Origin of the sequence: Enterovibrio calviensis DSM 14347, assembly GCF_000621165.1 — a bacterium.
Lineage (GTDB): Bacteria > Pseudomonadota > Gammaproteobacteria > Enterobacterales > Vibrionaceae > Enterovibrio > Enterovibrio calviensis.
On sequence record NZ_JHZA01000019.1, the window covers coordinates 1 to 57,671 of the forward strand.

The 57,671-nt window shown below is 46.7% G+C and carries 48 protein-coding genes (1 of these 48 running past the window's edge); 17 read left to right on the forward strand and 31 right to left on the reverse strand.

Features of this window, described 5'->3' with window-relative positions; translation table 11 throughout:
• From Q365_RS27455 to Q365_RS0115170, 4 genes are all read left to right on the forward strand, one after another.
• On the forward strand, positions 1-172 hold a 172-nt coding region (locus Q365_RS27455), incomplete at its 5' end, for an ASCH domain-containing protein (protein ID WP_407637593.1).
• Positions 173-377: 205 nt separating this feature from the next.
• On the forward strand, positions 378-683 hold the full coding sequence (locus Q365_RS0115160; RefSeq protein WP_028024143.1) for an NIPSNAP family protein: 306 nt from the start codon (positions 378-380) through the stop codon (positions 681-683).
• 145 nt (positions 684-828) lie between these two features.
• Positions 829-1,362: a GNAT family N-acetyltransferase gene (locus Q365_RS0115165; RefSeq protein WP_028024144.1), complete on the forward strand. Its 534-nt coding sequence runs from the start codon at positions 829-831 to the stop codon at positions 1,360-1,362.
• A 194-nt stretch (positions 1,363-1,556) separates the two neighbouring features.
• Positions 1,557-2,168 carry a hypothetical protein gene (locus tag Q365_RS0115170; protein ID WP_245621563.1) on the forward strand — a complete coding sequence of 204 codons (612 nt, stop codon included), beginning with the start codon at positions 1,557-1,559 and terminating at the stop codon, positions 2,166-2,168.
• Between the two features lie 123 nt (positions 2,169-2,291).
• Here the strand turns inward: Q365_RS0115170 and Q365_RS0115175 are convergent, their stop codons facing one another.
• Positions 2,292-3,182: a DMT family transporter gene (locus Q365_RS0115175; protein ID WP_155859018.1), complete on the reverse strand. Its 891-nt coding sequence runs from the start codon at positions 3,180-3,182 to the stop codon at positions 2,292-2,294.
• Between the two features lie 102 nt (positions 3,183-3,284).
• On the opposite strand from Q365_RS0115175, the gene Q365_RS0115180 reads away from it, so the two are divergent.
• From Q365_RS0115180 to Q365_RS0115190, 3 genes are all read left to right on the forward strand, one after another.
• A complete protein-coding gene (locus tag Q365_RS0115180; RefSeq protein WP_028024147.1) occupies positions 3,285-3,869 on the forward strand; it encodes a TetR/AcrR family transcriptional regulator in 585 nt (194 codons plus the stop codon).
• A 529-nt stretch (positions 3,870-4,398) separates the two neighbouring features.
• Positions 4,399-4,689, forward strand: coding sequence for a hypothetical protein (locus Q365_RS0115185; protein WP_028024148.1), 291 nt, complete (start codon positions 4,399-4,401; stop codon positions 4,687-4,689).
• 184 nt (positions 4,690-4,873) lie between these two features.
• Positions 4,874-5,239, forward strand: a complete 366-nt coding sequence (locus Q365_RS0115190) for a hypothetical protein (protein WP_028024149.1) — start codon at positions 4,874-4,876, stop codon at positions 5,237-5,239.
• 227 nt (positions 5,240-5,466) lie between these two features.
• Here the strand turns inward: Q365_RS0115190 and Q365_RS0115195 are convergent, their stop codons facing one another.
• From Q365_RS0115195 to Q365_RS0115205, 3 genes are all read right to left on the reverse strand, one after another.
• Positions 5,467-5,943 carry a Dps family protein gene (locus tag Q365_RS0115195; RefSeq protein ID WP_028024150.1) on the reverse strand — a complete coding sequence of 159 codons (477 nt, stop codon included), beginning with the start codon at positions 5,941-5,943 and terminating at the stop codon, positions 5,467-5,469.
• Positions 5,944-6,073: 130 nt separating this feature from the next.
• Positions 6,074-6,814: a glycerophosphoryl diester phosphodiesterase gene (locus tag Q365_RS0115200; RefSeq protein ID WP_028024151.1), complete on the reverse strand. Its 741-nt coding sequence runs from the start codon at positions 6,812-6,814 to the stop codon at positions 6,074-6,076.
• 171 nt (positions 6,815-6,985) lie between these two features.
• Positions 6,986-16,171 carry a retention module-containing protein gene (locus tag Q365_RS0115205; RefSeq protein ID WP_028024152.1) on the reverse strand — a complete coding sequence of 3,062 codons (9,186 nt, stop codon included), beginning with the start codon at positions 16,169-16,171 and terminating at the stop codon, positions 6,986-6,988.
• Between the two features lie 400 nt (positions 16,172-16,571).
• On the opposite strand from Q365_RS0115205, the gene Q365_RS0115210 reads away from it, so the two are divergent.
• The gene (locus tag Q365_RS0115210; protein WP_028024153.1) at positions 16,572-17,741 is read left to right on the forward strand and encodes a Card1-like endonuclease domain-containing protein; all 1,170 of its coding nucleotides are present in this window, start codon (positions 16,572-16,574) and stop codon (positions 17,739-17,741) included.
• A 75-nt stretch (positions 17,742-17,816) separates the two neighbouring features.
• Here Q365_RS0115210 and udp read toward each other — a convergent pair whose 3' ends face one another.
• The 7 genes from udp to Q365_RS0115245 all read right to left on the reverse strand — a co-directional run bounded on the left by udp (position 17,817) and on the right by Q365_RS0115245 (position 27,089).
• A complete protein-coding gene (udp, locus tag Q365_RS0115215; RefSeq protein WP_028024154.1) occupies positions 17,817-18,584 on the reverse strand; it encodes a uridine phosphorylase in 768 nt (255 codons plus the stop codon).
• Between the two features lie 233 nt (positions 18,585-18,817).
• Positions 18,818-21,223, reverse strand: a complete 2,406-nt coding sequence (locus Q365_RS0115220; RefSeq protein WP_035025142.1) for a zinc/cadmium/mercury/lead-transporting ATPase — start codon at positions 21,221-21,223, stop codon at positions 18,818-18,820.
• A gap of 100 nt (positions 21,224-21,323) precedes the next feature.
• The gene (locus tag Q365_RS0115225) at positions 21,324-21,797 is read right to left on the reverse strand and encodes a response regulator (RefSeq protein ID WP_028024156.1); all 474 of its coding nucleotides are present in this window, start codon (positions 21,795-21,797) and stop codon (positions 21,324-21,326) included.
• Positions 21,798-21,865: 68 nt separating this feature from the next.
• The gene (locus Q365_RS0115230; protein ID WP_028024157.1) at positions 21,866-23,281 is read right to left on the reverse strand and encodes an SLC13 family permease; all 1,416 of its coding nucleotides are present in this window, start codon (positions 23,279-23,281) and stop codon (positions 21,866-21,868) included.
• Positions 23,282-23,406: 125 nt separating this feature from the next.
• Entirely contained in the window at positions 23,407-24,879 is a 1,473-nt protein-coding gene (locus tag Q365_RS0115235) for an MATE family efflux transporter (protein ID WP_028024158.1), read from the reverse strand.
• A gap of 224 nt (positions 24,880-25,103) precedes the next feature.
• Positions 25,104-25,523: a CBS domain-containing protein gene (locus Q365_RS0115240; RefSeq protein ID WP_028024159.1), complete on the reverse strand. Its 420-nt coding sequence runs from the start codon at positions 25,521-25,523 to the stop codon at positions 25,104-25,106.
• A 249-nt stretch (positions 25,524-25,772) separates the two neighbouring features.
• The gene (locus Q365_RS0115245; RefSeq protein ID WP_028024160.1) at positions 25,773-27,089 is read right to left on the reverse strand and encodes a DUF945 family protein; all 1,317 of its coding nucleotides are present in this window, start codon (positions 27,087-27,089) and stop codon (positions 25,773-25,775) included.
• Between the two features lie 172 nt (positions 27,090-27,261).
• On the opposite strand from Q365_RS0115245, the gene Q365_RS0115250 reads away from it, so the two are divergent.
• The 3 genes from Q365_RS0115250 (at position 27,262) to Q365_RS0115260 (ending at position 30,483) form a co-directional block, all read left to right on the forward strand.
• Positions 27,262-29,217 (forward strand): ATP-binding protein, encoded by a 1,956-nt coding sequence (locus Q365_RS0115250; RefSeq protein ID WP_028024161.1) that lies wholly within the window; start codon positions 27,262-27,264, stop codon positions 29,215-29,217.
• Positions 29,214-29,714 carry a response regulator gene (locus Q365_RS0115255; protein WP_028024162.1) on the forward strand — a complete coding sequence of 167 codons (501 nt, stop codon included), beginning with the start codon at positions 29,214-29,216 and terminating at the stop codon, positions 29,712-29,714. Before Q365_RS0115250 ends, Q365_RS0115255 begins: the two co-directional genes overlap by 4 nt.
• A gap of 211 nt (positions 29,715-29,925) precedes the next feature.
• Positions 29,926-30,483 carry a porin family protein gene (locus tag Q365_RS0115260; protein ID WP_028024163.1) on the forward strand — a complete coding sequence of 186 codons (558 nt, stop codon included), beginning with the start codon at positions 29,926-29,928 and terminating at the stop codon, positions 30,481-30,483.
• Positions 30,484-30,515: 32 nt separating this feature from the next.
• Here the strand turns inward: Q365_RS0115260 and Q365_RS0115265 are convergent, their stop codons facing one another.
• The 4 genes from Q365_RS0115265 to Q365_RS0115280 all read right to left on the reverse strand — a co-directional run bounded on the left by Q365_RS0115265 (position 30,516) and on the right by Q365_RS0115280 (position 33,311).
• Positions 30,516-30,884 (reverse strand): hypothetical protein, encoded by a 369-nt coding sequence (locus Q365_RS0115265; protein WP_028024164.1) that lies wholly within the window; start codon positions 30,882-30,884, stop codon positions 30,516-30,518.
• Positions 30,885-30,934: 50 nt separating this feature from the next.
• Positions 30,935-31,405, reverse strand: coding sequence for a TetR/AcrR family transcriptional regulator (locus tag Q365_RS0115270; RefSeq protein WP_028024165.1), 471 nt, complete (start codon positions 31,403-31,405; stop codon positions 30,935-30,937).
• A gap of 93 nt (positions 31,406-31,498) precedes the next feature.
• The gene (dsdC, locus tag Q365_RS0115275; RefSeq protein ID WP_028024166.1) at positions 31,499-32,413 is read right to left on the reverse strand and encodes a DNA-binding transcriptional regulator DsdC; all 915 of its coding nucleotides are present in this window, start codon (positions 32,411-32,413) and stop codon (positions 31,499-31,501) included.
• Between the two features lie 313 nt (positions 32,414-32,726).
• Entirely contained in the window at positions 32,727-33,311 is a 585-nt protein-coding gene (locus Q365_RS0115280) for a TfoX/Sxy family DNA transformation protein (RefSeq protein ID WP_028024167.1), read from the reverse strand.
• A 446-nt stretch (positions 33,312-33,757) separates the two neighbouring features.
• Between Q365_RS0115280 and Q365_RS0115285 the strand changes: the two genes are divergently transcribed.
• Together Q365_RS0115285 and Q365_RS0115290 are read left to right on the forward strand one after the other, a co-directional pair.
• Complete coding sequence (locus tag Q365_RS0115285; RefSeq protein WP_028024168.1) at positions 33,758-34,678, forward strand: HDOD domain-containing protein; 921 nt, start codon at positions 33,758-33,760, stop codon at positions 34,676-34,678.
• 89 nt (positions 34,679-34,767) lie between these two features.
• Positions 34,768-35,667 carry a lysine exporter LysO family protein gene (locus Q365_RS0115290; protein WP_028024169.1) on the forward strand — a complete coding sequence of 300 codons (900 nt, stop codon included), beginning with the start codon at positions 34,768-34,770 and terminating at the stop codon, positions 35,665-35,667.
• Between the two features lie 120 nt (positions 35,668-35,787).
• Here Q365_RS0115290 and ptsG read toward each other — a convergent pair whose 3' ends face one another.
• A complete protein-coding gene (gene ptsG / locus Q365_RS0115295) occupies positions 35,788-37,221 on the reverse strand; it encodes a PTS glucose transporter subunit IIBC (RefSeq protein ID WP_028024170.1) in 1,434 nt (477 codons plus the stop codon).
• A gap of 472 nt (positions 37,222-37,693) precedes the next feature.
• Between ptsG and Q365_RS0115300 the strand changes: the two genes are divergently transcribed.
• A complete protein-coding gene (locus Q365_RS0115300; protein ID WP_245621564.1) occupies positions 37,694-40,456 on the forward strand; it encodes a M16 family metallopeptidase in 2,763 nt (920 codons plus the stop codon).
• A gap of 69 nt (positions 40,457-40,525) precedes the next feature.
• On the opposite strand, the gene Q365_RS0115305 is transcribed toward Q365_RS0115300, so the two are convergent.
• From Q365_RS0115305 to yceD, 13 genes are all read right to left on the reverse strand, one after another.
• Complete coding sequence (locus tag Q365_RS0115305; protein ID WP_028024172.1) at positions 40,526-41,302, reverse strand: TatD family hydrolase; 777 nt, start codon at positions 41,300-41,302, stop codon at positions 40,526-40,528.
• Between the two features lie 62 nt (positions 41,303-41,364).
• Positions 41,365-42,330 (reverse strand): DNA polymerase III subunit delta', encoded by a 966-nt coding sequence (gene holB, locus Q365_RS0115310; RefSeq protein ID WP_028024173.1) that lies wholly within the window; start codon positions 42,328-42,330, stop codon positions 41,365-41,367.
• Complete coding sequence (gene tmk / locus Q365_RS0115315) at positions 42,320-42,955, reverse strand: dTMP kinase (protein ID WP_028024174.1); 636 nt, start codon at positions 42,953-42,955, stop codon at positions 42,320-42,322. The genes holB and tmk overlap by 11 nt, the downstream gene beginning before the upstream one ends.
• Positions 42,952-43,965, reverse strand: a complete 1,014-nt coding sequence (gene mltG, locus Q365_RS0115320; protein WP_028024175.1) for an endolytic transglycosylase MltG — start codon at positions 43,963-43,965, stop codon at positions 42,952-42,954. The genes tmk and mltG overlap by 4 nt, the downstream gene beginning before the upstream one ends.
• Positions 43,962-44,771 (reverse strand): aminodeoxychorismate lyase, encoded by an 810-nt coding sequence (pabC, locus tag Q365_RS0115325; protein WP_028024176.1) that lies wholly within the window; start codon positions 44,769-44,771, stop codon positions 43,962-43,964. The genes mltG and pabC overlap by 4 nt, the downstream gene beginning before the upstream one ends.
• 73 nt (positions 44,772-44,844) lie before the next feature.
• On the reverse strand, positions 44,845-46,083 hold the full coding sequence (gene fabF / locus Q365_RS0115330) for a beta-ketoacyl-ACP synthase II (protein ID WP_028024177.1): 1,239 nt from the start codon (positions 46,081-46,083) through the stop codon (positions 44,845-44,847).
• A gap of 98 nt (positions 46,084-46,181) precedes the next feature.
• Positions 46,182-46,418, reverse strand: a complete 237-nt coding sequence (gene acpP, locus Q365_RS0115335; protein WP_007467184.1) for an acyl carrier protein — start codon at positions 46,416-46,418, stop codon at positions 46,182-46,184.
• 157 nt (positions 46,419-46,575) lie between these two features.
• On the reverse strand, positions 46,576-47,310 hold the full coding sequence (gene fabG, locus Q365_RS0115340) for a 3-oxoacyl-ACP reductase FabG (RefSeq protein WP_028024178.1): 735 nt from the start codon (positions 47,308-47,310) through the stop codon (positions 46,576-46,578).
• Between the two features lie 61 nt (positions 47,311-47,371).
• Positions 47,372-48,295, reverse strand: a complete 924-nt coding sequence (gene fabD / locus Q365_RS0115345) for an ACP S-malonyltransferase (protein ID WP_028024179.1) — start codon at positions 48,293-48,295, stop codon at positions 47,372-47,374.
• 14 nt (positions 48,296-48,309) lie between these two features.
• Positions 48,310-49,275: a beta-ketoacyl-ACP synthase III gene (locus Q365_RS0115350; RefSeq protein WP_028024180.1), complete on the reverse strand. Its 966-nt coding sequence runs from the start codon at positions 49,273-49,275 to the stop codon at positions 48,310-48,312.
• A 5-nt stretch (positions 49,276-49,280) separates the two neighbouring features.
• Complete coding sequence (plsX, locus tag Q365_RS0115355) at positions 49,281-50,306, reverse strand: phosphate acyltransferase PlsX (protein WP_028024181.1); 1,026 nt, start codon at positions 50,304-50,306, stop codon at positions 49,281-49,283.
• Positions 50,307-50,315: 9 nt separating this feature from the next.
• A complete protein-coding gene (rpmF, locus tag Q365_RS0115360) occupies positions 50,316-50,486 on the reverse strand; it encodes a 50S ribosomal protein L32 (RefSeq protein ID WP_016961383.1) in 171 nt (56 codons plus the stop codon).
• Between the two features lie 5 nt (positions 50,487-50,491).
• Positions 50,492-51,022, reverse strand: a complete 531-nt coding sequence (gene yceD / locus Q365_RS0115365) for a 23S rRNA accumulation protein YceD (RefSeq protein WP_028024182.1) — start codon at positions 51,020-51,022, stop codon at positions 50,492-50,494.
• A gap of 235 nt (positions 51,023-51,257) precedes the next feature.
• Between yceD and Q365_RS0115370 the strand changes: the two genes are divergently transcribed.
• Complete coding sequence (locus Q365_RS0115370) at positions 51,258-51,842, forward strand: Maf family protein (RefSeq protein ID WP_028024183.1); 585 nt, start codon at positions 51,258-51,260, stop codon at positions 51,840-51,842.
• A 75-nt stretch (positions 51,843-51,917) separates the two neighbouring features.
• On the opposite strand, the gene Q365_RS0115375 is transcribed toward Q365_RS0115370, so the two are convergent.
• Both Q365_RS0115375 and rluC read right to left on the reverse strand, forming a co-directional pair.
• Positions 51,918-52,559: an HAD-IA family hydrolase gene (locus Q365_RS0115375; protein WP_028024184.1), complete on the reverse strand. Its 642-nt coding sequence runs from the start codon at positions 52,557-52,559 to the stop codon at positions 51,918-51,920.
• Positions 52,549-53,505, reverse strand: a complete 957-nt coding sequence (rluC, locus tag Q365_RS0115380; protein WP_028024185.1) for a 23S rRNA pseudouridine(955/2504/2580) synthase RluC — start codon at positions 53,503-53,505, stop codon at positions 52,549-52,551. Before rluC ends, Q365_RS0115375 begins: the two co-directional genes overlap by 11 nt.
• 519 nt (positions 53,506-54,024) lie before the next feature.
• On the opposite strand from rluC, the gene rne reads away from it, so the two are divergent.
• Both rne and Q365_RS0115390 read left to right on the forward strand, forming a co-directional pair.
• Positions 54,025-57,144, forward strand: coding sequence for a ribonuclease E (gene rne, locus Q365_RS0115385; protein WP_028024186.1), 3,120 nt, complete (start codon positions 54,025-54,027; stop codon positions 57,142-57,144).
• 444 nt (positions 57,145-57,588) lie between these two features.
• Positions 57,589-57,671 carry the beginning of a SulP family inorganic anion transporter gene (locus tag Q365_RS0115390; protein WP_028024187.1) on the forward strand. Its footprint extends 1,474 nt past the window's final position, so only the first 83 of its 1,557 coding nucleotides appear in the window; the start codon lies at positions 57,589-57,591; the stop codon falls past the right edge of the window.

The following is a 57,671-nucleotide window of genomic DNA, read 5'->3' on the forward strand; positions in this document are numbered from 1 at the left end:
CCCAGAAGTTCCTGAGTACATTGCTATTGCAGAGGGTGAAGGTGATTTGAGCCTTGAGTGCTGGAAAACAGTACATGCTAAATTCTATGAGCCTCATTTGTCTTCATGGAATCTCTTAAACATTAATGATTCCCATGTGATTACTGAGTTTTTTGAGCTTGTGTGGGAGTAGGTTTAGCGCATTACGATTATATAATCGGTCTGAGTATGCGTAAGTACGCTTAACAAGGCGCTAAAGACGGACTAACAAACGCTTGGCATTTTTGGTTCGGTTTAGTGTGGTGTTTAAGGTGGTCAATTGAGTTTGGTGGAAGGTTTGTTAGCCGCTTAGCTTGACGTTAAACGCTAATAGGAAAACGATGAAAGGAGTTCAATAAATGGTTACTTGTTATCTCAGATACATCATTGATCCATCGAAGGTTAATGAATTTGAAGAATACGCTAAAATGTGGTTCCCACTCGTTGAGAAATTTGGCGGGCAGCATCATGGCTACTTCTTACCTTCTGAAGGTGCTAATAATGTAGCTTTAGCTTTGTTTTCGTTTCCAAATCTCGCGGCTTACGAGTCATATCGCACTGATTCATTTAAAGACAAAGAGTGTATTGCTGCTTTTCAATTTGCTGAAGATACGAATTGCATCATTAGTTACGAACGTAGCTTTTTCAGACCCGTGCTCGACTAACCAAGCGCATAACAAGCTAATCAACTTGGACGTTTACTCGTGGAGCATTTTTTCAAAGAAACGCTGTGATTTAGGCGTTTCATTAAGTTTGGGTTAGTAAACGCCCGTTATTAGAACGTTAGTTGTCATTGGAGTTTACCAATATATGCAATATAGAGTTGCCAAAATTAATGACTTAGAAAGTTTAGCTAAGTTACACGCTGAAAGTTGGCGTGAGTCATATCGAGGGATCTTTCCTGATGATTTCCTTGATAATGATGTTTGGGAAGAACGTAAAAACTCTTGGGCTAAGCGTCTAGCATCTCCCAAAAGTAATCAATACGTTTTGCTTGCCATCGAGAACAATGAAGTGTGCGGTTTTATTTGTGCTTTTGGCAATGAAAGTTCTAAATGGGGAACATTTATTGATAACCTTCATGTGGCAAAGTCAACTAAAGGCAAAGGCGTTGGTAAACAATTATTGCACTTAACAGCAAAGTGGGCAGATGAAGCATTCGAACATAAAGGTGTTTATCTTGAGGTTTTAGAAGATAACTCGGCTGCGCGTGGCTTCTATCATCGTTTAGGTGCCAAACACCAAGAAACAAATTTATGGCAACCACCAGGCGGCAATGAAACGGTAAATGATCTGCTTTATGTATGGGAAAGTAACCTTCCATTATTGCGCATAAACAACTAACACATATGAGCCCTTCTCCGGTCAAGAGGCAATAGCTGTCTTTATGACTGCGAGAGCAGTCACGGACAAATAGGGACCGGCACTTCAAGAAAACTATAGACTTATCATTGCGCACCACTGAAAGTTCCAAGACCTATATGCATGGGCGGGATATTTTCTAATTTAGTCAGTTATTTAGCGCGGAAAACCGATTTGTGAAGAAAGACCTTTCCACGGTTATCAACCACGCGAAAAGAGAAGTGTTGCAAATCCACATGAGGGGGATCCATGTCATTCGTTATGTGCTTAGGAGGTATATGGTGAAATTCACAGAGAAAGAATTGGATGCGGTATTGAGTAATGCCCTAGCAACTAATACTGATTTTCTGAGATGGTTTCTTGATCAGACAAAATTTAAAAGTGATTACTACAAGTACTTTTGGTCTCGTTCAGATCATCCTTGGGGAACAATCAATTTCGAGAGATTCGATGCTCAAACTTCTCGAGTGGTGTTTGAAAAGCGCCAATCTGAAACCGATATTTTGGTTGTGCTTGAAGATCAACGTGGTGACAAGGTAGCGCTTCACATAGAAAATAAACTATCAGATGGACATTTCACTGAATACCAAGCGGAAATGTACCCGCAAAGGGCTAAGCAGTGGATGAACAAAGATAAGTTTAAAAATTATACGGAGTTCCAAACCATATTGGTCGCGCCCTTGCTCTTTTATAAGCGCAATATCGACAAGGCTAGGTTGTTCGATTGTTATATAAGTCATGAAAATATTGGTAAACATCTTACCGAGTTTACTGCAAGATGCACATAACAAATATGAATAAGAGCCAGTAATAGAGACAGGCACTTTAAGAGAACCATAAACTTATCAGTTTCATGCGTTAGTGCCTTCGAACCCAAAGCTGTAGAACGTAAATGTGTCTGTCATCTCTAATCACTGGTCATTCTTCATGGTGAAGAATGTGTAAACGAATATGGTTATTAGTATTATTGAACCACCCACAATACTCGCTACAGCGGGTACCTCAGCGAAAAATAGAAAACCCCAAACAGGTGCTAGTACTGTTTCCAACATCAATGTCATCGATACCTCAGCAGCCGTGATGTAACGAGTCGCAACCATCGACATTACTCTTCCTAGTGGCGCTGTAAATAAACCCATTGCAGCCATAATTAACCAAGTGTTGACGCTATAATGGCTAGGCTCTGCGAAAAATAACATCACGCTAGCGAGTAACAAACCACCCAATGCAACACTCGCCAATCGACTCACATCAGGATATTTACGGAGCAAGGTGAACATTAAGGACAAACAGATTACCGAAAACACAGCCAAAGCATCACCAAGCCAGTTGCCCGAATGAACAGAGCCAGACACAACAATACCAATACCGATCATGACAGTAATAATCGCGATAATTGTCGTGCGACTAGTTTTCTCACGCAACAATAACCAGCTAAAGATCGCAGATACAGCTGGAGCTGCACTGAGAATTACAAAGGTATTAGCAATCGATGTATTTTTAATACTAAAGACTAAACCCGTGGCACTGCCCACCATTAATATTCCAGCGAAGAGTAGCGGCCAACCGCTCTGGACTATAACCCTTCTAAAACCGCGCTTATCGTTAACTTTGAGAAAAACCGACATGGATATCGCGCTAAATAAGCCGAAGAGAAATGCCGTATCAAAGCCACTCACACCAGCATAGCGGATAAAAATCGGATCGATACTCATCAGTAATGCGCCAAGAAGCGCTACGACAAAACCTGTTGTACGGCTGTTTTTCGCAACCAAAAGAGGACGTAAAAATGCAGTCATCATTAACCTCGAACTAAAATCATACTCGAAAGTATGATTTTATAGTGTTATTGTGTCAAGAAAAATCATACCTGCAAGTATGATGTTTATTTCCAGAGGATAGTGATGAGCAAAATTGAGGAAAATAGAGAAAAGAAGAAACAAGCTATCTTAGCGGCAGCAAAGTCAGCATTTTTATCTGAGGGATATGCTTCTACCAGTATGGATGCTATCGCTGCGCAAGCGAAACTGACAAAGCAAACGTTATATCGCTACTTCCCTTCCAAGATTGAGCTTTTCCAAGCTATTTTGCAGCAGATCGGTGACAGTTTTACCGACCGATATTCAGAGCACCTCGCAATAGAAAGCACTCGAGATGCACTAATTGCATTTGCAACTGAGTTTATGCGGTTTCATTTGTCGCAAGAACATATTGCGACGCTGCGCCTATTGATTACGGAAGCGAGTCAAGAGCCTGAAATTCTAAAGATCTTTATGAGTATTGGTCCTGACGACACCAATAGTTCTTTGAAAGTGTTCTTTTCTGAGCGGTTTAATTTACAGCAACCAAATACCAAAATTGAACTCTGGCTAGGTATGCTGCTTGCATCTCGTTCTGGAGCACTATTGGGGATCCCCGTCCTGACTGACCAACAGATTGAGCAACATGCCATTGAGGCAACCGATTTGCTGCTTCTTGGTATCCAATAGCGCGTATGTAACTCGCTCAATATAACGGATGTATCGCCAATTTAGTTAAACGGCTTTCCCATACATAAGTTAATTCAGGAAGTGCTAATTCAGTAAGGTCACTGACACGTATTTGTCAAAAGCGCTTTAAGGCGTTCAGTTCGCACAGCAGACACACTCAGGCCGCCACATCGGGCGGCCTTCTCTTAAAGAGCAGTAGCCGCTTGTGCCTGTTTAAATACTTCGCGAGCGGTGGACACAACATGCTCGTGATTTTTGGCGTTAATACCGAAAATGAGTTAACGCTCAGACGATCCCCCTCAGATCACTGTTTTTACTTTGGTTTGCTCATGGTTATCGCAGCAATACCCCACTCAGTCGCATCCCTGTAAACATGATACGACCTGACTAAAAATCAATGATATACAACAGATCACGATGAACAGGCTGTCGAGTTCAGTTTGTTCTGTTCGAACATGATTTCCGCGTTTAATGCCGACATTTTGTCACTTAATACTCGGTTATGTTTTTGGTGATTTAGGAGAATAAAATGGATTTTGGCGTCACAGTTCTGGCCTTAGTAGGTGCAGCAGCATTCTATTACTTTGTTTTGTACTCTAAGCCGCAAGATGATGATTGGAGGAAACTTCCAACGCTTTTAGAGTACTTGGACAAGCATCCAGAGTGTAAAACAGAAGATCCTGAAAATGCCAAATGCTTCAGTTGCAGCTCTGAAAAGGTCATCTTTCAGCCACTAACGACACATGAAGATCCTCGCTACAAGCATATTTGCCTTTCTTGCAAAAAGACGCTTTTTAAAAGCAAGTCGATAATGTCCTAGATTTCATTGATTAAGTTTAAATCCAATGAAAATCAATGCTATAAATAATTCAATCAGCTGCGTTATCGAGATATTTACTCGCGGCTTTTTTAGAGTTAGTGATTGGCTACTTCAATGAGTTGGTGGCGGAAAATACCCATAGTGTTAACGTCAAATTTATCTCTGTATGTTAGGGAATGAATTAATGAGAACTCTCATAGCTATTTGCTTCTTAATTAGCTTCCATTCGATTGCTGATTCATCAGTAAAAATATTCAAGAATAAATTCTCAAAGACCTGTAAACCTGTCGAACATGAGCTTTGGAAGACTCGATTTAAGTCGGATGAGATCTGCCAATACTCTAAATCACCCTGCATTCCTCGTGCTGAACAGCGGTCATTGGTTGTATGTGATTCTCCTAAAGTAACCTTATGCTACGAAGACAGAAAATGGCTTGTTGCTGCCGATTTTGTGGAACTTCCATTATCAGTTAAGCCAATAGGAAATGTTGTTGGATTTAAAAGGAAAAACGGAACAGAAGAGCGACAGTTTTGTATCGCCCACAAATGAATACAACTCAGTTATCAAACATAGCGCTGTCAATTGAGGAGGGTGAATTTGAAAGGGAACTGTTTATGCGGTGAGGTCGGGTTTGGCGATCAGTGAGTAATCGTGACTCGAACAACGCTTGAAACACTCAGGCCGCCATATCAGGCGGCCTTCTGGTTTAATCTTCTTCATAAACCTTACGATTAAAGCTTCTGCGTTAAGAGCGGGTTTATCGTTAACCGACTGGCTCAACCGTTCTCACGCATTGCGCGGAGCATCCAAGCGGTTTTTTCGTGGTCTCGCATGCGGTCTGAAACCAGTGATGCGGAAGATTCATCGTCGGCTGCTTGTGCCAATTTCAGCACCTCGCGTGCGGTGCGAACAACTTGTTCGTGGTTTTTGGTAAGAATGTCCACCATATCATCCGCTGATGGAACACCTTCCACTTCTTCAATGGCGCTCAGTGCTGAAAACGCTTTGTAAGTGCCTGGTGCAGCCACGCCCAGCGTACGGATTCGCTCGGCGATTTCATCCACGGCCAGTGCTAGCGCATTGTAGTGTTCTTCAAACATCACGTGGAGTTCACGGAATTGTTTACCGGTAACATTCCAATGAAAGTTATGCGTTTGGAGGTACAAGGTGTATGAATCGGCTAATAGGCGTTTTAGACCTTCAGCAATTACCACTCTGTCGTGCTCTTGAATACCAATATTAATCGTTGTCATCACCTTTCCCCATTTTGTTTTGGCTATTGCCTTTAGGTTTATGGGACGAGTTTATGACAGGAATCTTGATAGGTATAATCGTTGATAGGCATAGATTCAATTAGCTGTACCTATCAAGATGGAGAGAGGTTTATCCGTTGCGGTAACGAGATGGGAAGGTATGGCCGACATCGGTGAACACGCCATCCACTCCCCAATTAAACAGTTGGTTCGCACGCCCTAACTGGTTAACGGTATAAACATTGACTGTGAAGCCCTGACCTTTCATTTCAATGACTTTTTCTTTGGTCAGCCCTTCGTCTTCAACATGAATCGTATCGGCTTGGCAGGCTTGCATGATAGACAGCCAATCGTCTTCCAGTGCTTCTTTGCTAAACAAACACGCTACGGCTATATCTGGGCACCGGCGTTTGAACTCCGCCAATGCGAGCGGGTTAAAACTGGACACAAGCAGATCGCGGTCTTTGTGCAGCCTTGTTAGCCCTTCGACCACGCCGTCTAGTAAGCGCTCTGTGTGCGCCCACCCTGCCGTGCACGATTTAATCTCAACATTGACGTTGAGCTTGTGCACATTCACTAAGTCGATGAATTGATCGAATGTCGGGATTGGCTCGCCAATGTAGTCGTCACTGAACCAACTCCCTGCATCAATATCCGCGAGGTCATCAACCGTCAGGTCGTAAAGGCTGCCCGGTCTGTCGGTGCAACGGTCTAGTGAATCATCATGAGAAATCACGACGGTGCCGTCGGCTAAAACATCCACATCGCACTCTATCCAGTTGAGGCCGTGCTTTGGTGTTAGCGCAAAGGCGGAAAGGGTATTTTCAGGCGCAAGTGAGGACATTCCTCGATGGGCAAAGAGTGTTTTCATGGCTCAACTTTTTTCTAAGACTACTTCAAGATACTGTTGAAACTAACTATACGCAAAATCACGAGAGATGCTTGTTTCAACAGGAATAAAATCGGGTTATACCACACAATAAAAAAGCACTGCATGACGCAGTGCTTTTTCTAGAATGACGACCTAGTTTTTACGCGCTGTCTAATCGAGTTTTAGCGCTTGTTGTTGGATAAGTTGATTCAAAATATCGGTGCCTGTGGCACTCATATCAAGACCTAGGTCCGTTAAGACATCATTGTTAAAGGCAATGTCTTGTACTTCCATGCCACCTGCAGTTTGAGAAACATGGAGCGTTAACCCATCACTGGTCACTTCAGGGCGAATGTAATCCAATAATTCGCCGACGGTAGATGTACTGCCAACTGCGTCAGGCAGAATGGCTGAGATATCTAACTTATCACCCGTGACAGTGTCACCCACTTCAAAGTCCGTAATGGTGTCAGTGGCAACTTCACCCGCTTCAACATCTGAGGCTGACCAAGCATAAATGTCATTGCCAGCGCCTCCAGTCAGCGTGTCATCGCCAGCGCCACCCACTAAGATGTCATCACCTAACCCACCGGTTAGCGTGTCGTCGCCGTCGCCCGCATAAATGCGTTCTCCGTCATCATCAGCGGTCAACACATCCGCGTCTTCGGTACCGAATTGCGTGTTATTGGGATCAAACACCACTAACTGGCCTGTCATCAGCATTGATTCAAGGATCTCGTCTTGCGTTAAGCCCGTTGCATCTGTGCCTAGTAGTTCATTGAGCGTATTACCTTCGATGAGTATGCTTTGGAGTGGCTCGCTATTTTCATCAAAAATCTGTATTTGCGTGTCGCTGCCAACGGTTTGGATATCCAATCGATTCGCCAAATCTGTGAATGTAAATAGCCCATTTGCGATGAAGGCTTCCGAGATATCGATAACGTCGACACCCGCTTCGAAGTCCTTGATCACGTCACTAGCAAGGTTACCTGGAGTGCCAAAGTCACCCGACTTCCAAGCAAAGGTGTCTGCTTGATTATCGCCGGTCCCATTGATATCTCCACCCCAAAGTTGGTCGTCTCCTGCGCCGCCTGTCAGTATGTCTGCGCCTAGCCCACCAGCAAGAATGTCTTCTCCTGCGCCGCCGTGAACTTGAGTGGATTGACTGCCATCAATAACGAGATCGTCGTTGGTGTTATCAGCGTCGTTAAGCACTGGCGTTGTCGCCGTATCTACGACATTCACGTTAATGGCCAGAGACACTTCTTTTGGATCGCCATCTCCGACATCTGACAGGGCTGTCACCGTCACGTCACCTGCTGGCTGCGCCGTAAAGCGAAGATTAAGGTCAGCAAGGTTGAGTGACGCTAATTCGGTTTGGCTGAGCGTCCAATTGCCATTGCCATCGTTAGTGCCGACAGCGTTACCCATACTATCAACCAATTCATCTGCAGTGCCTAACCCACTAAAGGTCAAGGTGAACTCGTTTTCGATGGGGTCAACCAAGGTGGCCATCAAGCCGAGCATAGGCACAAGCACACCGGTAGATGCACGAATAGATGCGAGCTGCGACGCGTAGGAAAGCTCAGGGAGATCGGATTTAGGCGCAACGACGATGGTGACGATATCGCGATCAAACTTCTGACCGCCTGACCCGAAGTTCCCGCGGTCGCGTGAGGTCATTGTTAGCGAATCTTCACCTGAAGCATTTTCGCTATACTGATAATTCACACCACCAGCCAATAAGGTATTGATGGCATCAATATCGCCTTCGAGCGTCAAGACGTTCGAGCCATCACCTGACACAGTGATGCCCGTGCTATCACCTACCAGATCTAACGTGTTTCCATCGCCTACCTTCAATTCAACGTAGACAATGCTCGCACCTTCTCTAGCATCGACATCTTCAACTTGAAGGTCGGTGATAGTCAGTACGGTGTCTTCTTCTGCGTCGTAACTGTCTGCGAGCACATTGACAGGGTTATCGTTAACCGCTGAAACACTCACGGTGATTTGCCTATTCACGATGTCGACAGACACGTCGCCGTTGTCCACGGTTTGAATCGCCAAATCCAACACAAAGGTGCCGTTAGCATCTTGTGGCGGCGTGAACGTCAGATCATCTAAGCGCGAGCTGTCGACTTCGACAACAACATCGCCGCCATCTGACGTTTCGGGCGTCACAGTTCCAGTCGCGCCATCGGGCAATACAATTTTGCCGCCATCTGGCACACCTGAAATCGTGATCAGGAGTATTTCAGGGTCGTTTTCCGTGACGTTGACGCCTGCTGGTTGTCCGCCATCACTGATGCTATCGCGGTCGTCTTTCGCCTTAATTTCCATTTCAAGGTGGATGTCATTGTCTTCGACACCGCTTGCTGTCGCTTTCACACTCGCATTAGCGCCATCCGCAATCGGATCCACGGTAAGCGACACGGCTTGAGAGAAGCCCGTTGGCGTATCCAAGCTATCTTCTTGTGTGAACACGGTCACCGTAAATTCAACCGTACCGCTGAAGTCAGCCGCCGGTTCAACTTTGATTTGGGATAACGACGTATTATCGGTGATCGCACTGGCAGGAATGATCCACTGACCTCCCGACGCATTCACCGCTGGTGATGACAAGGTAAAGCCCAGTGGGACATTTTCAACAATGATGGATGCGAGCGACTCAGACCCATCGATATCGTTAAAGCTGAAGCCAAGGTCAGCCAATGAAATGCCCTGCGTCGGATCTTCATCCGCCGTAATGGCAACGACATCGTTTTCGTCTAAGTCATTGCCGTTTTGAGTAAACGTCACTTCATCGTTAACGGCTGTTACATTAACGGTCAGGTTCGTATCAACCGTGCGGCTGTCTGTGCCCGTTGAGGCCGTATCCGTTATTGTGACGGTTGCAGAGATCTCCACCTCCCCACTGAAATCTGGAGCAGGTTTGAACTTGATGTTATCAATCTGACTGGCATCTACCACGAGCGTGGTGGATTCTGAACCATCAGGTAAAATGAAGACACCCATTCCGGCTGGAACGGTCAGCGTGGCACCACCAATCGTTTCTTCGCCATTGGTTTGGTCTTTGTCCGCAAACGTTGCCGTCAATTCAAGAATCGCGATGCCATCTTCTAGCGCGATATCATCGACAACGTCTTCCGTTTCACCCGTTTCAAGCGGCTGCTGGTCCTCATTGAGCCCCTGCGTTTCTTTCGCGGTTAACTGGAATGAGAAAGCTGTCGAATTATCGCTGGGTTGAGCTTCCCCATCTGGTGGTGGCAAGTCCACCAAAGGAGTGACATTAAGTTGAACCGTAGCAACAGACGTTTCCGTGTCGCCCGTTCGTGTATCAACACTCACAAACGTCACAGGGATAGATAGCTCACCCGCGAAATCATCCGGTGGGGTGATTGACAGTCCACTGAGATCCAAGCCGTTAGGATAAGGATTGCTCCCATCTTGCCTACCCGGCACCTCGAACACATAGCTGCGGTTATCAACATGTATTCGAGCGCCACTCACAACGGTTAATGGCGGGAGATCTGCTGGGTTAATCACGACGGTGATGACATCAAATGCCACGTCACCGGAGGAATCACTCGGATAAGTGACGGCATCGCCCAACGCGTCAAGAGAGATAGCGTTGTCTTCTTTTCCTTCAATCACCACTTCTGTTGTTGGCACAACGACTTGCTGTGCTTCATGCGTTATGGTGTTGTTGTTGACATAGTTGAGCGTAATTTCTTCACTCGAAACAGGGGCTAGCAGGCTGGTATCGTTCTCGCCTGCATCACCCGCATCAACCGCCATCGCACTGATCGTAAAGGTTGTCTGACCTGAGCTGTTGGGTGGCGCGATGATACTAAAATCATTGGGGTCGTTAATAATCCAACCGCCTTTGCCATCCGTCACGGCATTATCGACATAAAAGCCGGCGGCTAAGTCCGTGATGACAATGCGAATAATGCTTTCTTCACTGGAGTCATCAGGGTGAACAAAAATAACGCCTTCATCTAAATCAATACGCCCATCGTTATCCGTCGTAATTTCAGATACCGATGCACCATCTTGAACAAGCTGAACTCGCCCATCTACCGTTTCGACGCTCGCGGCAATATCAACCTCGATCGTACCTGTGATCTCTTTCTCTGTGCTTGTTTGCCCTTCCAGATCATCCTGTCTGACGGTAACGGTGGCTTCCAGTGTTAAATCCAGATCGCTGTGAGGTCCACGTTTCATTTGGAATAGGTAACCTTGCGCTATCTGCTCTTCAGTTATCGTGACTTTATCGCCATCCAACGTCAGAGGAATCACGTCCTGTCCTCTCACCAACTGAACACTGTCTGTATCTGAGAACCCTGAAATGGTCACGCCGACGGCTTTCTCAATCACATCATCAGCGTCATCACCCGCACCTGGCGACAACGATAGATCAGGCTTCCAGTCAATGGTGACCCATTGGTCTTCTCTGCCAAAAGAGGTTGATGTGTCGTAGTCAGTGGCATCAATAACAGGAGGGCCAACGACCACTTCAATCACGGTCTCAATGGCTTTCTCGTCACCGTCATTTTCTGTCGCGACCAACTTGGCATTAATACGCACATCTTCTGTAGAGTTAGGTGGTAGCTTGATGAAAACATTCGACGCATCAAAGGTAGGAAGATCGACTGAATACGTTGGAATAGACATCCCTGCGCTGTCCGTTCCCCAACCCGCAAAGGCGAGTTCGACATCAGTCAGGCTGCCATCCGCATTTTTGACAACGAATGCCACCCCATCAGGAATATTGGAAACCACCAAGGTCATGGTTTCGGACGTATCGGTTGGCGACAACGCTTTTTCACCTGAAGCAACGGTAAAATCAATCGCGACGAGACCGTCTCCATCAATACCGTCTTCAGGCACAGTAGTCGTAACGACGCCCGTATCCGCATCATATTGCCACTGCCCTGGATCTGTGCCTTCGTTTTCTACGTCAAAGACGGGCGTATCTGCCACACCTGAAATATTCACGCTGAACGATTGAGCAGGCAAAATACGCTCATTATCTGGTGAGTTTGCCGCGGAATCCACCACAATCCCCTCAACCTGCAACGTGAAGTTTTCGTTGCTGTGAACGGGGGGGACCAACTCTAGTTTGTCTAAATCATCAATCGCTACACGATCAGTTTCGGTGACGGGCGTGATCATTCCGCCATCGTTTAGCTGCAATGTCGCTCCAGCAGGAAGGTCAAAAATACGCACATAGAAGACTTCAGAACCGTCAGTATCGTTGCCGAGTGAGGTGATCGAAATGGCATTTTCAAGAGAAATTGCATTGCCTTCGGCAATGTCTGGGTCAGCATTCCCTGCGTCTTCATTGCCCACGACGGTGCGAACCACAACCCTTGCCTCATCGGCGACAGGTTCTACACGTAAAATGATGGACGACGTTGTCTCCGCTGCTTTTTCTGAGTCTAGGTCAACGGGCTCAGACTCCGTTGAAATCGCTTTGATGCCTAAGGTGATATCACCGCTGAATCCTTCGTCCGGAATGAATCGTACTTTGTCGAGTCGTGATGGGTCTTCTAACACCCACACACCATCAACCAACGCTACCCCGCCGCCTCTCAGCGTTCCCATGTCTGGGGTCAAGGTGAATTCTAACTTCAAGGTTTCTGACCCATCGGTATCTTGAAGATCAGCCGAAAGCAGATCCCCCAGCGTGAAGTTCAGCGGGTCTGCAACGTTGATGGCATACGGGTCAAAGTCTTCTTTCATTTCAAACACGCCATCAGCCGCTTCGCCAATCAAGGTGATGGTTGGTGTGTCGGCTACCCCTGTCACGGTGATTTCAATCGGGGATGACGTCATGATGGGGTCATGACCTGTGACTTCCAGTTCGGCATCAAACTGAATCAGATCGGTATCGTCATAGGAGGAATAATCTGGATCGGGGATAAAGGTCACGCCTGACAAATCAAATATAATTGGCGCTGTTGTGCCTGATGCTTGGAACATGCTGCCTAGGAAAACGATATTGCCATCGCCATCGGGCAAAATCTCGGTGCCGTTGAAATAGAATTTCCCGCCAATGTCACCGGAAGGATCGCGAGTCATTAACGTCACTTCACCATCCAGCACCAAGTTGCCGCCGTCTTCATACGCTTCACCGACGTCGTTATCACCAATATTGATTTGAACATTAATGGCAATACCGTCTGTGGCATCGATACCTGCATTCTCGGCATCCGTATCGAGCTGTCCCTGATCTTCTTTGCCTTCGATAACGCCGCTTTTTGCTGGCGCAATCGTAATGGTTGGCGTCTGGTCGTTAAGCGTCAGGGAAATTTCACCTTCTGCTTTGTCACCATCATTGTCAGTGACTTCATATTGAATGGCTTGGTTGAGCACCGCTGATGGGTTATCAAGGTTTGCTGCAAAGGTGAAGCTAATTTCGCCGACAGGCTCATTGCGCGGGTCAATGCGCATTGTGCCGATTTCACCATTAGGAGAAACCTCCGAATACAAGGTGATCGTCGAAGGCCTTGTGGTGGAAACATCCACCCACTCTACGCCGTTGTGAATACGTGTGATGTGGGCTCCATCCGCACCTTGAAGGCTTTCATTGTCCGTAGGATGGGCAGGGTCGGTAATTTCAAAAACATCAACGGCGACTGTGGTGTCACCTGTCGATGAATCATCCACCTCTATGGCAATGGTTCCTTGCGTGCTTGGCACGTCATCCTGAACAACGATAGAGATTTGCGATCGATTGGATTCATCGCCATCAGCATCAACAAAGTAGGCGTTCAAGCGAAACGTCAGTTCATTTTGTCCATCACCAGTATCATGATCTAGGGCAGACAGCAGTTCAAAAGTAAAGGCTCCACTCTCATTTAATACCACATGAAACACGTCTCGGTTGTCACCCGAACCGTCGTCCGCAACACCGTAGTAGTTTTTCGGGTACCCTGACGGGTCAGGACGCAGCTCCAAAAAGATAGGGAACCCACTCGCGAGAACCGGTTGGCCGTTGGGGTAAACCACATAGTCACTTTCAAAAAAGTAACCGCTGATGCTATCACCCTGTGTTCTCTCTTCTTCCAGTGTGTTCGGATTACCGCTATCGTTTAGGGTATCTATGTTCAACGTGCCGCTAGACTTAGACCCTTCACTAATGCCTGTACCGTCATCAATGCTGCTTTCTTCTACATAGATGGGATCAATCGGGTCCAGCGAGAAGGTGACTGAGCTATCATCAACCACAGAAAAATTCACGATAAGTGGTGCTTCAACATTGGCATCGTTAGGGTCTACCAATTTGTCACCATCAGTATCTTCGAGTTGAATCGGCAACTTGATATTGATTTTATCACCGTCAGCACTGACGTAGTTTTCGTCAATCTGATCGCTCGAATTATTGGGGTGCTCTAACGCTTGGAATTGCGTAAATGAAGCATCGATGTCCACCCCTAAGCCATCTGCGGCTTGTGAAGTGGTTAACACAATCTCCAGTGCGGGATCGCCATCTATGGTCGCCAAAATGGTCACAACGGTGTTGCCGGAACCATCTGTACTGTTTGTGAAGGTCACCTCATCAATGAATCGGTCAGAATTATTCGATAGCAGTTTCAGTTCGCTGATCAACGTATCGTGATTGTTTCCATCATCAATCGACACTGTGCTCGGTATTAAACGATCCGATTTAGCACCAACATTGATAGTACCTGTTTGGGTGTTTTCAGGAGCGGATGCATCATAGACAGACTGTGTATCACTTTCTCGCAGCTCAATCACATCGACGGGTGCACCAAGGGCATCTAAACGCTCACCACCCAAGGCTGGCGTGCCATCAAGAACATTAAAGGTGACTGACGAGATGTTACTGGTATCACCATCCGCATCCGTTGCGGTGTAAGGAAGCGTAAAACTAGATTTGTCATCGTCACTGTCGCCATCGCTGGCTTGGTGCTGGTCGATAGGTTGGTACTGAGTAATGACGAATTTAGGATCGTCGGACGCATCTGATGGTGAGAAGGTTATTTCTAGAACTTTCTCAGGCACACCGTTGTTATCGGTGTACAGAGTGATCACACCTTCTACGGACGTATCAACGGTGGTTGGCATGCCGTGGCTAGTAATGCCTGCGAATACGCTTTCAGCCGCCATGACGTCGAAAGCGATACTGCCAATTTCATCACTGCCTAAGTCTATACCGTCTGATGTTGAGCCGGTCGCAGTCTCATTGGGATCAGTTTGAGGCTCTACAAGGTCAAGGGTGCCCTCTTTCAACGCGGTAACCTGACCATCGTTGCTGACCAAGGTGACGACAGCAGGACTCTGCATGAGATCGCCACCCGTGTCTGCGACTTGTAGTGGCATATTGATGGTGATGCGATCACCGTCAACAGTGACATAACTGCCCGTACTGTCTAAATGATCCAGTGGGCCGGATTGTGTCAGCGTCGCCGTGACAGACAATCCATTTCCATCTTGCGTCGCGGTGATCGTCAAGATTACGACAACCTCACCATCAACCGAACCCACGAGCGTAAATGTGCCTACACCATTGCTATCTACGCTGGTTTGACGGGTAAATGAAACCGCTTCACCGTTGGATGTAAGATTCGCCAGCTCTGCTTCAAACGCCGCTAAATCACTGGGGGCAATTTGCAGCGAACCCGGTAATAGGCGTTCACTGCCGCCTGCGATAGCGAACGATTCCGTTTGGGGCGTACCATAGGTGTTCGGGTCCAAATCACCTTCGGTGACTTCAAGAGAAAGACGCTGTCCACCAATCGCATCGACATCCACGGGAGGAATAATCAACGGAGGAACACCAGCGCCATCGGCAGCGCTTTGATCGTCGTCTCCGCCAAGAAAATTAACCTCATCATTTTCGCTCGACGATGGACCAGAGGTATCAAACCCAGCTTCGGTGAGCGACGAGGTGTATAGATAGTCTACAACGACAAAACCCGCATTTGATGAGCTTAAGCCCTCACCCGCTGCTGGTTCTTCAAAAAGATCGGTGGGATCCACGCCATCCAAAATCAGTTGTTGTAACTGAGCGATATCGAGATTCAGATTACTATCAAGGGTCAACGCATCAGGATTAAAGCGCACACCAATTGGCGTAGTGGCGAGTTGGGTACCATCTTCAGAAAGCGGGATCAAACAAGAGGCACAGCGGCTATCTACATAATATTTTTGGCCATTGATGCTGGCCACCACGCTACTGTTTTCGTTGGTCAGTAGGACTTGATTAGGCGCAATGAGCATGCCGGGCTGCGCGGGAATAATCCCCGAGGCGTTAGAAACCAAGAACGCTTGCCCTTTTACGCTGTCAATATTTAGCGCTGTGTCAAACTCATGACCAATCATACTTTCTTCCCCAACTTATATATCACTTTTTACTTGCGAATCCGTGTGCTTAGAACCTACATACATAGTGTAACCAGCAGTTATATCCAAGTCTTACCCCTCACATGGCTAGTTTCACTGCGTACTCAACATTGAGACAAATTGATACAGGTTCACTCATGGTTTGACGCTTGTCGCTCCGTTTATGACACGGTCAACACTTATAAGATTAGGAAAATCAGCGCTACTCGTATCAAAATTTATGCAGCAATGGCTTTTCGCGAATAGATTCCACATCGTGCATATGGATTAAAATGACTAAGTACTTGAATAATCCATACCTAGCCCTGATATTAACCACAAGAATAAATAAAGATGGGTGAGCAGGTAGTCTGTTCGTAAACACCTACACGGAGTAAATATGGCTATTCATGTTGGTATTATTGACCAAGACCCAGTCCGGTTGGTTACGGCTTTGCTGCATCAAGAATTCAAAGCGGAAAAAGTGATATTCATTGGTGTGGAATGTCAGCTTCCGCAGTTTGAGCAGCTAAGTAAGGTATTGAACCCGAAAGGAATTGTTACGGAATTCTTCCAGATCCCGTCAGACATCAATATTCCTTTGATCAAAAGCAAAATTGTCGAACTCGCCGAGCGCTTGAAGGAAGAAGGCGCTGAGGTGTGTTTTAACGCGAGCTGTGGTTTACGTCACCGCCTCTTGACCGCCTACGAAATTTTCCGCACCTATCACTGGCCCATTTATGTTATCGAACCTTTCAGTGATGAGTTGTGTTGGCTATACCCTTACGGCCTTGAGCAGCAGCAGGTGGAAGACCACATCAACATCAGTGACTACCTGACCATTTTTGGTGCGCGTTGTGAGCTACAAGACGAAGACATTCGCAGTGTTCTCGATACCTCAATCAAAACCTTGGGTCACAAGTGGGCAAGCAACGCTTATGAACTTGGCCCGGGCCTCGCGACCTTGAACTATTTAGCGACGACCTGTCGTAAAGAACAGAAGCTGGATGTTGAGCTCAGTGAAAAGCAGCAAGGCTATCGTGAACTCAACATGCTGATCGAAGATTTAGCTGACGCTGGACTATCGAGCTACGACAAAGGAATACTCACGTTTGCAAACGAAGCCGCACGTCGTTTTGCGAATGGAGAATGGTTAGAGTGGTATGTGCACCATATTGTCGAAGAGATTAAGCACGATCTCCTTACCATCCAAGACTTATCACTAGGTGTGCAGGTTTACCGAAAAATCGGTGAACGAGAAGTACGCAACGAATTGGACGTCGCCACCGTAGTTAACAATAAGCTCCACATTATTGAGTGTAAAACTAAGGGCATGTCGAGCGACGGCGATGACACGCTTTATAAGCTTGAATCCATTCGTGACTTGCTGGGCGGATTACAGGCACGTGCAATGCTAGTCAGCTTCCGTCCATTGAGACATCACGATATCACGCGTGCTACTGACCTAGGACTGGCGCTTATTGGCCCTGATCAACTTGGCGACCTCAAGAAACATCTCCATGAGTGGTTTTTAGCCGCTGGCGGTACTGAAAAAGCGTCCTTTTCCTAGTCAGATAAACTAACGGAAATTAAAAAGCCGACGTTGTAGAACGTCGGCTTTTTTGTTTCTTATCGCTTTTTCGGCTTATGCCGTCAACATATTACGCGCTGACTCAACAACCACTCTAATGGAACGCGCTTCTGTTTCAGCCATCGTCGCTTGATCAGGGATCTCTTTTTGGGTGCGATTGATAATCACCCCCGCCACGCAGCCGGCTTTCAATCCAGAACTTGCACACATGGTCAACAAGGTGGCTGATTCCATCTCGAAGTTCAGCACGCCCATGTCTTGCCATTCTTTCATTGAGCCTTGGAAACGCTTAACGACTCGCCCACTAAACGTGTCGTAACGTTCTTGACCTGGGTAGAAGGTATCGCTCGACGCCGTAACGCCGGTATGAACAGCCGCGCCAGATGCATCTGCGGCCGACTTCATGGCTGTCGCTACATCAAAATCAGCGACGGCTGGAAATTCTAGTGGCGCAAAATGGGTACTTGCACCATCAAGGCGCACAGAGCCCGTCGTCACAATCATATCGCCCACGTTAATGTGTGGCTGAATAGCACCCGTTGTCCCTACACGAAGGAATGTACGAACGCCAAGCTGCGCGAGTTCTTCAACGGCAATAGAGGTCGACGGACCACCAATACCTGTCGAACAAACCACCACTGACTGACCTTCCAGTTTTGCCAAGAAAAGTGTGTATTCACGGTGACTTGCCAAAAACTTCGGTGAATCCATGATGGCGGCAATTTTTTCAACACGCGCAGGATCGCCTGGGATAATGGCTAGGGTTGCGCCTTCAAGATCAGAGGCATTGACGCCCAAATGGAATACGGTTTGATCAGTCATGGTGTTCTCCTCACTGTATCGCGTCCCTCAGCGTTATATCATTCGAAAAGTACTGAGTACGATGACCACGAATTATAGGGTGGTGATGAATTTAGCCATCACCATACCGTTTGAGACAAAAATTAAAGTGACACAGTTCAACTTTGAATCAATTTCATTTCATTGCATTTCAAAATTGAGTGACAAGGATCACTTTATGAAAACATCAACAAACACCCTACTTCAATACTTCTCTATTTCGATGTCTTTGGCCCGTAGCGTAGTAGACGCAAAGCGTTGACGGTGACGATGGCTGTTGCACCACTGTCAGCAAGCACTGCTACCCAAAGTCCCGTAAAACCAAGCACAGTGGTAACCAAAAAGATCGCTTTCAAACCAATCGCTAGGGCAACATTTTGTCGGACATTCGCCATCGTTGCCCGAGCCAGTGTAATCACTTCAGGGATAGTTTCTATACGATTATGGCTTAATGCAATATCAGCGGTCTCAAGGGCGACATCGGTTCCACTCCCCATTGCAATGCCTATCGTCGCGGCTTTCATGGCAGGCGCATCGTTAATGCCATCGCCTACCATGGCAACACGAGACCTTGCTGCTAGCGCATTGATTGCGTCAACTTTCCCTTCCGGCATCAAGCCCGCTTGGAATTCCATGTTAAGGGCATTCGCTAGCCCAGCGGCAGCGTTAGGGTTGTCTCCCGTCAACATCAACGACTGGATACCGACGTTATTCAAGCGATCTATGGTCATTGCCGCGGTTTCACGAAGTTCGTCACGCCAAGCAATCACACCTATCGCTTCACTATCAACAAACACAACAGCCACGGTTTTCCCACTTTCCGCTAATTGTTGCGCTGACGCCGCATGGTTAGCATGAATATATTGATCTCCTTTGAGCTTATCCAAGGCAACGACCGTAATCTGTGCACCGTGGACGACTCCGGACACCCCTCGTCCCGACTGCGTATGAACGTTTTGAGCGCTTGGAATCGCCACGTCAAGACGCTGAGCCTCTTCAACCAAAGACTTAGCAAGCGGGTGATGCGAACCCACTTCGATTGCTGCTGCTTGAGCAAGCATTTGATGCGTTTCTCCCTGCCAGCAGAGAACATCGGTTACAACAGGCTTACCTTGTGTCAGTGTGCCAGTTTTATCAAACGCTACCCACTCCACTCGGCTAAGTGCTTCGAGTGCTGCTCCCCCTTTAATGAGCGCGCCATATTTTGCTGCCGCAGCCAGCCCTGACGTCATCGCCGCGGGCGTGGAAATCACTAGAGCACAAGGACAAGCAATTAGAAGCAATGCCAACCCGCGATAAATCCACACGTCCCAACTTTCGCCAAACAACAACGGTGGAATAACGACAATCAGCGACGCAATCAAAATCATGAGCGGTGTATACCAGCGACTGAATCGATCGATAAAACGCTCCACTGGCGCTCGGCGAGATTCAGCATCTTCTATGAGTGTCAAAATACGATCAATGGCGCTTTCACCTTGCTTTGAAACCACCGTCAATTCGACACGTTGATCCACCGCCAGCGCGCCAGCTGGTATCTTCTCACCCACCTGTTTTTCAACGGGGATAGACTCGCCAGTCAGTGCGCTTAAATCAAAACTCGCACTTTGTGCAGTCAACGTGGCATCGGCGGGCAATCTGCCACCAGGAGAAATCTCTATGGTGTCTCCAGGCTGAAGAGAAGACACAGGAACGTCTTGCCTCGTGCCATCTTTTCCAATTTTCACCACAACATCAGGCACCAAAGCCATCAGGGCTTGAATACCTGCTCGCGCTTTCGCCGATGCATACCCTTCTAGACGTTCACCAATAAGGAACAGGACCAGCACCATCGCAGCTTCAACGGTTTCCCCCAAATAGAGAGCTCCCAACGCCGCTACCGACATCAACATCTCTATAGAAAATGGCGAGCCGCTGCGCGCTAACACTGCTGCTTTCTTCAAAATAGGTATCAAACCGATCACGGTTGCCGCACTAAACAACACGGTGGATAGATCGGGTCGCCAGATAGACAACAAGCCGGAGAGCGCCATAATCGCAATCAAAGAAAGGAGAATGCCTTCTTCTTTGATACGCTGAGCAATGCTTTTGGTTTCCGCTTTTGAGGAGGGAGCAGAAAGTTCGGCCAACGGAAAGCCCGTTTTCTTCGCACGGCTAGCGACCAGCTCGCGTTGGGCATCAGTCGGTGCTGTATTAAAACTGACAACGAGCTTTTCAGTGGCAAATCGAACGTTCACCGTTGTGATACCTTCGAGCCCCTTAATGGCGGATTCGAGTTTGCCTGCACAGCTTGGGCAATCCATGTTTGTCACGCGCCAAGAATAAGTATGACTCTCGCTGGCATTGGAGGCCTGATGACCAAAGGGAGCGGCCGTGTTATCAGCCGTATTTTTCGCGGTTAGAGTTTGGCTGTTGTGTGAGTTATCACAACAGCCCAGCCTCTCCGGATCTTCGCTATCCTCAACGGTGGCAGCATGACAACTTTGCGCAGTATCCACTGAAGACGCTATCTTTGGAGTGCAACACTCTCCGCCCGCGCTTGGGCTTGATGCGCCGACCTGTTGGTGTTTCTCGTGATGATGTGCTTGTTGGCAATGTCCTGATTTACATGAATGGCTCATAAGGTCTCTCCCTTCTTAAACATACATTCAGTGTAAACCTTGGAGTTACCTCCAAGGTCAAGCATCTAATCCAAAGTAGTCTGAAAAACATTCGTTTTGATTACTTTAGGCGATCCAAAATCACTTGAGTATCTAACCCTTCTTGGTAGTCACGATAATCGAGGCCGGCATCAAACACAAAGTGGGTCACCAGTTTTTTCGCGGCTTCTTGCAGTGCCGCAGCCTGCCAAGGCTTCTCAAAATAGCGCTCTATGCGGGCATTGTTGATGGCTTCAATAGTATCGGCATGGGTTGCTTGCCCAGTAAGAAGCACTTTTCGCGTCGCACGAAACCTTGGGTCTAGCGACACTTCAGTCAACAACTCGACACCTGTCTTTTCCGGCATCACGTGGTCAGAAATGATCAACGCAATATGCTCGCCGTCGGCATCGAGATCATCCATCAAAGCCACTGCTTCATCTGCAGATTCACAATCTTCGATATGAAATGCGACAGAAAGAGGAGCGAGATCTTTAAGCACAGCGTCTAACACTTCACGTTGATCATCAACGCAGATGATATTTACTTTTTCCATCTTTATCCCCTCATTAGAGTACCTGCGCCGCCAGAGTGACACTGATTCTAGAAAGCGCAGGAACATTGCTATAAAAAGTTAACCAATCGAAGAATCCATACCATGACAAAGCTCAGTGCAACACCGACAACACCCAGTACCACGCCCACTTTTGCCATTTGATGGCTATTCACGTGACCCGTTGCATGAGCCAATGCATTCGGTGGCGTACTAATAGGCAGAGACATACCCAAAGAAGCTGCAAACGTCACAATCAAGATCAGCGTGGTTTCGCCGCCCAGTGAAGACAGTGAAGTCATCGACATGCCTAGCGCTGCCATGATCGGCATTAGCAAGTTAGCAGTTGCGGTATGGGACATGAAGTTTGCCATCACCAAACAGAGAACAGCAGCGCCCAGCAGCACCAGTTCAGGCGCGAAGTCTTCGAACGGAATGCTATGCACCATGAGCTGCGCTAAGCCCGTTTTATCCAACGCCAGACCGAGTGCGAAACCGCCGGAAACCAGCCAAAGTACATCCCACGACACTTTCTTCAAATCTTCTTTATTGATGATGCCCGTCATCGAAAATACAGCGACAGGAATCAATGCAACGGTGTAGGAATTCATGCCGTGACTTGAACCCATCAACCACAATAAGACGGTAACAGCAAAGGTGACATAGACTGTGATGGCTTTCGGCGTTTTAAGGAACTTACCCTTAATACTTAAAGAAATAGACGATTCATTTGATGGAAACAGCTTGCTGAGTAACACCCAGGCCAGCACCAACATCACGATGACGAATGGCACACCGAATGCCATCCACTCACCGAAGGTGATCAAGTTTTCACCCGACAAATACTTCAATGCAATGGCATTGGGTGGTGTTCCAATGGGAGTCCCTATTCCACCAATGTTCGCCGCCACTGGAATCGACAACGCAAAGGCGATTTTCCCTGGGTCGTTCGGTTTAAACAGCATCAATATCGGCGTCAATATCGCCAGCATCATCGCAGTGGTTGCAGTGTTCGACATGAACATGGAAAACACCGCAGTAATGAGCATTAAACCTGCCATCACCATTTGAGGTTTATGACCAAAAGGTTTTAACAACACTCGGGCAAGGTTGATATCCAATCGGTATTTGGTCGCCGCCATAGCCAAAAAGAAACCACCAAGAAACAGCATGATAATAGGGCTAGCAAAGGTTGCCATGATGTCGCTGTAATGGAGTAAACCACCAAACTCTGGCGTTCCCGCATCGGCTCTGAACCAGATGAGTCCTTTGTCTGATAGAAAGAGCAATTCGAGAACGATCACCAATACTGACGTAGCATAAATGGGGATAGGCTCTAACACCCAGCATAGTGCCGCCATCAGAAACAACGCAATAGCGCGTTGTTGCATCACAGTCAAAGTTTCAAAAGGAAACGCGGAGACTGGTAGTAGCATGACCACCAGCGGAATAAGAATAGGAAGTATGTATTTCGCCTGAACGCGCATGATCGCCTGTAATCCCTTAAAGCAAACGCCCACATTTCGTGGGCAACACGCTCATTCTGCGCTACTTGCTAGAAAGGAGTACTGAATTAGATCAATAAATTGGAACGATTTTCGAGCAGAATGACCTAACGAGTCGGCAGGTTTTTCTCCGTGTCGTTATCAAGCGCCTCTTCGCTTTCTTCAGCCATCACTTCTCGACAACTGGTGAACGCAGTCACAGGGACACTAGGCTCTATAGCCACAACGTCTTCTTCTTTTTTCTCTTGGTCTTGCGCCAGTTGAGCTATCAATTTCTTAACCAGCCAATAGCCAGCAATACCAAAAATGATTGAGCCCACAGCCTGACCAATCAATACGCCTTGCGCGCCACCGAAATAACCACCCGCATACACAAATGGAATGGTACCCAATGTTGCCTTCCCGACATTCAAAAGCGTTGACCACGTTGGTCGGTTGAGGTTATTGAAAGCGGCATTGGACACGAACAATGTGCCATTGAAAATGAACGTAATGGCTATGTAGGTACAAAACAGCGTCACCATGGATGATGCGTCACCCTCCAGACTAAAGGCGTCAATAATTAGCCCTTGAGAGAGGAATAGAATGAGTGCCACACCGACACAATACGCTGTCACAAATTTCACCGAATCGGTCAACGTTTGCTGAACTCTATCAAACTTCTGGGCCCCATAATTCTGACCAAGAATAGGTCCCACCGCACCAGACAGCGAAAATATCAATGCAAATGATACAGGTAACAATCGCCCCATCACCGCATATCCGGCGACAAAGTCCGCACCATATTTTGCAATTTGTGCCGTCACAATCGCGTTGCCGATCGGCGTCGCCGTATTGGTAACAATCGCGGGTGCAGCAATATGGAAAATGGCGCGAAAATGTTGAGACAAATCGGCCAGACTCGGGCGAGAGACCAAATCATGCTTACGATGAACGGCATGAAACGAAACACCGAATAATACAAATCGAGATATCAATGACGCAGTCGCCGCGCCTTCAATCCCCATTGACAACACAAAGATAAAAATGGGATCAAGCACCGCATTGACTGCCCCACTGACCAAAGTTGCAGCCATTGAGCGTTTCGCATCGCCAACGGCTCGCAATGCCGCCCCTCCTGCCATCCCCATGGCCATCAAAGGCCCACCTGGCAGAAGTATCATAAGAAAATCTTTTGCTTTGTCAGCCGCTTCACCGTTTGCGCCGATCATGGCCAATATAGGATCAACAAACAGCAAGATAACGCCAACAGTGACAGTGCTAACAATGGCAGAAAAAACCATGATACTGCCCGTCAACTTTCTCGCTTCCTCTCTATCCCCTGCCCCCAACGCACGGCTCACTAATGCGCCCATCGCAATGGACGTACCGATAGAAACAGAGGTGGAGAAAAACAGGATAGTACCGGCAAAACCAATGGCTGCTGCTAACTCGACTTGCCCAAGTAAACTGATAAAAAACATATCGGCCAGATCGACCAAAAACAGGGCCATGAGCCCCACTGCGCCAGACGTGGACATGACTGTGATGTGACGCATGATTGAGCCATTTACAAACTTGGCTTGTTGCTGATTGGGCATACTTGGTATCCGTATCGAGTAGAACGAGGCTGTCAGCCATCCTAGCTGCTTGAAGAAACGAAGAACTGTTTACGATGACAAGGTGTGGATCCTCATCTCCGCGTTACGAACCATTTAATGTGCAGAGGGCTTACAAAGACACCATTGTGCCATGAAAAAGAGGTGCTTCAAGCACCTCTTTTGATACGACTCAGTCGAAAAAACTGATTAACTACACGGGTCAACTATACCGGATGTAGGAAGCAATCATCGATTTGCGTCGCGATGGCTTTCAAAATGTCTCTTCGAGAGATAATTCCTATGAGTCGTTCATTCTCATCGACAACAGGATAAACCTTAGGTTTTGCCGGCAGCATCTCTTCTGCCAGTTTAATAATGCTCTCTTCAGGTGATACCGAAGATACCTCTTTGTGCATACAATCTTCGACCGTATTAGAGTCTTGGCAGTAGTAACCCGCTTTTAACAGCTTGTGGATCATGTCCTGTTCAGACAAAAAGCCGACAACATGATTATGTTCATCCAACACAGGACCGCCCGTCTGGTGAGCATTGAGCATTTTTTCGAGCGCAACTGACAGAGACATGGAAGCCTTGAAAGTCACGGGTCTTTTGTTCATGTAATCTTTTACTTTTATTGATTCCATGCATTCCCCTTTTAATGATTGGTCAACACGCAGCGATAGGGAAAATCTCTGTTCTTATCTAACAGTGTTGACCAAGCTGGGAAAATTACTAGCACTCTCGAAACTATTTTTATCCTATGTCACAAATGAAAGAGCGCTTTACGGTGAATTTCTCTTGTTCCGCAATCAATCGCTCCCTAAAAAACAAAAAAAACCAGCACCTAATAAGGCACTGGTTTCATTGCATGTGAACCGCTAAAGATTGAGAGATTACATGAAGAGCATCATCAGTAAACCAAGAGGAATTCTTTCCCCACTTGGAGAGACCACTTGATCGCCTTCAATTTTCGCCGTTAGGGTTACACCGTTTTCGGCCTGAGAAACGAAACCGTAAGACTCGATATTTGCCAACGATGCTTCAACCTCAGGAACGCCTTGAACGTAAGCGGTAGGCACATTGACAAAAATGTTGCCCTTTAGCTTAGACATTAACGCACCCATATTTTGCGTCACGCTGCCAAGACCAGGTTCAATCGACAGATCAAATTTCGCGTCAATATGGCCTTCTGGTGTATCAAGCTCAAGTGGAACGATTTCGAACGTCATCCCTTTCTCAACCAGACCATCTAGCGCTGTCTGCAACTTCATCATGTCTTCTTGAGCAGGCTCAGCACTCATTGAATCTGCGGTATTCGCTAACGCAATCATGGAGTTGTAATCCAATGCGTTAAAATTAACACCGATCTTGAAGTTATCAATCACCAGAGTATCTGGCACATCCAATTTCGCAAACGACATTACCGTCGAATTATCAAAGCGAAGTGCATCAGGCAAGGCAGTTTTCACGTCGCCATTATCAATGGCTGACAATGCGTTCGTGACGTTTAAGCCAAGTTGACTGATTGAGGCTGAAGAACCATATGCATCACTGAAGGTGCTCGTCCCGATGTTGAGGCTTTGAGCGCCCACCCAAACATCATCGACCAATTCGCCATTACCGCTACCGGTAATTTCAGCCAAATTGAACGTCTCACCTTCTGGGCTAGACAATTCAAGAGAAGGCATTTCCATCTGGAAAAGCATCACACCATTTTTGTCCACCGTACCCGAAATGTTTGCTGGTGAACTTGTGATGCTAATTTCTTCGTTACCACCATCCATTGCGCGAACAGTCACGTCATACTGCGTGTCTCCAAATACGGAGGTTTCAGTCACAACAGTCACTGGAGATTCACCTGACGGCCACAGCAAGTCGGTAATCACTTTCATTTCTGGTGTCATGTCTAACTCAGATGTTGTGCTAACACCCAAGAAACCATGGCTTACATGACTTGTGACTGAGTAAGACGTCGGCAAGCCTTCGTCTTCATAAACCTCTTTCATCCCGCCAATAACCGAGACGCGCGTCACCACTTCTGACGATAAATACCCTCTATCATAAGATGTATTTTCAACAGAAATATAAGGTGATTGTACTTGCTCAATCTCTCTATCATAAACAGACTGACCGATTTGACCCGTTGCAAAAGGCCACAAAACTGCAACCGCGACAGCGCCTGCGATTGCCGTGTATTTTCCAAATATCATTTTTACTCCATGGACTCCGTCATGAGTTTTTACCGAGTGTAAACCATCGCTATCTATAACCCTATGGCCTTTCAAGGTTTTCTTTCTCGATGTGTCAGTTTGCTGCGCTCTTCTCAGCTTGAAGACGCCGAAGACGATACACTCATGAAAAATAGTGATATTAGATAACCGTATGAATCTACAAGTCATATTGTGTCTTGATGACGACCCGAACATCTTGACGCAAGTCGCCTCTGAATTGTCAGCGTTTAGTGGGCTTTTCGACATACTCTGTGCAGACAACGTTCACACTGCCGGAAATATTCTTGAAGAGCTGAAACGTAACGACCAACACGTTGCCTTGTTTATCTGTGATCATATTCTCGGCGAAGATCAGGGTGTGAACCTCCTTATCAATATTGATAATCATCCCGCGTCAAAAGGCGCAAGAACCATATTGCTAAATGATCAGCCCAATCTAGATATCATTATGCAAGCGGTAAACGAAGGCCGGCTCAACTACTGCATGACCAAGCCGTGGGCACCACAAGAAATGCTCGAGACGGCCAAAAAAGAGTTAACCCAATATGTGCTTCAGCACAACAGTGACGATTTGCTTCGGTACTGCAGCGTTCTCGATCAAAAAAGTCTACTCGAGGCGCACATCGACAACAAGCTCGCCTCCTATCGAAATGGATTTATTGAGTCAGCATTAGGCGTCAGCGACGAAGCGCTCGCCCAAGAGCTTATTCAAGGACTACACGAGTACTTTGCGCTAAACAGCGAACACAATGTCACACGCATCTACAGTGAAGATCATATTCTCACGCATGAAGACAAACCCAACTCCTTCCTCTGGTTCGTGGAAGAAGGTGAAGTCGCCTTGCTAAAACGCGATGAGTCGGGCGCCTCTCATGAAGTGGCTCGGCTTGGACAAGGCAGTTTGATTGGTGGCATGTCATTTGTGACTGGGGATGTTTCGTTTTCTACGGGGATAACCCTAAAGCCCACCAAAGTGATCAAACTTAACCGCACGCTTTTCTCTCAAGTGATGCAGGCAAGAAACGACCTACTCCCACTCTTTTCGAGCTACCTACTCCGCCACTTTAACCGCAGGCTAAAGCGTAGTATTTCCACCGAAGTGAAGCTCCAACAAACGCTTCAATCTCTTGAATTAGCTCACAAGCAACTTATTGAGAAAGAGAAAATGGCAATGCTAGGCCAACTTGTGGCCGGCGTCGCCCATGAACTGAATAACCCTGTGTCCGCCATACTCCGAAACAGTGACACACTCAGAGACAATATTGGTCTTCTCATCAACGTAGAAATGAGCGATGTCGCACGCGACAAGGCCAACCAAATCATGGCAGATGCCCTTCTCTCTCGCCCAATGTCTACAGCGGATGCCAGGAAAAAAGCCAAGGTCATCGAGCCGATGGTGGGCGATCGCAACCTCGCGCGTAAAGCCGTGAATATGGGTCTCGACGATACTGATGAGCTTCAGGCTTGGCAGAAAAAACTCAGTCCAACCTTTGATGAGACCTTAAGCCAATGGGATATGTTCTACCAAGCAGGGAGCTTATTGCGGTCAACTAATGTATGTGCACAGCGTATTGCTGACATGGTCAAAAGCCTGAAAACCTATGCCCGCCAAGATGACGAAACAATGCATGAAGTCGATATTCATGAGGGCATTGAAGACACCTTGGTGATGTTTGAAAATCAGCTCAAACGGGTTCAATTGGTGAAAGATTATGGTGAGCTTCGCGCCATTCGTTGTATGCCGATAGCGCTTCAGCAAGTCTGGACAAACCTGATTTCAAATGCACTCGATGCCATTGGCACTGACGGCGAAATTCATGTAACAACACGCGAAACCGTATTTCGCAGTCGCAAGGCGGTAAAAGTCACGATACGCGACAATGGCATGGGTATTCCAACCCACATCAAGAATAAAATTTTCGAACTCAACTACACCACCAAACGTGAAGGCCATTTTGGTCTAGGCATTGGCCTGTCTGTGTGTCGACAAATTGTCGAACATCACGGCGGACTTATCGATGTGAGTTCTTCTGCAGGAGAATTTACCGCGATGATAGTGACCCTGCCTTATTCACCGTTGACGACACCCTCTAAGGAGGACATATGAGTAAGTACCTAATATTGTGTGTTGATGATGAGCGCGACGTCCTCGACAGCGTCACAAACGACCTCGCATCGCTAGAAGAGCATTTCATCGTCGAAGCCGCGGAATCTGTCGCCGAAGCAAAAGAAATTATTGCTGACGCGACTGCAGATGATATCCAATTGGCCTTGATACTCTGTGACCACATTATGCCAGACGATCTAGGTGTTGATTTCTTAATAGAACTCAGTCAACTGGATAGAACGGTCAATACCAAGAAGTTACTTCTAACAGGGCAAGCAGGCTTAGATGAAACCGTACAAGCGGTCAATCACGCTAGTCTGGATTATTTTATTGCCAAACCTTGGCAGGGAAAAACCCTAAAACAAGTCGTCATCGATCAACTGACCAGTTTCATCATCGAAAACGAACCCAATTTAATGCCATGGATACAAGTATTGGATGCCGAGCGAATCATGAAGGCGATCAGTAATAATCGGCTCAGTTACTCCGATATGTAGAATCGTAGACTCTAGCAACCTGAAGATGCTTAGGTAGATAGCCACAAATAAACAGACAATTTTTGGGAAAATAGTCTGTCTAAGTCATCTTTTTCATATTTTTTGGTTAAAAGTCACTCAGCAATCTCTTAAATACGTGCCATGCTGTTGTTTCGCAAAAGCGACTTCTATTAAACTACCCACATACTCATATTTCATCACGAGACCTTTCATGCGCAAAACCAAGATCGCTAGTATTTTACTGGCCGCTGCTTCTTCAGTTGCATTCTCTGCCGCAAGTGCTGCCAACGACGTCACCATGAGCAACTTTAGCTACGACTACTTTGAAGCGCGCGTTGGTATTAGCCCAGTAACTTACGGCGTCGGCTTTAGCACGTCTATTCACCCTAACGCTCACGTTCGTGCAGAAATCGACAGCGAATTCGAATCAGACTATGACGCCACCGCAGCAATTGGTTTTCATGCACCTGTGAACAATTGGGCAGATGTATATGGTGAGTTGGGTTTGCGCACGATGAAGCAGCGTGGCCTTTACAACCATGACACCGAGTTCGGCGTTGAAGTTAACTTGGGTATTCGCCAGTGGTTAGGTCCACAACTTGAAGTGGGCGGTGAGTTGGGTCACCTATCAATCGCTGATGACGACGATGTTTTCGGATCAGTATACGGTCGTTTCCACGCAACCGAGTTGTTCTCTTTGGGTGCACAACTTCGTATCAATGAAGCGTACGGCGATCAATTCATGTTCACCACACGATTCAAGTTCTAAAACTTTAAAAGGCCTCACATTGAGGCCTTTTTCTATTCACACGGAACAATATTGAAGTCTGACAGTTCGTCAGCATGCTGCTTCGAATCAAGCCGCGAATACCCCATCATTTCAGCAAGTTTTACGTCTTTGGCTTCAATTGAATGAATCACAACATCTGCTGTTTCTGCGCCGCAAACACTAACAAACGATACGCCATTGAGCTGGCCGCATTGTGAGGTTTCCACATGAACCCCATTTGAAGAAAGTTGTTGAAAACTATCCACTGCTGTCATCCCCGGGTCTTCACACTGAATAGCGCCACGAGACTGATAAACGGTGACAGATTCAGGTGGCTTGATCGCACAGCCTGACAGTAGAAAAAATGAGGATAGTGAAAGTGTTAAAGCAAGATGTTTCAAGCGTTTTCTCCTAGCTCTAGAAAGGGTATCCATACACACTACGGTCAACGTTAGCCTAATTGACTATCATCCCAAACCATATCGACGTCGAGCAAATGCGCCACTGACATGCCTAGTAGCTCCACGGTGATTTGTTGACCCAGTAAGTCCATCAACCGCTGTAAACCAAGTGTCGCTTTCTTTTTACCTCCTGAATGCTCATTAATGGCATTGATAAGGTATTTAATACAATGAACAAATTTCGGTTCGTTTAAAGCAGCCTGCCAGCTCAATTTGATGCTGCGATGAGACGAATCATCAATCAAGCCCACAACGTAGCTAAATACTTGTCCTTGGAAAGCATCTGTCATCGATTCTTTGGTCGGAACGACGCGCTGAATACCACTGCGACTCAACCCCGTTCGTTTTGCAATACTGCCGTATGTCACAGCATCCCAGCCTTCTTCCATGAAGATATCGATGATCGTTTGATAAATCGCAGCTTCCGTTTGTTGCGCACCTTCCCTAGTGTTTTTCGCCATCGGTCCATTGATTCCTGATTAACATACTTCGTATCCTATATTTTATTCACAAAAATTTACAGTCCGCCCCCCTGTTACATAACACTCCGCGCATTATTGCGATCGGCCCAGTTGTTCGAAAAGCCACTGTCTGAATGCCAATATCTTCGCGCTCCCTTGTTGCTCCTCTCGATACACAAGAAAAAAGCTATAAGGTGATTTAACAGGTTGTTCGATGGGCATCACTAGACGACCTGAAGCCAAATGATCTTGAATGTAAGTCGTGCGCCCAATCGCCACCCCCATTCCTGAGGCCGCAGCTTCCAACGCAAGATCAGCGCGGTCAAAACTGTGGTTTGTTCCATTAAGCTCTATGCCATTGCTGTTCGCCCAATATAGCCATTCGTCACTCAAGCTCGCGCTAGCCCAAGGTGCTGCATCATGTAAGAGTTGGCATTGGGCGAGCTTATGAGGGTTGTCATAAAGCTCGTGCAGAGTGGCATATTCAGGGCTGCAGACGGGCACAATGGCATCATCCATTAAATGATGGCTTTCTAAACCACTGTAACGCCCATGACCAAAATAAATCGCACAATCAAACGCCTCCGCCTTAAAATCCACCAGATCATTTCGTGTTCTCAAGTGCAATGTCACATCAGGAAAAGTTTCGGCGAATTTAGAAAGACGCGGCACTAACCATCTTTGCGCAAATGTTGGTGGTGCCGAAATAATAAAATCACCGAATGGCTTTGCACGATTAAGCTCAAGTAGCTTTACACTGATCGCCGAAAACTGCTCCGCTACCACTTGCTTTAACTGCTCTCCCTCATTGGTTAATGCAAGGTGACGCGGACGTCGCAGAAAAAGAGACACATCCAAGCGCTGTTCTAGCTTTTTTACTCGATGACTCACCGCACTTTGAGTTAAGTGCAGTTGCTCCGCTGCTCGCGTAAAACTCATGGTTTCCGCAACAATCGAAAAGCAGTGTAACCCTGCAAGTAGTGACGCAGACAACTCAGGTAATTTCATAACAAAGGGACTGTTTTTGGTAACGAATAGTAGGACTGTAGCATTTATACGTAAGCAACCTGAAGATGCCGTATTCTGCGAGTTGTACGGACGCAATAATCTAGGCATTCCTTTTTGATGTAGTAAGCTCCATCAAAAAAGGAGTAACACCGTATATGGGTCAACAAGCTCGCTGGAAGGAAAGCCCTCATAAACCGAGCGTCTTCGGGTTACTTGGGTATATGCGTAGACGCAAATAGCAGATATTTTTCTGTACTTCAGATAGACAAAAAGCCGCAGAATGCGGCTTTTTTTGGGTGAGAATGAGACGAGATTACACAGCGCGAAGAAGGTTTTGTTTAGTCTCTTCGCTTAACAATGTGTAGTGAACACCCGTTTGAGCCCCAGCAAACATCCACAATAGTTTGATGTCGACATCGTATCCGTGTGCTTCCTGCACTTTACGGAACAATTCTTCTGGGCTCATAGAGAAAAAGGTATCAACATCAACAACACCCGCTTTTTTCAGCATTCTTTCGATCGTCAAACGTAGGTTTGGCAGATCACGAAGACGCTTGTTTAACTTGGAATCGCGGTATTCCTTCTCGGCGACAGAGTTCACTACGGACTTTTTTACCATCGCATCTAAACCTTCGTCCTCTGCATCGTAGAGATCGGTGATGTCATAGTAATTTACAATCGCGGTGGAACTCTTCTTAACATGGACGAATTTTTTACATTCTTTTGCAAGCAGTGCGTCAGTCAAATCTGCACCGCCACGCAAATAAATGCGCTCTTCTTTAACTAGCGAAAACATCGCTCCGCTAACGAAAAATCCTGTTCCGCCAAACATAGAACGTTTTTCCGTTTCGCCGAACTGAGATAAGTACTCTACAAAGCCACTTTTAACTTCAAGCACAGGTGCCTCCTTTCTCCCCAAAAGCCAATTCCTCGGCCAAAATCTGTAATTTCTCAACGCGAATTAATGATGCCGTATAAAGGCATAGAAAACCATGCACTAGATCACCGATAGTAGATAGCCGTAGCAAAAATGCAACATTCGTCACGAATATGAAGTGTAATAATTATGTTTATACAATGTTAAATGCACCATAGCACTCGCATTTGACACGATTTGTTACATCAACTTTTGCTCACAAACGTTAAATCACTTCAAATTATGGTGAGAAACACTACCCAGACTTGCGGATTCGTCATTATTAATATTGTCAATTAGCAAAGTGGCGGGATTTCTAGACAGCGCGTAGTTCTTTAGTGGCGTTCGTTCAATTTTAATGACTTATGTATTCCATTTAATACGCAGTGGAACTACTATTCACCCAGCGTTTTTTCGAGTCTAAAAAGATGGATCATCTATCGTTATTCTGGGTCAGCCCCAACCGTGATAAACACCTTAAAGCCATTGAATCGGATTTTTTCCACCGTGTTTATCGCTCGATAAAAGACAACACGCTGGAGCTCCCCCCTATTCCAGATGTTGTTCTCAAGCTTCAACAGATATGTCATTCACCGAATACAACAGTGAGAGACGTTTCAACACTTCTGCTTGACGACGCCACGTTGGCCGCCGCTGTTATTCGTTCCGCTAACTCGGCAGTATTTTGCCCAAGAACTAACCGCCAATGCCATGACATTAGTATGGCGGTATCTCGTCTTGGCATTCGTCGCGTACTGGGCCTTGCCACGGCGCATGCCATCCAATCATTGAAGAATAACTCTCCCTTTACTAAAGAATGCAACGCCTTGTTAAAACAAAGTGCCAATGCTTCTCGGGAATTTGCTTCGACCATGGCACTGCTCTGTCAGAAAGTGAAAAGCTTTGATGATGAGGCCACTGCTCTTGAAGTTGAAAAGGCACTATTAATTGGATTACTAGCTGACATTGGTATTTACAGCGCCATTAAGGCATATCAGCAGTATTCTGATGAAGGTAACTATCTCGATTTTGAAATCGCTAGCCACGTTTTCTTTTCAGTCAGTAAAGAGGCAAGTCGGTTCATTCTTAAAAACTGGGGATTTGATGCAGACTTCATTGAAGTGTCATTGAATCGACGGATCCGCAAAAAAAGTGAAGATATCACTTACCTCGATGTAGCGAAAATGGCCAATCACCTGCTTATGTTTCGTGCAAAAGACGATGACATTGACGAACACGAAGTCGAAATTACGCTGGCGGGTGCCGAAGCGCTTTATGAACTCTCTAACCTCAATGAAAATGAATTCCGCCACCAGATTAACAACATAGTCAACAACTGCGGATTTTAACCCTCTCTATCGGGACAATGATTGACCTAATTAGAAGACCGCTGATACTCTCGTCTCGGTTTTCTATTTATCAATAAGGTCTCAACTCGATGCTTCCCGGCATGCTGTACATTTTTCTTCCACTCGTTGTGGGTTACTTCATCACGATTAAGAGCGCATCGCTTCTTGAAACGATTAATCGCTCAACGTCGCGATTAGTTTTTGTCATTTTAGGATTGATGGGGCTTAGTCTTGCGGGATTAGACAACCTGAGTAGCAATTTAAATCAAATCCTTTTACTCAGCGTAACCTTCTTTTTCTGCATCGGCATTGCCAACCTGCTCGCGCTGCCCCTCCTTGACCTCATACTCAAAACCAAAACAGAACAACACAAACAATCAGTGCCGCTTTCAAGCATGGTAATGGAATCTGTTAAATTGGTGTTTGTTGTTGGCGGTGGCTTGATCATCGGCTTGCTTCTTCCTATTCCGCTAGATTGGGTCGATCCAGCCAGCGAGGGAATATTGCTTATTCTTCTATTTTTGATTGGTATTCAGCTACGTAATAGTGGCATGACACTCAAACAAATTATTCTGAATAAGAAAGGACTAAGCGTCGCACTGATTGTCATTGTCACATCACTTTTGGGCGGTTTACTTGCGGCTTGGCTTCTTGATCTTCCATACAACCACGGCCTTGCGATGGCATCGGGCTTTGGGTGGTACTCTCTTGCAGGTATTCTAATGGGAGATGCACTTGGCCCAGTCTATGGCGGTGCGTCCTTCTTACTTGAACTCACTCGCGAACTCGTTGCCATTATCCTTATCCCGATTCTTATCGCCCGCTATCCATTGACCGCAATTGGATATGGTGGCGCAACATCTATGGATTTCACACTCCCCATCATCCAAACCACTGGTGGCGTTAAGTGTGTTCCCATCGCGATTGTCAGTGGATTTATATTGAGCTTACTCGTCCCTATTCTCATGCTCTTTTTTGTGGCGCTTTAATCTATACAGATGGCAAGCAAGGAAAAAGCGGGAACAACCGCAAGTAGAATATGAACAAAAAAAGGAGAGCATATGCTCTCCTTTTTAGTCATTAACTGTTGGGGGAACTAACAGTCAATCTTAGTTATTGCGGATCCACTCATCCATATCAGACTTCAAGTTGTCTGACTTAGTACCGAAGATAGCTTGTACACCACCACCAGCAACAACAACACCTGCAGCGCCGAGTTTCTTCAGTCTGTCCTGGTCTACTGCATCAACACTTGCTACAGCAACGCGAAGACGAGTAATACATGCATCTAGGTTAGTAATATTCTCTTTACCACCGAATGCGATGACCAATTCTTTCGCCATCTCAGATTCACCACCAGCAACCGCTGCTGATTTATCTTCATCATCTTCACGACCTGGTGTTTTAAGGTCAAGCTTCACGATAGCAACACGGAATACCACGTAGTAGAACACTGCGTACATCATACCCAGAAGTGGGAATAGCCACATTTTCTGAGAGTTAGCAGACAATACAACGAAGTCGATCAAACCGTGAGAGAAAGACGTGCCGTGTACCATGCCCAAGGTGTTGGTAATCACGTATGCGGTGCCCGCAAGTACAGCGTGAATCACATAAAGCACAGGAGCAACGAACAGGAATGCGAACTCGATAGGTTCAGTAATACCCGTTAGGAATGACGTCAACGCCGCAGACACCATGATACCGCCAACTTTCGCACGGTTTTCTGGTTTCGCTGTGTGCCACATTGCAATCGCTGCTGCAGGTAGACCAAACATTTTGAACATGAAGCCACCAGCCAACTGACCGAAGCCGTTGCCCGCTGCACGCGTTGCTTCATCAGCAACCATGTAACACGTTAGGATACCCGTACGTGCTTCACCAGCAGGTGTGACACATTGACCCGCTTCGTAGAAGAACGGAGCATTCCAAATGTGGTGTAAACCGAATGGGATCAGTGAGCGCTCAACGATACCGTAGATACCAAACGCAACTTGTGGGTTCTGTACAGACGCCCAATCAGAGAAAGAAGCGATCATTGCGCCAATTGGAGGCCAAATGAAAGACAGACCAATCGCTAGAAAAATACTAAGGAAACCGGTGATGATTGGAACTGAACGCTTACCTGCAAAGAAGCCTAGGTAATCTGGAAGTTGGATACGGAAGAAACGGTTGAAAGCCCATGCCGCTACACCACCAGCAAGAATACCGCCAAGCACGCCAGTTTCAATAGAGCCCACATCGAACACACCTGCCATCACACCCAGTGTGTTGACCATGATGTAGTAACCAACAATTGCCGCTAGACCAGCAACACCGTCGTTATTAGTGAAACCAAGCGCAACGCCTACTGCGAACAGAAGACCCATGTGACCAAACACAGCGTCACCAGCACTCATCATGATGGTAGAAATAATACTTGGCAGCCAAGAGAAATCTGCAGCACCAACACCCAGCAAAATACCGGCTACTGGCATAACAGATACTGGAAGCATCAGCGCCTTACCGACTTTTTGCATATTCGCAAAGAGATTTTTGAACATATGTAACTCCTGAAATATATAGGGTTGAGCTAAGACTCAGATCCGATTCGAGTTCTCGACAACCCGGAAACAATGTTATTCGCTGAGTAATATAGGCCTGCTTTTTGTAGGACTCTACGTAACGTTACTTGAGGATTCAGAAACTAAATATAGATCACATGAGCGAGGTCGTTGATAGCAGATCTAACACAACATAAATCATTGATTTAAATTAATTTAAAATCAAAATGGCGTTAATTACCGCTAAGACTCTCTCGAAGAAAGTTATAGAACACCAAGTTATTTCATGTAACGAATAAAGATGGAATTTCAGATACTGAGTTACATAACTCTGACTAACCAACTTACTGGCTTACATAGTGTTGCATGCTTTTTAATACCATCGTGTCGCATTTTTAGGTCACTCACCCTTTCTGTTTCATATAAGACAAGTAAATTTACATGAATCAAAGATACAAGAGATAAATGACACATGATGAAACCACTACTGACATTGTTCATGGCGTTGGCTGTAACTTCCTGCAATAGCCCAATTCTTTCGGGCCCCATTGAAGCGGATACTTCTTGGCAGAAAACAATATTAGATAATGGGCTAAATGTTCACCTACAACATCAAGAAGGGAAGCCAGTTTCCATGAGGCTCCTCGTTCACACTGGTTCGATCGACGAAGCAAAGAATCAAGTGGGCTATGCGCATTTTCTCGAACATATGGCCTTTAATGGCAGTAAGAACTTTCAGAAAAATGATGTGATCAAATTGTTCGGCGATGCTGGATTAAGTTTTGGTCAACATCTCAATGCCTACACCTACTTTGACTGGACTTACTACAAGCTAGATTTGCCTGATAACACTCACCTGCCGCAAGCGCTTAATTGGTTTAGCGATATCGCAACGGACTTAACGCTGTCAGAAGATGCAGTAAACGCAGAAAAAGGCGTCGTACTTGGCGAACTCCGCCGAATAGAAGCAGTTGAAGGCTCTATTTACTTCAAAACACATATGGCATTAGCAGAACAAGCATACGACGGAAATGTCGATATAGAGGGTACTCGTGAGTCCATCACAAATGCGACTGCCGGAGGATTACGAGACTATTATGAGGCCAATTACACGCCAGACCGTACAGAGCTGATCATCAGCGGTGATATCGATACGGTGAACGTCGAAACGCTGATTCATTCGACATTTGGGCGCTGGACTCAAAACGAAACTCAAGATACCAAGAAAACTCTCCCCCGATTTAATGCGGAGCCGTTAACACTCAGAGCGGGCGATACAGAGTTCCCGTCATTCACGCTTATTTTCCCATCAAAAAGCAATACGCTAACGGAAGGCGCTCACTTTGAAGCATATGCCAACCAGGTGATGTTGGTTGATGCTATTAACGCACGATTGAGTGACAGAGCAACGGACACGCAAGCCCCTGTTCAATTTGTATCAAGCCATGTTGAATACCTGTTTAACTCTCCACAACTCATTGTGAGTGTGGCTTTTGAACCTCAAAATCGCGATGCTGCGATGACCTTTCTAGCGAATGAACTCGCTACGCTCAGAGATCATGGTCTCAGCTCATTGGAAATCGATGCGCAAGAAATCGCTTTTACCAACAACGAACACAACCATAAGGACGATTGGGCTGCAAAGGATTTTGCGGACGAGAAACTCAACAACCTCATCAACAACACGCAAACCCTTTCACAAGCGCTTCGTTCTGAGCTGTCCTCGCGATATGTAGCATTAGCAGACAAAGAACACATTAATAAACAGTTGCGCAAACTTCTTAATGAGCAAGGGGCCAAACCCATTATTGGGCTAGCGAATAGCGACGTAATCGATGAAAATACCAACAAACAGGTGATGGGTAACCTAGCTGCATTCAATAAAACCTTCAAAGAAACAGGCCGAAAACTCATACTCCCTGACGCATTCGGTGCCTTCCCTCAACCAGAGACTAAAGGCGACATCGTATCAATGACCACTGTGGCGCCAAATACCACCAAATTTACGCTCAGTAACAACGTCTCACTGTATCTCAAGCACATGCCAGATGCAGGCGATACCCTATATGTATACTCAGGTTCACAGGGAGGCATTGCTTCACTGCCTCAAAACTTGAGACCTGCAGCTCATATCGCCCCTGGCGCCTATGCGTTATCCGGATTGGGTGGAATGTCCTCAAGTGACTTCAATCGCTTTATGGTAAAAAACAAAAGCTATATAGAGCCTATGATCGATGAAAGCCGTCATGGTTTTTACGGAGAAACGGCGCGTTCCTCTCTCCCCGCATTGCTCGCGGTCATCAACCAAGCCTATCAGCATGCCAGTGTGGACAACGCTAAGCTCGAGCAACATAAAGCAACTTTTGTCGCTAATGAAACCCAGCACCATGACTCGATCTATGGCAAAACATACCGAGCTATCAATAAAAGTTTGTATCAATCATCTTCTGTACGCTATCACTTCACACCAGAACAGTACCAAGCCGTCACTATTGAACAAGTCAAAGAGGCATTTCAGCAGCTTTTCAACGTCAACCGCGGGCTCACTGTTGTCATTGCGGGAAATCTCTCAGAGGAAGAACTCAAGCCTTTAGCACGTACTTATCTTGCGAGCATGACGTTTGTCGATAAACCGCAGATGCCACGTTATGACATTCATATGCAGACGGGTAAAACGAAGAACGTGCATGCATTTGGTGTACGTGGCAACAATGTCGAACTTCTTACTGCACTGGTTAATACAGCGCCAGAAAAAGACGCCAAAGCGCACTTTATTAGTGATATGGCTGGTCGCATTATGACGCAAAGGTTGCTGGAGAAAATTCGTGAAGATGCTAGCTTGGACTACTATCCACATGCATTTGTTATGTGGCCCGACCGAGCAGAACAGCAATTGTTTTTGTTTGTATCAAATGTGTCATTGATTAGGCGCGAACAGGCCAAAGAGCGCGTTGCTCAGGTGGTCGATTCTTTAGGAGAAGGCGTCACAGATGAAGAGTTTTCAAGCACGGCCGCACAATTGTCTCAGGCGTTAAACGAGGGGCTGACGCTTCCAAAAGAACAAGCAAGGATGATGTTCAACTATGTCCTGAGTGGTTCAGATCCAAAAGCCGTGACTAACCCAGATTCGGCCCTGGATACGATCACTAAAGAAGAACTAGAAAGCTATATGGCAAGTTTTGTCAGCAAGAATGCCCTGCGGCATGAAGTGATAAACCTTCCATCAGCCAACTAAACAAAAGCCGGGCAATTCAATTCGCCCGGCTTCTTTTTATCACTCTTTCTCTGCAAACTGTCAGCGTATCTATCGCTTCGCTTGGGAGAATAACTTGAAGAAATTCTCTGTCGTGACTTTCGCTACTTCTTCTCCCGACACGCCTTTCAGCAACCCAACATAGTCGGCCACTTCTCTCACGTACGCAGGTTGGTTTTCTTTGCCACGATATGGGATCGGCGCTAAATACGGAGAGTCGGTTTCTACCAACAGTTTTTCTAATGGCAAGCGACGAACCACATCTTTTAGCTCTGACGCTTTATTAAACGTCACTATGCCTGAAATTGAGATATAGAAGCCAAGCTCAATCGCTGCTTCTGCCATCTCATAGCTTTCAGTAAAGCAATGCAATACACCGCCTACAGCCTGCGCATTTTCTTCACGAAGAATTTGCAAGGTATCTTCACGCGCCATGCGGGTGTGAATGATCAACGGCTTATTCAGTTCAACGGCAAGACGAACATGCTGACGAAAAGCATCTTTTTGTTTTTCTGCCAGTTCTGGCTGATAGTGGTAATCCAAGCCAGTTTCACCGATTGCTACCACGCGCTCATCAGACGCAAGTTGCTTCAAGGTGTCGTAGTCAAATCCTTCTTCGATATCAAGAGGATGGACGCCACACGATGCGAATACGTTATCGTACGGGCGAATCAACTCCATCATTTTTGGGAAACTTTTTAGGGTCACACCGACAGACAACAAATAATCCACGCCGCGCTGCTTGGCCTTTTCAACCACATCAGCAACGTCTGTGTGTAATTCGTCATAGTTAAGTTTGTCGAGGTGGCAATGCGAGTCGACTAGCACGTCACTTTCTCCGATTAGCAAAAGGATTAAAGCGAGGGAGTATACCCTCGCGCTTTATTAATTTATTCATTAAAGGCCGATAACCAGCGACTAAGCAAAAGCTCGCTGTTTAGACCTGTGTGTTTGGCAAGTTCCGCTTTCAATCGGTTAAGTGCCATTAACTGAGACATCACTTTCGCCAGCGGAACTGTTTTAGCGATCTGCTGTAACGAGGTCAAGGCATCACAATGCACAATGGCTTCTTGAGACCCTTGTTGGGTCTTAACTACATCAAGCAATAAGAAGCTTAGCCAGTTAAGGCCTTCTCGCTGAAACTTGGTCAACAAGTCCGTTAAGGTAAACAAGCCTTGGCGGTTAGTGACAAACGCAACAAATGCATCAACCACTGCTTGGTGTTTTACTGCACTACCCTCTTCAATAAACGCTTTAGCCGCGAGTGGCGCACCGCGATTAATGCGAATTACCTGTAAGGGCACAGAATCGAATAACTCGCCCTCTACCCATCGTTTCACGATGCTTTCTTCAGGTAACTTTGGCTTCCACTTGTTACAGCGGCTAACAACCGTGGGCAGCATGTTGTCGATGGACTCAGAAAGTAAGATGAAGTGACAATGTGATGGCGGTTCTTCAAGGGTTTTCAACAACGCATTGGCTGCAGCTTCACCCATACGATCGGCATTTTGTACCAAAATAACGCGTTCGCCACCCAACTGAGAGGTTTCCCACGCATACTGGTTACCCGCACGCACCGCATCCACACCAAGTTGCTTGCCTTCAGATTCAGGCTTCAACCAGTGAAAATCGGGATGTGTGTCTGCATCAAACAGCTTACAGCTATGGCAAACACCACAAGGCTCAACGACGCCATTTTTACACAGCACCGTTTTTGCGAGCATAGCAGCAAGGGCTAGCTTTCCGCTGCCTTTCGGCGCGCTTAACAAAACGGCATGGTGCAGGCGATCCTGACCTAACAATTGTTGCCAATTGCCCCACAGTTCGCCGTGCCAAGGGTATACATTAGCCTGCATGATTCAGCCAAGATTTGAGTGCTGCACAAATATCTCTGGTCACGTCCTCAATCGACTGAGAGGCGTCGATGATCACGATACTGTTATCAGCATTCGCCAGTTCCAGATATCGCTCACGAGTGCGATAGAAAAAGTCCAATTGCATTTTTTCGATACGATCGAGTTCACCACGCGCTTTCGCTCGCGCTAGGCCAATCGCTGGGTCGAGATCCATATATAAGGTAAAGTCTGGGCGAAAATCTCCCAGCACGGTGTCACGCAGGTTTTGCATGAGGCCTTTGTCAAATCCACGACCGCCGCCTTGATAAGCCTGAGATGACATGTCGTGACGATCGCCAACCACAAACGCGCCGCGAGCTAATGCCGGCTTGATGACATTATCAACCAGCTGAATACGAGCAGCATAAAGAAGCAACAGCTCAGCCATGTCCGTTAACGGCTCATCAGGATGGCCTTCTTTAACAAGCGCACGCATTTGTTCCGCTAGCGGTGTACCGCCAGGCTCGCGTGTCGTTTCAATGTCTGATACGCCGCTTGCTTTTAGGGTTTCAATTACATTTTGGATAGCAGTGGTTTTACCCGCGCCTTCCAAGCCTTCTACGACGATAAATTTTCCGCTATTCATTGGGCTCTTAATACTTTTAGATACTGTCTTACTGCGCGGTTGTGCTCCGCGAGCGTCTTAGAAAAGTTATGTCCACCGAGACCATCGGCAACAAAATAAAAATAGGGTGTATCCGAAGGGTTAGCAGCGGCAAATATCGACGCTTTACCCGACATGGCGATTGGCGTTGGCGGTAACCCATTAATCGTATATGTGTTGTAAGGTGTCGGCGTTCGCAGATCTTTCTTACGAATATTACCATCGTATTTGTCACCCATGCCGTAAATCACGGTTGGGTCTGTCTGCAAACGCATCCCTTTATTGAGGCGATTCACAAACACAGATGCGACTTTACCCCGCTCTTTGTCCACCGCCGTTTCTTTTTCAATGATCGACGCTAACGTAAGAAGATCATATTCAGATTTAATCGGAAGCCCTTCTTGTCGTTGCTCCCAAGCCTGATTTAATGCGTTTTGTAGCTGACCCGATGCGCGTTTAAGAATCGCAATATCACTCTCACCGGACACATAGTGGTAAGTCTCAGGCAATAGTAGCCCTTCCAACTTATCAACGCTCAGACCTAGAGCTTTCGCAATATCAGGTTCAGACATCCCATCAGTATCGTGGATGATATGGTCTGTTTTTGCCAATTGAGTACGCCATTCTTTGAATGTGCTTCCCTCAACAAACGTGATGGCAAACTGGTGCTCTTTACCCGAGCGCGCAACAAGGAAAACATCAGAAAGTGTCATTCCCGGTTCAATTTGATAGGTGCCCGCTTTCAACCGCGTCAGCTCAGGGTGAGTTTTTGCCGCCCAACGCGCCCATTGAGAGCTATCGACGATATCTTCTGAGACCAACTTTCGAGTGAACGAATGGTAGTTTGCTCCGTCTGGAACCGTCACCAATTGGTTAGCATCTATTTTAATAGCGCCATTCACATAGCCTTCAATTTGACCATGAACCCAGTATGCGCCGCCCATTGCAGCTACCACTAAAAACAATAAAACTAGGGCGATCTTCTTAATCACGCATTCAACCTCAATGTAAGAGCTTTACACGCCGCATCACTGCTATAGCGTGTTTGTTCTATACAACGAACGGGAACTAACCCCATCACTGCATTAGTTATAAATACTTCATCTGCGGAAAAAATGACGTCCGCATCCTCAGTCACAATATCAATTTGGAATCCTTCCAACTGTGCTGCCTGAATCACCTCTGCACGCATTGTACCTTCTACACCAGACAACGAAAGATCTGGTGTAAAAAGCGTGTCGCCTTTTCGCCAAAAAAGATTGGAAGCAGAAGTTTCAATCAGCTTCCCGTTAAGGTCGCACACCACACCATCTTCAACATCTTGAGCGTTCAACTCTTGCTTGATCAGAACCTGTTCAAGGCGATTGAGGTGCTTGAGTCCAGCAAGTGGAGATAAACCTAATCGTTGTTTGAGCATGACCATCTGTATGCCCTGCTCTTGCCATTGCTTATAGTGCGAAGGATAAGCATGCGAAGACACGACAACACTTGGAGTGTGACAACCTTCAGGGCTGTAACCTCTGCCGCCACTGCCTCTCGTCACCACCACTTTGACTATGCTCTTGATTTCCGCTTTTAAGGAATCAGCCACCTGAGCCACAGACAGTGTCAAATGCTGCCAATCTATACCCTCTATACCTAGCTGAGCAGTGTTGGCTTTCAGGCGGTCTTGATGGCGCGACCAAGAGCGCACCACTCCGGACTCAACCAGCATGGTGGTGTAACATCCATCGCCATATTGCAGCCCCCTATCAGTGATAGGCAGGAGGTCGGCAGGCTGTCCGTTAAGCAGGATCATTGTTCATCCTTGAAAAGCAGAAAAAAAAACGGCCCGATATCAACTATCGAGCCGTTCTATTCTATCAAAAAACTTACATTTTTTTGAAGATTAACGAACCGTTGGTGCCGCCAAAGCCGAAGGAGTTACACAGGGCGTACTCCATGTTCACTTGACGCGCTTCATGAGGGACGTAATCCAGATCACAACCTTCATCGACATTGTCTAGGTTAATCGTCGGCGGTACCGCTTGATCAACTAATGCCATGATGGTGAAGATAGATTCAGCAGAACCTGCAGCACCCAACAAGTGACCTGTCATCGATTTGGTCGAAGACACCATGGTTTTGTCTGCAGCAGCGCCCATTGCCAAACGAATACCTTTCGTTTCAGCAACATCACCCGCAGGTGTCGACGTACCGTGTGCGTTCACATAACCGATTTCTTCTGGTGTGATGCCCGCATCGCGGATTGCCGCTTTCATTGCGAGTGCGCCACCAGAGCCGTCTGCACTTGGTGAAGTCATATGGTAAGCATCGCCACTCATACCGAAGCCAACGAGCTCACAGTAGATTTTCGCGCCACGCGCTTTAGCAAACTCGTACTCTTCAAGAACCATGACGCCTGCACCGTCACCCAGAACAAAACCATCGCGGTCTTTGTCCCAAGGGCGCGAAGCGGCTTGTGGGTCATCGTTACGAGTTGACAGTGCTTTTGCCGCGGCAAAACCACCAATACCAAGCTCTGTGGATGCTTTCTCTGCACCGCCAGCAACCATCGCGTCCGCATCGCCGTATGCAATCATACGTGCCGCGTGACCGATGTTATGAAGGCCAGTGGTACAAGCAGTCGAAATCGCGATGTTTGGACCGCGAAGACCGTAATTAATTGAAACGTGACCGGCGATCATATTTACAATGGTCGACGGTACAAAAAATGGGCTAATTTTGCGTGGGCCTTTCTCGACATACGCACGGTGGTTTGATTCGATCAAGCCGAGACCACCAATACCAGAGCCAATAGCTACACCGATACGCTCTGCATTCTCTTCTGTGACTTCTAAACCAGAATCTTCAAGTGCTTGCACACTTGCAGCGATACCATATTGGATAAACAAATCCATTTTCTTGGCATCTTTCTTAGAGATGTAATCTTCACAGTTGAAATCATTCACCATCCCAGCAAATTGGGTTGCGAAACCAGTGGTATCGAAATGTTGGATGGTTTGAATTCCGCTTTGGCCTGCCAGCAAGGCTTTCCAAGAAGATTCAACGGTGTTACCTACAGGTGATAACATCCCCATGCCAGTGACAACAACACGACGCTTAGACACGATGATATTCTCCGGAGAAAAGGTGTAATTTGAAATTTTCGGGGTCTTAGAAAAAACTCAGGCGGTCAAGGTGACCGCCTGGAAGGATCTTGTTCTGATTACTCAGACGCGCCTACAACGTAATCAATCGCTGCTTGGACGGTAGTGATCTTCTCTGCTTCTTCGTCTGGGATCTCTGTATCGAATTCTTCTTCCAGAGCCATTACCAACTCAACAGTGTCAAGTGAATCTGCGCCCAGATCGTCAACGAAAGATGCTTCGTTTTTAACTTCAGCTTCGTCTACGCCTAGTTGCTCAACGATGATTTTTTTAACGCGTTCTTCGATGTTGCTCATATTAATACTATTCCTTACAAGATACGCAGATGCGATATGTGCAGTAGTTTATTCAATAATGTGGAAGTTGCAACACCCTATATGCTGGTCAAACCACGATATGCTCGATAAACAGCCGGAGTTTGACCTGTATCATTTCGTGTTGCAACTTTAATGTTTAAATCATGTACATGCCGCCGTTAACATGAAGTGTCTCACCTGTGATATAAGCTGCATCAGCTGACGCTAAGAAAGCGACAGTAGCAGCAATTTCACGTGGATCACCCAGTCGTCCAGCAGGTACTTGAGCAAGTGTTGCTGTGCGCTGATCATCAGTCAGCGCTTTTGTCATATCGGTTTCGATGAAACCTGGAGCAACAGTATTTACGGTAATTCCGCGTGATGCAACTTCTCGTGCCAGAGATTTGGTGAAGCCCACAACTCCAGCTTTCGCTGCCGCGTAATTCGCCTGTCCTGCATTACCCATGGTACCAACAACGGAGCCTACGTTGATAATACGGCCATGACGTTTTTTCATCATTGCGCGCATCACGGCTTTCGACATGCGGAAAATAGACGTCAAGTTGGTGTCCATAATGTCCTGCCACTCATCATCTTTCATTCGCATCAGAAGGTTATCACGGGTAATACCTGCGTTATTTACCAGGATATCAATATCGCCAAACTCTTCTTTAATCGATTTCAAAACAGCATCAACAGACTCAGCTGACGTCACGTTCAGTGCGAAACCTTTGCCATTTTCACCCAGATAATCACTGATTGCTGCGGCACCGCTCTCAGAAGTGGCAGTACCTACGACTGTCGCACCACGTTCAACAAGGAGTTCTGCGATAGCACGGCCAATACCGCGGCTTGCGCCTGTTACAAGAGCAATTTTTCCATTCAGGTTCATGAGTTTTCGTTCCTTTATAACAGCGGCCAGTTTTTTTGTGACTGTCCGCAATTCCCAGAAATTACTTCGCCGCTTCCAGCGATGCTGAATCATTCACTGCTGCCGCATTCAGGCTGCGGTCAATACGTTTTGCTAGGCCAGTTAATACTTTACCTGGACCCATTTCCAACAGCAGCTCAACGCCTTCGCTTGCCATCTTCTCAACACTTTCTGTCCAACGAACTGGGCCATACAGTTGGCGAACCAACGCGCTCTTAATCGCCGCTGGATCAGTCTCAGTTGCGACATCCGCGTTGTTGATCACAGGAATCGATGGCGCAGAAAACGCGATACTCTCAAGTGCAACAGCTAGCTTATCTGCTGCCGGTTTCATCAATGCACAGTGAGAAGGAACAGAAACTGGCAAAGGCAAAGCACGTTTTGCGCCTGCTTCTTTACACAATACGTTTGCACGTTCTACTGCTTCTTTATTACCAGCAATAACCACTTGGCCCGGTGAATTGAAGTTAACAGGAGAAACAACTTCACCCTGTGCCGCTTCTTCACACGCTTTTGCAATCGCGTCGTTATCAAGGCCAATAATGGCTGACATCGCGCCTACACCGGCAGGCACAGCTTCTTGCATCAATTGACCACGAAGCTCAACCAATTTAACGGCTTCTTTAAAATCAATAACGCCCGCACAAACAAGTGCTGAGTACTCACCCAAGCTATGACCAGCCATAACCGTTGGCTGAACACCGCCTTGTTGCTGCCAAACACGCCAGATCGCCACAGATGCGCTCAATAGTGCAGGCTGGGTGCGATGCGTTTGATTAAGATCAGTGTCGGGACCATTTTGCACAAGTGCCCAAAGGTCGTAACCCAACACCTCAGATGCTTCTGAAAATGTTTGTTTTACTACATCAAATTGCTCACCCAGTTCTGACAACATGCCCACAGTTTGTGAACCTTGACCTGGGAAAACCACAGCAAAGTTAGACATCGATATTTTCCTTTTTAAAACTTAATCAGAGCAGAACCCCAGGCGAAACCACCGCCAAAGGCCTCAAGCAAAATCGTTTGGCCGCGTTGAATGCGTCCGTCTCTTACTGCCTCATCGAGCGCAGTAGGGACAGAAGCGGCAGACGTATTGCCGTGTCTATCTAGGGTAATCACGACCTGATCCATCGACATCGCAAGTTTCTTAGCCGTTGCTTTAATAATGCGGAAGTTGGCTTGATGTGGTACCAACCAGTCGATCTCTGACTTGTCCATACGATTCGCATCAAGTGTTTCTGACACGATGTTAGCCAGTTGCGTAACAGCAACTTTAAACACGTCGTTTCCAGCCATTTCTAGCCATGCATCTTGCGCGACCGGATTATTAGCGCCAGCACGCTCAGGAAACTTCAGTTTAAGCAACTCGCCAAACTTACCGTCAGCGCGAAGGTGCGTTGAAATAATTCCAGGCTCTTCACTGGCACTTACGATTGCTGCTCCAGCACCATCACCAAACAGAATGATGGTCGAACGATCTTCTGGATCGCACTTGTGCGATAGACGATCGGCTCCAATGACGAGAGCATTACGTGCCATACCTGACTTCACGTACTGATCTGCCACGCTTAAAGCATAAACAAACCCGGAACAAGCAGCAGCAATATCAAACGCAGGGCAACCGCTAATCTCCAGCATTGCTTGTACATCACAAGCTGCTGCAGGAAATGCGTTTTCACCACTCGTCGTAGCAAAGATAATTAGATCAATGTCTTGCTTGTCAATCTGTGCCATTTCAATGGCTTGACAGGCAGCGTGATAACCCATCGTCGCCACTGTTTCGTCTTCAGCAGCGATACGACGCTCTTTAATACCAGTACGAGCCATGATCCACTCATCGCTGGTATCCACCATTTTTTCAAGATCCGCGTTAGAACGGATTTGCGCAGGCAAATAACTGCCTGTGCCTAAAATCTTACTGAACATGAAGACTAATAATGCCTCTCGAGTAGTACGGCTTCCAAACGGTCACATATCTTTTTAGGTATTTGCCGTTCGACTTCGTGTACCGCTTCACCGATAGCGTGTTGGAAAGCGGATATATCAGCACGTCCGTGGCTTTTCACTACAATGCCGCGCAATCCTAACAGACTTGCACCATTGTACTGGTCGGGGTTCAGGTTATTTAGCGATTTAAATAGACTGCCAAATAGCCATTTAGCCACCAGTTTCTTGAATGGGTTCTCGAGTATATGCATTTTTAGACTTTCTAAAAATAACCTCGCGACACCTTCACTGGTTTTCAGGCTAACATTACCGACGAATCCATCGCAGACAATCACGTCGGCTTTTCCTGTATAGAGTTGGTCACCCTCAACATAGCCGATGTAATTAACCGCAGAACACTGTTGCAGCATTTCTGAACAGCGTTTAACCAAATCATTCCCTTTAATTTCTTCCTCACCGATATTCAGCAGTGCCACTGATGGTTGACGACCTAACTCTTCTTCAGCGAGTACGGCCCCCATAACGGCAAATTGAAATAACGTATCGGCATCTACTGAAACATTCGCGCCTAAATCTAATAGCCAGCTTTTGTGGTCTCCTAACGTTGGAAGCTCAGAGATCAAAGCAGGTCTGTCGATACCAGGAAGTAGTTTCAATAGCATTCGGGAGAGTGCCATCAAGGCACCAGTGTTACCAGCACTGACGCAAGCATCTGCTTTGCCTTCAGCAACCAGTTCAAGGGCGACACGCATAGATGATCCTTTGCTTGAGCGAAGCGCTTGCGAAGGACGGGTGTCATTGGCGATAGAAGATTCCGCATGAACAATTGATATGCGGGAGGCGTTATTATGACCCAGCAATACGAGCTGGCGGGTGATCTCAGCATGATCACCGACGAGTACGACTTTTAACGAAGGGAAATGCAACAATGCCTGCACGGAGGCAGGCACTGTTATCTGGGGACCGAAGTCCCCACCCATCGCATCAAGTGCAATGGTTAGACCAGACAAGGCTCAACCTTACTTGTTGATTACCTTGCGGCCACGGTAGAAACCGTCAGCAGTCACGTTGTGACGCAGGTGAGTTTCACCAGAAGTTGCATCTACAGACAATGCACTAGTAGTTAGCGCATCGTGTGAACGACGCATACCACGCATAGAACGTGATTTCTTGCTCTTTTGTACGGCCATGGACCCTACTCCTCGTTACTTTGCTTTAAGTTTTTCAAAACGGCAAATGGATTCGGACGCTCATCAGCAAGCGGGATTTCCCCGAACACCATGCCATCAGCGTTAACTTCGCAGTCAACCTCATCGTGCATGGCAACCTGTGGCAAAGCCACCATCAATTCATCTTCGATGATTTGAAGCAGGTTAATCTCACCATTTTCGTCGACTAATGCCGGCTCATAAGCTTCCGGTAAATTGCCAACCTGATCTTCATTGAAAACCGGGCTGTAAATAAATTCGATATCACAGTGATATGGGAAAGACTTCCAACAACGCTGACATTCTAGATTAACATCGACCTTAGCGTGACCGCTTACAATCTTTAAACCTTGAGCATCAATGTCGAACGAAAGCTTCACATGAGCATCACCGATTACACCGTCAGTTGCCTCAGAAATACGCTCTAGTTGCTTAACTGCGATGATGCCATCGTAGTCCAGCCTCTTTTGCGCACTTTTAAACGGATCAACCGTTAGTGGTAGCTTTACCTTCTGCATAGGGCGCGAATTCTAGCCTCCAAAGCATCCTGAGTCAAAGAAATTTATGCCTTAACTTCCAGATCGTTGGCTCTAAAGCGACAACCTTTCATATATGGGTTAATTTCTGAACAACAGGCGCTTAGCGAAATTAAATACAGAATGGGCAGAAACACTCAAGCCCACTCGCCTACGCAAGTGTAAAACATTACACTGACCTCCGTATACGAATAATCTGACTATGGTGCATCGATAGATGAATAATCAAACAGTCGTACTGGCATCTGGGTCTAAATACCGCCAGATGTTGCTTCAAAAACTCGATTTTCCTTTCAAGTCTCACTCTCCTGACATTGACGAAACACCATTTGATGATGAATCCCCCACCGAATTGGTCAAACGTCTGTCACTGGAAAAAGCAAAAGCATGCCGAGATGCACATCCTGACGCATTGATCATAGGATCCGATCAAGTTTGCGTGATCAAAGGAAAGATCCTCGGGAAACCACACACTCATGAACGCGCAGTCGAGCAACTCACATTAGCGTCGGGCCAGCACGTCACCTTTTATACCGGACTAACGCTACTCAACGCCGCGACAAATACAGTTCAAACTGACGTGGAACCTTTTCACGTTCATTTTCGACAGCTAACGCTCGAAGAAATCGAAGGCTATGTTGTCCGTGAGCAGCCTTTAGATTGCGCGGGCAGTTTTAAATGTGAAAGTTTGGGGATTGCTCTATTTGACAGACTAGAAGGCAGAGATCCCAACACCTTGGTGGGATTACCTTTAATACGCCTGTGTGAAATGATGCAAGCAGAAGGCAAAGCTGTTTTATAGAAAAGACTAAGGGCGTTCAAGCGCCCTTACCGTTATTCGCTTATCTACATAAAGCAGATTCAGAATAAAGAAGATTCAGAGAAGTGCATCTAAAGATGCAATGACAGCGATAGGTGCATACTCAGACAACACACTCTCGTCATGAACACCCCAAGTGATGCCGATAGCATCCACCCCAGCATTCTTTGCTAAAAGCATATCGTGAGAAGTATCCCCTACCATTACCGCTTCGTGCGGCTCAATGTCTAATTCACCCAACAGAGAGAGGATCATCAGAGGATCCGGCTTTGAAGCCGTTTGATCTGCAGTTCTCGTTGCGATAAAAAGATGCTCGGTCTTGGTTTCTTGAATTGCACGGTCCAGACCAGGACGAGATTTTCCCGTTGCCACACTCAACAAATGTCCACGCGTCTTCAACGTCGTCAAAACATCCATCACCCCGTCATATAAAGAATGAGAAGTGGTGTTGAGCTCTCGAAATTGCTCACCGTAGTGTTTTTTCCACATGTCACGCTTTTCAATCGGAGCATCCGGATACAGATAGCTGTAGCCCTTATCTAGGCTAAGACCAATCATTTGCTTCAGCTCGTCAAATGACAACTCTGGTAAGCCACCCGTTAAACGGGCAGCCTCATCCAAACTTGAAACAATACGCGCAACGGAATCCATTACCGTACCGTCCCAATCGAATATCACTAACTTATAGTTAGTTAACACGTGGCAGTTTCCTTAAACCTTCCAAGGTTCGTTCAAGTTGTTTATCCAAAGGCGCTGAAATGTCCATGGCCTCTTCTGTTCCTGGGTGAACGAATTTGATATTCGCGGCGTGAAGGAACAAGCGGTTCAAACCAAATTTTTTCGTGTAAGCATCAAAGCGCGGATCACCATAACGGTCATCCCAAGCAAGAGGATGCCCTACATATTGAGCGTGAACCCTAATTTGGTGCGTACGTCCAGTAATCGGACTCGCTTGTACTAAGGTTGCCTGATCAAATTGTTCAAGTATCTTGAAACGGGTTTCAGACGCTTTGCCATTCGGGTTAACCCGAACAATGCTATTCACTTCATTTTTAAGTAAAGGAGCCGTCACCTTGCGCATGCTTGGTTTCCACTTTCCCATACCCAAAGCAAAGTAATATTTCTGTACTGTCTTCTCACGGAACTGCGCTTGAAGATGACGCAAAGCTGAGCGTTTTTTGGCGATCAGCAAAATGCCGGACGTGTCTCTGTCGATGCGATGCACCAACTCGAGAAAACGCGCATCAGGGCGAAGTGCACGCATCGCTTCAATCGCCCCAAAATGCAGCCCACTCCCGCCGTGAACCGCAGTTCCAGACGGCTTATTCAGCACAAGCATGTGATCGTCTTCATAAATCACACATTTTTCTAGCTCTGCCACGCGATCCAGTTTGGTATTAGGTGCCGCAGCCTGCGCCACCTCTGGGATCTTGATCGGAGGAAGACGAATAACATCGCCCGGTTGGAGCTTATATTCCGGTTTTATGCGTTTTTTGTTAACTCGCACCTCTCCCTTGCGTAGAACGCGATAAATCATACTTTTAGGGACGTTTTTAAGCCAATTTCGGAGAAAGTTATCGATCCGCTGGCCAGCAATGTCATCGGAAATGTCGATGAATTGCACTTTTGGTTTATCTGTATTCATAGGGGTTCGATTCTACATTGCATCAAAGTAGTTTGCTGCAAAAAAGTGACCCTGTTATAGTTGCGCCGTAATGCAGGAAAGTTTGTAGCTTTTTTGCACGCCACGACTAAAAAGTCGACAAATAGAGTAATTTTTACCGCTTTTTCCAAGACGAATGACTATTCACGGCACTATCTCAAAGTAGTAACAGATTCGCTGAGAGTTCAATACGTCTTAATCATGCAGCAATTGGCGTAAGACATGAGGAATAAAGCACCCGTTAGTTTGTTGGCACGACGGGATAAATAACCAGTGTCAAAGAGACTATCGCCATTTGTGGCGAAGAGCCGACTGGATAAGGCGGAGTGATTTCTGATTTCCGCATCAGTGGGTCGATGAGTAGTGCCCTAGAGCGTCCCTGATTTTCCAGCCGTGAGGTTGCATTAATGTCAGACTTGGGACCTGGCAGCATTGCGTTTTTTGTCTCGTATCCGACAACTAATAACAACAAATAATCGAGAAAAATTTGATATGAAAAGAATGTTGATCAACGCAACTCAAAAAGAAGAGTTGCGCGTCGCATTGGTTGACGGTCAGCGCTTGTACGATCTAGATATCGAGAGCTCTGGTCATGAATCGAAGAAAGCAAACATCTATAAAGGTCGTATTACCCGCATTGAACCAAGTCTTGAAGCTGCATTTGTAGACTACGGCTCAGAGCGTCACGGCTTCCTTCCTCTTAAAGAAATTGCTCGCGAATACTTCCCAGACAACTACAGCTATCAAGGCCGCCCCAACATCAAAGAAGTGTTGAAAGAAGGCCAAGAAGTTATTGTTCAGGTTGATAAAGAAGAACGTGGTAACAAAGGCGCTGCCCTAACCACTTTCATTTCTCTTGCGGGCAGCTACCTAGTTCTTATGCCTAATAACCCACGTGCTGGCGGTATTTCTCGTCGTATCGAAGGTGAAGAGCGCAGCCAACTTAAAGAAGCGATGTCTGGTCTAACACTGCCACAAGGCATGGGTTTGATCGTTCGTACTGCTGGCGTAGGTAAATCTGCAGAAGAACTTGAATGGGACTTGAACTACCTGTTGAACAACTGGGAACGTATCCAGGGCGCAGCAGAAACCAAAGTCGCACCATTCCTGATTTATCAAGAAAGTGATGTTATCGCCCGTGCATTCCGCGATTACCTTCGCCGTGATATTGGTGAAGTGCTGATCGACAGTGAAAAAGTGTATAACCAAGCTCGTGAGCGTATTCAGGCAACTCGCCCTGATTTCCTTCAGCGTGTTAAACACTACGAAGGCGAAGTACCACTATTTAGCCACTACCAAATTGAGAGCCAGATTGAATCTGCGTTCCAACGCGAAGTTCGTTTGCCGTCAGGCGGTTCAATTGTTATTGACCCAACCGAAGCACTAACCTCTATCGACATCAACTCTGCTCGTGCAACAAAGGGTTCAGATATCGAAGAAACCGCGCTGCAAACCAACCTTGAAGCAGCGGATGAAATTGCTCGCCAATTGCGTCTGCGTGACCTAGGTGGTCTAGTGGTTATCGACTTCATCGATATGACACCAGTGCGTCACCAACGTGAAGTAGAAAACCGTCTTCGTGAAGCCGTTCGTATGGACCGTGCACGCGTTCAAATCGGTCGTATTTCTCGCTTTGGTCTGCTAGAAATGTCTCGTCAACGCTTAAGCCCATCTCTGGCTGAAGCGAGCCACCATATCTGTCCTCGCTGTACAGGTACGGGTGTTGTACGTGATAACGAATCACTGTCACTGTCTATTCTTCGTTTGATTGAAGAAGAAGCGCTGAAAGAGAACACCTCGCAAGTAATGGCGATTGTTCCTGTTCCTGTTGCCTCTTATCTTTTGAATGAAAAACGTCGATCTGTTCAACACGTTGAGAAGTACCATAACGTTCGTGTTGTTGTCGTTCCTAACGCCGATATGGAAACGCCTCACTTTGAAGTGGTACGTGTTCGTGGTGGTGATGAAAACACAACGCTGTCTTACGAGCTGCCAAAACAGCTAGAGGCCATTCGCGAAGCAGAGAGCAAAGATGATGCTCCAGCTGAGCGTGTCGTTAAAAAACGTGAAGAGCCAGCACTGCAAAGCTTCACTGCGCCAGCGTCACCAACGCCTGTGCAACAAGCGAAGCCAGCACCTAAGCCAGTTGATGCAACGCCAAGCTTGTTCTCGCGCCTAGTTACTTTCGTGTCAGGTCTGTTTGCAGGCAAAACCGAAGAAGAAGCGAAGCCGAAAGAACCAGTACGTGAAGAACGCAATCGCCGTGACCATAAGCGTTCACAAGATCGCACACGTCGTGGCTCACGCAATAATCAACGTGATGAAAATGGTCGTAACAATGAACGCAGCGAACGCAATGAGCGTAACGAGCGTAGCGACAACAGAAAACCACGTCGTAACAACCGTGACCGTGTTGAAAACACAGAGCGTAATGCCAACCCTGAACGTCAAGAAAAGCCTGCGAAGAAACAAACTCGCAAGCCTGTCGAGAAAGTAGAGAAGGCAGAACAGCGTCAGCCAGCCAAAGTGGCGAAGCCTGTGAAAGAAGAAGCGGCGCCTGTTGTTAAGCAAGAGAAAGTGGAAAAGACGGAGAAAGTGAAACAACGCCGTCAACGCCGCAAGCTTAATAAGAAAGTCCGTGTTGCTGATTCAGCACTAGAAACCGAAGTGGTTTCAACAAACCCGCTAGCTGAAATGGGTCAAGCTGTTGCAATCGAAGCGAAAGCTGAAGTGCAAGCGCCTGAATTTGCAAAATCAGCAGAAGGTTCAGACAACACTGAACAACGCGATGAGAAGCGTCGTAATCGCCGCTCTCCACGTCACCTTCGCGCCAGCGGTCAACGCCGTCGTCGTAGCAATCGTGAAGAAAACGAAAACACGTCGACTGAACACGCTCTTGATCAATTGGACATGATGGAAACTGCCGTTTCTGTTGTAGAAAAACGCAATCAAGTGGTACTGAAGTCAGGCGTCGCTTCTCCTGAAATGGCAATGGGTAAAGTATGGCCGTCTAAAACAGCTATCAAAGCCCCTGTCGTTGCTGAAGCTGTCGTAGAGGCTCCTGAAGCTGAGCAAACTGTAGTTGCTGACAAGCCTTCACTCGGTGGTGTTGCTTTCCCTGAAATGGCAATGGGTAAAGTATTCCCTCGCCGTGCCGCGCCAAGTGTGCTGGAAGAGAAAGCTAAATCAGAAGGTACTGATACGCTAAGCGAAGAACTGCCAGTCGCAGTTAACGCCCCCGTTGAAGCACACACAGAAGTTGTTGCTGAAGAGGCAGCTACTCCTGAAGTTGCAGAAACAGTTGAAGCTCCAGTTACTGAAGCCACTGAAACTGAAGTATCTGTTGCCGACGTAGCAGTTGCACCAGAAGCCGATGTAAAAGGTGTGATGGAAGCAAGTGAAATTCCAGCGGTTCAACCTGTTAATTCAGTTGAAGCGCCGGTGATTCGCTACCGTCAGGTTGCTGCGCCAATGGCAAGCGCTCCTGCGCCAGAAGCCACTGCTTCTGCGATGGAAGTAGCGATTGCAGACTTCCGTAACGAGCGTGTACAAACTAAACAAGCAGGCAGTGATGTCGCGACAAGTCGCGCAACCGCACCTGCAACCAAACCTAGCTACTAAGCATAAGGTTTGAAGAGAAAGAGCCATGCATGTCATGGCTCTTTTTTTATTTCTGCGATTTGGTTTCGTCGGATAGATGTCGATGTTTCATCGGGAATTGCCAAGCACTCTCGCCTACCGACAACGAAATGCCCATACGATTACCTTGCGGTCATCAGTTTGTGCAGAAAGAATCATCAAGAGCAAGAGTGATAGAACCCTGCATCTTCATGTGTTTGGAGATTTCCTGATTGCTCTTATTCATGCTGTCTAAACAACGCCATCAACGTATTGTTTGGCCAATGAAGACATCCTCATGCATGTTTACAAATTAGCTACTAACATTGAACAAAATCACACTTTTAGGTAGTATCCGCAAGCGCTTTTTGTCTGCGGCATGTGATGGCACAGATTCCCTTTTTGGCGACAGCCTTTTAACTAATATTTAAGAAGTAATCCGACACGATGTTTGAATTTCCTAAATTTCCCCAACACTCAATCAAGAACGACGTACTGTCGGGACTGACGGTTGCACTTGCGTTAGTGCC

Coding starts and splice junctions, on each gene's coding strand:
- Q365_RS0115160 (WP_028024143.1), top strand. CDS start 378: ATGGTTACTTGTTATCTCAGATACATCATTGATCCATCGAAGGTTAAT.
- Q365_RS0115165 (WP_028024144.1), top strand. CDS start 829: ATGCAATATAGAGTTGCCAAAATTAATGACTTAGAAAGTTTAGCTAAG.
- Q365_RS0115175 (WP_155859018.1), bottom strand. CDS start 3,182: ATGATGACTGCATTTTTACGTCCTCTTTTGGTTGCGAAAAACAGCCGT.
- Q365_RS0115180 (WP_028024147.1), top strand. CDS start 3,285: ATGAGCAAAATTGAGGAAAATAGAGAAAAGAAGAAACAAGCTATCTTA.
- Q365_RS0115185 (WP_028024148.1), top strand. CDS start 4,399: ATGGATTTTGGCGTCACAGTTCTGGCCTTAGTAGGTGCAGCAGCATTC.
- Q365_RS0115190 (WP_028024149.1), top strand. CDS start 4,874: ATGAGAACTCTCATAGCTATTTGCTTCTTAATTAGCTTCCATTCGATT.
- Q365_RS0115195 (WP_028024150.1), bottom strand. CDS start 5,943: ATGACAACGATTAATATTGGTATTCAAGAGCACGACAGAGTGGTAATT.
- Q365_RS0115200 (WP_028024151.1), bottom strand. CDS start 6,814: ATGAAAACACTCTTTGCCCATCGAGGAATGTCCTCACTTGCGCCTGAA.
- Q365_RS0115205 (WP_028024152.1), bottom strand. CDS start 16,171: ATGATTGGTCATGAGTTTGACACAGCGCTAAATATTGACAGCGTAAAA.
- Q365_RS0115210 (WP_028024153.1), top strand. CDS start 16,572: ATGGCTATTCATGTTGGTATTATTGACCAAGACCCAGTCCGGTTGGTT.
- udp (WP_028024154.1), bottom strand. CDS start 18,584: ATGACTGATCAAACCGTATTCCATTTGGGCGTCAATGCCTCTGATCTT.
- Q365_RS0115220 (WP_035025142.1), bottom strand. CDS start 21,223: ATGAGCCATTCATGTAAATCAGGACATTGCCAACAAGCACATCATCAC.
- Q365_RS0115225 (WP_028024156.1), bottom strand. CDS start 21,797: ATGGAAAAAGTAAATATCATCTGCGTTGATGATCAACGTGAAGTGTTA.
- Q365_RS0115230 (WP_028024157.1), bottom strand. CDS start 23,281: ATGCGCGTTCAGGCGAAATACATACTTCCTATTCTTATTCCGCTGGTG.
- Q365_RS0115235 (WP_028024158.1), bottom strand. CDS start 24,879: ATGCCCAATCAGCAACAAGCCAAGTTTGTAAATGGCTCAATCATGCGT.
- Q365_RS0115240 (WP_028024159.1), bottom strand. CDS start 25,523: ATGGAATCAATAAAAGTAAAAGATTACATGAACAAAAGACCCGTGACT.
- Q365_RS0115245 (WP_028024160.1), bottom strand. CDS start 27,089: ATGATATTTGGAAAATACACGGCAATCGCAGGCGCTGTCGCGGTTGCA.
- Q365_RS0115250 (WP_028024161.1), top strand. CDS start 27,262: ATGAATCTACAAGTCATATTGTGTCTTGATGACGACCCGAACATCTTG.
- Q365_RS0115255 (WP_028024162.1), top strand. CDS start 29,214: ATGAGTAAGTACCTAATATTGTGTGTTGATGATGAGCGCGACGTCCTC.
- Q365_RS0115260 (WP_028024163.1), top strand. CDS start 29,926: ATGCGCAAAACCAAGATCGCTAGTATTTTACTGGCCGCTGCTTCTTCA.
- Q365_RS0115270 (WP_028024165.1), bottom strand. CDS start 31,405: ATGGCGAAAAACACTAGGGAAGGTGCGCAACAAACGGAAGCTGCGATT.
- dsdC (WP_028024166.1), bottom strand. CDS start 32,413: ATGAAATTACCTGAGTTGTCTGCGTCACTACTTGCAGGGTTACACTGC.
- Q365_RS0115285 (WP_028024168.1), top strand. CDS start 33,758: ATGGATCATCTATCGTTATTCTGGGTCAGCCCCAACCGTGATAAACAC.
- Q365_RS0115290 (WP_028024169.1), top strand. CDS start 34,768: ATGCTTCCCGGCATGCTGTACATTTTTCTTCCACTCGTTGTGGGTTAC.
- ptsG (WP_028024170.1), bottom strand. CDS start 37,221: ATGTTCAAAAATCTCTTTGCGAATATGCAAAAAGTCGGTAAGGCGCTG.
- Q365_RS0115300 (WP_245621564.1), top strand. CDS start 37,694: ATGATGAAACCACTACTGACATTGTTCATGGCGTTGGCTGTAACTTCC.
- holB (WP_028024173.1), bottom strand. CDS start 42,330: ATGCAGGCTAATGTATACCCTTGGCACGGCGAACTGTGGGGCAATTGG.
- tmk (WP_028024174.1), bottom strand. CDS start 42,955: ATGAATAGCGGAAAATTTATCGTCGTAGAAGGCTTGGAAGGCGCGGGT.
- pabC (WP_028024176.1), bottom strand. CDS start 44,771: ATGATCCTGCTTAACGGACAGCCTGCCGACCTCCTGCCTATCACTGAT.
- acpP (WP_007467184.1), bottom strand. CDS start 46,418: ATGAGCAACATCGAAGAACGCGTTAAAAAAATCATCGTTGAGCAACTA.
- fabG (WP_028024178.1), bottom strand. CDS start 47,310: ATGAACCTGAATGGAAAAATTGCTCTTGTAACAGGCGCAAGCCGCGGT.
- fabD (WP_028024179.1), bottom strand. CDS start 48,295: ATGTCTAACTTTGCTGTGGTTTTCCCAGGTCAAGGTTCACAAACTGTG.
- Q365_RS0115350 (WP_028024180.1), bottom strand. CDS start 49,275: ATGTTCAGTAAGATTTTAGGCACAGGCAGTTATTTGCCTGCGCAAATC.
- rpmF (WP_016961383.1), bottom strand. CDS start 50,486: ATGGCCGTACAAAAGAGCAAGAAATCACGTTCTATGCGTGGTATGCGT.
- yceD (WP_028024182.1), bottom strand. CDS start 51,022: ATGCAGAAGGTAAAGCTACCACTAACGGTTGATCCGTTTAAAAGTGCG.
- Q365_RS0115370 (WP_028024183.1), top strand. CDS start 51,258: ATGAATAATCAAACAGTCGTACTGGCATCTGGGTCTAAATACCGCCAG.
- rluC (WP_028024185.1), bottom strand. CDS start 53,505: ATGAATACAGATAAACCAAAAGTGCAATTCATCGACATTTCCGATGAC.
- rne (WP_028024186.1), top strand. CDS start 54,025: ATGTTGATCAACGCAACTCAAAAAGAAGAGTTGCGCGTCGCATTGGTT.